The organism is Nocardia sp. NPDC004711, from assembly GCF_053601595.1.
Genome location: NZ_JBSGCB010000015.1, coordinates 115,344 through 170,502 on the forward strand (window position 1 = coordinate 115,344; position 55,159 = coordinate 170,502).

Sequence of the window (55,159 nt, forward strand, 5' to 3'; positions counted from 1 at the left end):
CTCGATGAGCTGCTTGACGGCGCCGGTCTCGGTGGTGTCCTTGCCCTCGACATAGGTGATCGGCCCACGGCCGGTGAGGTTTTCGGCGGTGGAGTTGCTGCCGCTGGTGCTGCTGGAGCAGCCGCTGGCGAATGTCGCCGTCAGCAATGCCGCCGAGGTCACGGCCAGCACGGCACGCGGAACCAGCGTCGATCGTAGGGACGACACCTTCTTCAAAGCCATCGCGGATACTCCAGGGTTGATGAGTGACCAGTGGCACACTCAGCCGGGGGTGCACAAGGCAAGATACATGGTGACGCTATCGTCCGCCGGAGCTACCTTGTTGATCATCCCAGTGGTTCGCGGCCGTCTCGACTCTGGACCGACGGAGCGGGGGAGCAAGCGGAGGGAAGAATCGAGACCTCGGGGCCGCGAACCCGCCCGGAGCGAAGCGGAGGGCAATTGGATACAGACAAGATGCTCACCAGGATCGGGGGACTGCTGCGGCAGGCCGAATCGACCGACAACGAGCACGAGGCCGAGGCCTTCCTGGCCGCCGCGCAGCGGCTCGCGACCAGCTCGTCGGTGGATCTGGCGGTGGCGCGGGCACATATCGCGAATCGGGAGCGGCGGCCCACCCCGGCGCAGCGGGTGATTCCGATCGGCGAGGCCGGAAAGCGCGGGCTGCGAACCTATGTGCAGTTGTTCGTGGCCATCGCCGCGGCCAATGACGTGCGCTGCGATGTGGCCCGATCGTCGACGACGGTGTACGCCTACGGATTCGACACCGATATCGACACCTGCGAGGCGCTCTACACCAGCCTGCTGATCCAGATGGTGCGTGCCTCCGACCAGTACATCAAGTCAGGCGCCTACCGTTCGGCCACCACCGAGAAGGTCGTGATCGAGCGCCGCTACGGCCGCACCTTCCACCGGCCGGTGGAGGTGCCGGTGGCCGCGGTGACCGCGCGCCTGAACTTCCAGATGGCCTTCGCCGCCCGCATCGGCCGCCGCCTGGCCGCGGTCAAGGCGGATGTGGAGACCGAGGCGGTGCGGGCCGACGCCGCCGAATCCGTGCCCACCGGAACGGCGCTCGCCCTGCGCGACAAGGAGCTCGCGCTCACCGACTTCTACACCCGGACCTCCGAGGCGCGCGGTACCTGGCGGGGCCCGCAGGCCTCGGCCGGGTACTCGGCGGCCGCGCGGCGGGCCGGTGACCGGGCGGGTAAGGCCGCGCGGCTGGGTGATTCGCCGGAGCTGGGCGGCGTGCGGGGACAGCTGCCCCGCGGCGCGGGCGAATAGCGAACGCGCGCATGGCCGTCCGCGATGCGCAGCGGTCCCGGGTGTACGACGCCGAGGGGCTGGTGCGCGGAATGTTCGATCGCGCCGACGAATTCGGCGCACGGACCGTCGAAGTGCACGGGTCCCATCTCACGCTGCCGATCGAGCGGCGGTTCGCGTCGGTGGAATCGGTACAGGCGTACGTGGATCGGGTACTCGCGCTGAACTGGGTGCGCGCCCGGTGGGACGGGGCGGCGCGGCCGGTCACGGTGCGAGCGCGCGCCGGGGCGCAGGCGGCGCACTACGAGACTGCTGGATCGGTGCTCGCGGTGCCGCTGCACGCCCATGGAACCGCCTGGGCCCTGCGCGAATTGGTGATCCTGCACGAACTCGCCCACCACCTCGAGCCGGAGCGTACCGGCGTCGCCCCGCACGGGCCCGAATTCTGCGGTCGCTACCTCGAGCTGACGGACGGCGTCATCGGGCCGGAGGCCGCGCTGCTGCTGCGCACCACCATGTATTCGTGCGGCGTGCGAATTGCCTGATCAGGGCAGAAGTTTCCGGACCCGGGCCAGGCGCTGCCGCCACCAGTGGGTCCGTTCCGGGTCGGGGTGCCGGTAGCGCTCGAGCAGGTCCGGGTCGGGTGCCGGCGCGGTGCGCGGGACGGACAGGTAGCCGTCCACCGGGCGCAGCGGCTCGGTCACCACATCGCCGGTGAGCAGTGACAGGGTGTCGAGGCCGCAGGCGAAGTCGAGGTGGGGGAGGGCGCCGGCGAGGGCGATCTGGGCGGCCAGGCCCACACTGGTTTCCAGGGCGGAGGACACCAGGCAGGGGAGTCCGGCGGCCGCGGCGACCTCCAGCGCGCGCCGGACCCCGCCCAGCGGAGTGCATTTCAGCACCGCGACGTCGGCCGCACCCGCCACCGCCACCCGCAGCGGGTCCTCGGCGCGGCGGATGGATTCGTCGGCGGCGATGCGCACGTCCACCCGTTTGCGGACGGCCGCCAGCTCCTCGACGGTCCGGCAGGGCTGCTCGACATACTCCAAACCGCCTGCGGCGCGGTCGATCAGCCGGATCCGGTCGACCGCGGTGTCCACATCCCAGACCGCATTGGCGTCGACGCGCACCGCGCCGTCCGGACCGAGTGCCTCGCGGACCGCCGCCACCCGCGCCAGGTCCTCGGCCAGGGAATCCGGATGGTCGGCGACCTTCACTTTGGCGGTGCGGCAGCCCGATCCGGTCACGATCTCGCGCGCCCGTTCCGGGCCGACCGCGGGCACGATGCAGTTCACCGGAATCCGATCCCGGACCGGTTCCGGCCATCCGGCCGCGGCCTGCTCGACCGCGGTGGCCAGCCAGGCCGCCGCCTCGCGGTCGTCGTACTCGGGGAAGGCGCAGAACTCACCCCAGCCGGCGGGACCGGGAATCAGCATGCCCTCGCGAACGGTGATCCCGCGGAACCGGGTTCGCATGGGAATCGCGTAGACCACCGCCGACTCGAAATCCACCGCATCGCCGCTGTCGCTCATCCACCGCACCCTACTCACCACCTCGGTCCGGTAAGAGGTGGCGGCGCGGCCTCCGCCAGGCGACAATGCCGAATGAAGCCGATCCCGGCTCCATAGACCTGCGCCTTGGGGGAGACCGCAAACATGAACCCGCCCAACGAGCCCCGCCGTCCGGGCCGCGACGATCATCTCCCGTCCGATCCCGGCTTCTCCCCGGCGCCGCCGCGTGCGCCGGGCCAACCGCACGCGCCCGCCCCGCCCGGGGGACCACGGAATCCGACGGGCCCCGGATCGCCGCAGCGACCCGGACGTCCGCAGCCACCCGCGCCGGACTCGCGGTCCGGGGAGCCGATCGATGCGGCGGGACCGACCCTGCCCGGCGGGAGCCGCCAGGGTCCGCCGCCACCGCCCGCGCCACCGCAGCCGCCCGCTGGTGCGCCCCGGCCCGGCGCGATGGACCCGGCCGGACCTACCGTGCCCAAGGGCGGGCGGCAGAGCCCGCCACCACCGGTGCCGCCCCAGGCTCCCGGGAATGCCGGTGCCCCGCCACGGCCGGGCGGACCGGTCGGTTCGCCGCCGGATCCGCGCCCGCACTCGGTGCCGGGCGGCGCACCACGATCGCCCGCCGGTCCCGGCTATCCGGGCCAGGCGCCCGTGAGCTCCCCTGGGCCGCAGCAGCATTCCGCTCGCCCGCCGGGCGGGAACTACTCGCCGCCGGGGGGAGTGGTCCCGCCGCCCATGGCTACCGAGATGCGGCCGGAGCCGTGGGCTTCGGGTCCGCAGTACGTGGTGGGCGGCGGTTCCGGGCAGGAGCCCGGCGAGGCTGATCGGACCATGCCCGCCACACTGCCCCCGGCGGCAGCTGCCGCTACGGCGGTGCCGGAGCGTAAGCCGCTGCGCCGCAAGGACATTCTCATCTCGGCGGTGCTGTATCTGACGGGGGTCGCCATGGCCTTCGGCTGGGCCTACGACCTGTTCGCGAAGCTGTTCGACCTGATCCACAATCGCTGTACCGCGAAGAAGGACTTCTCGGTGCAGTGCGTGGTGATCCGTCCGCCCGCATCGGCGCTGTGGGGCCTGCTGATCGGTGGTGGCGGCATGTTCCTGGCCCTGGTCGGCGCGCTGGTGCTGGCCTCGGTGGCGGCCATGACGGGCCGCCGGGGCTGGATCTGGACCGCGGTCGCGCTGCCCGTGATTCTGGTCGCGGGCGGTGCGGGGCACATCCTGGTGGCCACCGCCGTCAACTGATCTCCACCGCTGCCGCGGAGCACCCGGCATCCTGGAAGGGTGGCCGGGTGGCGGCGGCCGCCGATCACGGCCGCGGATTGCATTGTCACCCTGCTGATCTACATCGCAGCGTGTGGTTCGGCCTGGGTGCTGGCGGGTTCGGTGCCCGAGTACCGCGCGCTCGCGGGCCCGGGCGATGACACCCGTTTTCTCCCCTTGGCTTTCGCCGTGGCCTGGCTGGGCATCGGCCTGACCCTGCTGCTGGTGCCGCTGTGGACCCTGCGCGCTGTCCGGCTGCGGCAGCGCGCCTGGTCCACGGCCCTGGTGGCCTTTCCGCTGCTGGCCGAGTCGTGGGTGCTCGGCCTGCTGGCGGCGGTCGTGGCGGTCTCCTACTAGGGCCGCCCGGACCGGGTCAGAGGCGCTCGTAGATGGTGGCGTTGGCGAGACCGCCTGCCTCACACATGGTTTGCAGGCCGTAGCGGGCGCCGCGCTCGTGCATGGCGTGCACGAGGGTGGTGGCCAGCCGCGCGCCGGAGGCGCCCAGGGGGTGGCCCAGGGCGATGGCGCCGCCGTTCACATTGACCTTCGACAGGTCGGCCCCGGTCTCCTGCGCCCAGGCCAGGACCACCGAGGAGAAGGCCTCGTTCACCTCGAACAGGTCGATGTCGGAGAGTTCGAGTCCGGAGCGCTGCAGGACCTTCCGGGTCGCGGGGATGACCGCGGTGAGCATGAACAGCGGGTCGTCGCCGGCGACGGAGAAGCTGTGCAGCCGGGCCAGCGGGCGCAGGCCGAGCTGGGCGGCGCGCTCACTGGTCATGATGAGGGTGGCGGCGCTGCCGTCGTTGATCTGGCTGGCGTTGGCGGCGGTGATGTTCCAGCCGATCTGCGGGAAGCGGGCCGCCATCTCCTCGCTGTAGAAGGCGGGTCGCAGCCCCGCCAGCGCCTCCAGCGTGCTGCCGACGCGGATGCCCTCGTCGTGCGAGAGCCCGGCGTAGGGGGCGAGCTGGGCCTCGAACGAGCCGTTCTTGGTTGCGGCGGCGGCCTTCTCGTGGCTGGCGAGGGCGAACTCGTCGAGCTGGGTGCGGCTCAGGCCCCACTTGGCGGCGATGAGTTCGGCGCTGATGCCCTGCGGTACCAGGCCCTCCGGGTAGCGTTCGGCGAAGCCGGCACCCGCGATGTCCTCGGCCCCGATCAGGTTGGCGCCCATGGGAACCCGGCTCATGGACTCCACGCCCGCGGCGACCACGATGTCGTAGGCCCCCGCGATGACGCCCTGGGCGGCGAAGTGGATGGCCTGCTGGCTGCTGCCGCACTGCCGGTCCACGGTGGTGGCCGGGACCGATTCGGGATAGCCGGCGGCCAGGGCCGCGCGGCGGGTGAGGTTGGAGCCCTGCTCGCCGACCTGGGTGACCACGCCGCCGATCACATCGTCGATCAGGGCCGGATCGATCTCGGTGCGCCGCACCACCTCCCGCAGGCTGTGGGCGAGCAGATCGGCGGGGTGCACACCGTGCAGGGCGCCGGTGGCCTTGCCCTTGCCGATGGGGGTGCGGACCGCTTCGACGATGACTGCGTCTCTCATGACGTTCCTTCCAGGCGCGCCGCCCCGGATTCGAGTCCGACAACGGCGTCTGACTTGATCGATCTAAAGTCAGAGTAGGAGCTGACCATAGTGAAGGCAAGTCAGCGTTGTATGATGTGTGTCATGTCGGCAGTACTGGAGGGAAAACTCAGCGATCTGGGCTCGTGGAAGCCCGAGGCCTGTTCGATCGCGAAGGCGATGGACATCGTCGGGACACGCTCGGCGATCCTCATCCTGCGCGAGTCGTACTACGGCACGACGCGGTTCGACGGCTTCGCGGCGCGAATCGGCATCACCGACGCGGCGGCTTCCAGCGCGCTGCGCAAACTGGTCGATGCGGGACTGCTGGAGAAGCGGCCCTACCAGGAAGAGGGCAAGCGCACCCGCAACGAATACGTGCTCACCCCGATGGGTCTGGACCTGCTGCCCGCGGTCGTGGCGCTGTGGCAGTGGGGAGACAAGTACCTGCAGGACGGCACCGCGCCACTGGAGCGGCTCGAGGATGCCACGGGCGAACCCGTGCGTGCGGAACTGCGCAGCGCGTCGGGAAACGAAGTCCCCCTGGAGAATCTGCGCATCCGGGTGAACGACGAATGGCGGCGGAAGCAGGCGCGGAGCTCCCGCGCCCGTAAATAAGGGCCCCCGCGCCGGTCGACAAGGGGGCCCGGGGGCTCGGCCCCCGGAACCCCTTGGAGCTGACCGAAGGTCAGTTCAGGCGGCGTCCGTCCTCGGGGTGGAAGAAGTACGTGTGGTCCGAGTCCGCGACCAGCGCGAGCTTGGTGCCCTTCGCGGGCGGGTTGCGCCAATCCGCGCGCGCCACAATGGTTTCCCCGTCACCGAGGGTGCGGCCGTAGATGTAGGCATCGGAGCCCAGCTCCTCGACCACGTCCACCTCCATGGCGATCCCGGCCCCGTCGCCGACCGAGTCGAGATGCTCGGGCCGGATGCCGACCACCACCCGCTCGCCGGTGGCCGCCGCCACCGAACGCGGCAGCGGCAGCGGGCAGCCGCCCAGCGTGACCGAGCCATTGCCGACCGGCAGCGTGAACAGGTTCATGGCGGGCGAGCCCATGAAGCCCGCGACGAACAGGTTGGCAGGGTCACGGTACAGGTCGCGCGGGGAGGCGCACTGCTGCAGCAGCCCGTCCTTGAGCACCGCCACCCGGTCGCCCATGGTCATGGCCTCGACCTGGTCGTGGGTGACGTAGACGGTGGTGGTGCCGAGCCGGCGCTGCAGCTGGGCGATCTGGGTGCGGGTCTGCACGCGCAGCTTGGCGTCCAGGTTGGACAGCGGCTCGTCCATGAGGAAGACCTGCGGCTGGCGCACGATGGCGCGGCCCATGGCCACGCGCTGGCGCTGACCGCCGGACAGGGCCTTGGGCTTGCGGTCCAGGTAGGGCTCCAGGTCGAGCAGCTTGGCGGCCTCGAGCACGCGCTGCTGCCGCTCATCCTTGGCGACCTTGGCCATCTTCAGCGCGAAGCCCATGTTCTCCGCGACGCTCATGTGCGGGTAGAGGGCGTAGTTCTGGAACACCATGGCGATATCGCGTTCCTTGGGCTCGGCGTGCGTGACGTCCTTGTCCCCGATCAGGATTCGGCCGTCGCTCACCTCCTCGAGCCCCGCGAGCATGCGCAGCGAGGTGGATTTGCCGCAGCCGGAAGGGCCGACGAGAACCAGGAATTCGCCGTCGGCGATCTCCAGGTTCAGGGCGTCGACGGCGGGGTTGGCCGCGCCCGGGTAGAGCCGGGTGGCCTGGTCGAAAGTCACCGTTGCCACGGTTTCACACTTCCCTTCACCGGCAGGAACGTGCCGGACGATCCGTAGTAGAGGGTCGGCCCAGAGCGTAGCGGAGGGGCAGAATGGGGCGCAGTGATCACCGACGGAGGAGCACCCCATGAGCCGACCGATTCGTATCGGAGTTCAGTTGCAGCCGCAGCACGCGCCCACCTACGGATTGATCCGGGACGCGGTGCGGCGGTGTGAGGACATCGGCGTCGACATCGTCTTCAACTGGGACCACTTCTATCCGCTGTACGGGGACCCGGAGGGCGCGCACTTCGAGTGCTGGACCATGCTTGGCGCCATCGCCGAGCAGACCGAGCGGGTGGAGCTCGGCGCGCTGGTCACCGGCGGTGGTTACCGGAATCCGGATCTGCTGGCCGATATGGCCCGCACCGTGGACCACATCAGCAACGGTCGCCTCATTCTCGGTATCGGCGCGGGCTGGTTCCAGAAGGACTACGACCAGTACGGCTACGAATTCGGCACGGCCGGAAGCCGGCTGGCGCTGCTGAAGGATTCCATGGCCCGCCTCACCGACCGGCTGGCCAAGCTGAATCCGCAGCCGGTGCGCGACATCCCCATCCTGATCGGTGGCGGCGGCGAGAAGAAGACGCTGCGGCTGGTCGCCCAGTACGGCGATATCTGGCACAGCTTCTCCGACATCGACGTGCTGCAGCGCAAGATCGGCATCCTGGCCGAGCACTGCGCCGAGGTCGGCACCGACCCCACCGCCATCGAGAAGTCCGTGGCCTGGCCGGGCCTGGATCAGGTGGAGGGCTACGCGGACGCGGGCGTGACACTGTTCACCGTGAGCTCGGGCGGGCCGGACTACGACATGAGCCGGATCCAGGAGGCCGTGGCCTGGCGGGACGGCTTCAATCAGCGGTAGGGACGCGCCTGAACTGTGATTTCCGCCGAATCGGGCCGAGGCTAACTCTGGCCTGGCAGACCACCCCCACTAGGGTGGTCTGCCATGGTTTCCTTGCGGCAGCGCTCAGGTCGTCCCCCGCGCCTGCTGGCATTGGCGGGAGTTGTGCTGGTCGGTCTGCTCGGCATCGTGACGCTCGCGGGCAGTGCCGGTGCCGATGATCGTGATCTGTGTTCGCCGCCCGGCCAGGCCGCGGCCAGCGCCGCACCGACCAATCTGGCCTCCGGACAGCAGAACGCGGGCCCGGACCGGTTCACCACCGCCACCACCGAGCCGTTGGCCAAGATCGATATCGGCAAGCTCGGTCTGCTGACGCCCGGCAAGCTCAGTGTCGGCACCCTCTCCGACGCGCCGCCGAGCATCTGCGTCAACTCCAAGGGCGTGTTCACCGGCTTCGACAACGAGCTGCTGAAGGCCATCGGCGCGAAGCTCGGCCTGCAGGTGGAGTTCACCGGCACCGAGTTCGCCGGCCTGCTGGCCCAGGTCGCCAACGGCCGCTTCGACATCGGCTCGTCCAGCATCACCACCACCGACGCGCGGCGGCAGCTGGTCGACTTCACCAATGGCTACGACTTCGGCTACTTCTCGCTGGTGGTGCCGAACGGCAGTGCCATCAAGGGTTTCGCGGATCTGCACCGCGGCAATCGGGTCGGCGTCGTGCAGGGCACCGTGCAGGACGAGTACGTCGTCAACGAACTGCACCTGGACCCGGTGAAGTTCCCCGACTACAACACCGCCTACGCGAATCTGAAGACCGGCCAGATCGACGCCTGGGTCGCGCCGTCGCAGCAGGCCATCGGTGCCATCAAGCCGGGTGACCCGACCTCGATCGTGCAGAACACCTTCAGCGTCAACAACTTCACCGCCTGGGCGGTGCGGAAGGGGAATCAGCCGCTCACCGACGCGCTCAATGCCGGGCTGGACGCGGTGATCGCCGACGGCACCTACGCCAAGCTGTACCAGGACTGGGTGCCGCGGGAGCTGCCGCCGGGCTGGAAGCCGGGCTCCAAAGCCGTTGCGGCGCCGCAGCTGCCGGACTTCGCCAAGATCGCGGCCGAGAACGCGGGCAACCGGCCCGACAACAGCGCGGTGCAACCGAAATCCACGGTGCAGCAGCTGAAGGACACCTTCTTCGACTGGTCGCTGTACCGCAAGGCCTTCCCGGACCTGATCAAGACCGGTCTGCCCAATACCTTGATCCTGGCGCTGGTCTCGGGCCTGCTGGGTTCCGTGCTCGGCATGCTGCTCGCGGTGGCGGGCATCTCCCGCACCCGCTGGTTGCGCTGGCCCGCACGGGTTTACACCGACATCTTCCGCGGCCTGCCCGCCGTGGTGATCATCCTGATCATCGGCCTGGGCGTGGGACCGGTGGTCAAGAACATCACCGGCAACAATCCCTACTGGCTGGGCGCGATCGCGCTGGCGCTGCTGGCCGCCGCCTACATCGGTGAGATCTTCCGCTCCGGCATCCAGTCGGTGGAAGCCGGGCAGCTGGAGGCCGCTCGCGCCATCGGTTTCGGCTACCGGCAGGCCATGACGCTGGTGGTGATCCCGCAGGGCGTGCGCCGGGTGCTGCCCGCGCTGATGAACCAGTTCATCGCCCTGATCAAGGATTCCTCGCTCATCTACTTCCTGGGCCTGCTGGCCACCCAGCGCGAACTGTTCGCGGTGGGCCGGGATCTCAACGCGCAGACCGGGAATCTGTCGCCGCTGGTGGCGGCGGGCCTGATGTACCTGCTGCTGACGGTGCCGCTCACCCACCTGGTCAACTACATCGACAAGCGCATGCGCGAGGGCCGTCCCCAGGGCGGGCACGATCCCGCGGACCCGGTCGAACAGGCCGTCATCACGGAAGGGCGTGGAGCATGAGTGCCTCCCTCACCGGCACCGGCCTGCGATTGACGCTGGGCCGCAACGAGATTCTGCGCGGCGTGGACGTGCACGTGGATGCCGGCAAGACCACCACGGTGATCGGGCCGTCCGGCTCCGGAAAGTCCACGCTGCTGCGGGTGCTCAACCGTCTGCACGAACCCGATTCCGGCGACATCCTGCTCGGCGGTAAGTCGGTGCTGGGCGAGAACCCGGACCGGCTGCGCCAGCGGATCGGCATGGTGTTCCAGCACTTCAATCTGTTCCCGCACATGACGGTCGCTGACAATATCGCGCTCGGCCCGCGCAAACTGCACGGCCTGTCCAAGGAGCAGGCGCGCACGCTGGCGGTCCAGCAGCTGGAGGCGGTCGGCCTGGCCGGCAAGGCGGATGTGCGCCCGGCCAACCTGTCCGGCGGTCAGCAGCAGCGGGTGGCCATCGCGCGGGCGCTGGCCATGAAGCCGGACATCATGTTCTTCGACGAGGCCACCTCGGCCCTGGATCCCGAACTGGTCAAGGGCGTGCTCGCGCTCATGTCCGAGCTCGCCGGGGGCGGGATGTCCATGATCGTGGTGACCCACGAGATGAGCTTCGCCCGTTCGGTTTCCGACCAGGTGGTGTTCATGGATCACGGCCAGGTGGTCGAAACCGGCAAGCCCGAGGCGCTTTTCGAGAACGCCGAAACCCCGCGGCTGCGCCAGTTCCTGTCGCAGGTGCTGTGAACGACGCCCGGGGCAGGGATCACCACGCCTGCGGGCGCGGCTAGCTGCTGCCGCTGAAGGGCATGTTCGCGAAGCGGGCGAAATCACCCTGGGCGCCGCTGTAGACATTGAGGTCCACGGCTCCGCCGATGCCGGGGATATTGCCCGAGCTGGTGGTCTGCCAGAACGTCCACGTCGGCCAGCCGCCCGGCACCTCGGGCTTGTCATTGCCCCGGTAGTCGGCGATCCACAGCGGGTAGTTGGTGAACTGGTTGGTATCGGCCATGGCCGTCTGCCAGAAGCGGGGATAGGTGTAGATGATCGGCATGCGGCCGGTCAGGGCCCGGACTGTGTTGAGATAGCGGTGGGTCCAGTCGATGAGCGCGGCGGGCGGCAGCCCGCCGGAGTCCTCGAGGTCCAGCACCGGCGGTAGGTCGAGCATCCCGTTCTGGCCGAGCACCATGGTCGAGTAGAAGGCGGCCTGGGGTTCCGGCGGCAGGTTCGGGCGCGCGAAATGGTAAGTGCCCCGCGCGACTCCGGCCACCCGCATGGCCAGGCTGTCCTGCACGAAGAACGGGTTCACGTAGCTGAGGCCCTCGGTGGCCTTGAGCATGGAGAACTCGTATCCGGCTCCGCGCACCGCGAACCAGTTGATGCCCCCGCCTCCCGGGTGTTGCCAGGAGGCCACATCCGGGCCGTCGATATCGGCGGCGGCCACCCCCACCGGGGTTGCCATGAGGATGCTTGTAGCTGCGACTGTGAGCGCTTTCATCAGCCTGCGTCCGGTCATGCCCCGAAAGGCTAGGCCGATCGCCCGCTATGGCCGGGAAGACAGGGCGGTGATGTTTGCCAATTGTTAACTCGAATCAGCCCAGCCAGTCCAGCACCGACGCGGCGGTCCAGGACTGCTGCATGCTGCCCAGCGGCTCGCCGGTGAAGGGCTCGTAGTATTCCGCGAAACTGCCGTCGCTGGCCTGCCGCAGCCCCTCGGCGCGCAGCATGAACGAGCGTTCCGCCCAGCCGCGGCGGGCGAAGACCCAGGAGAACAGCCAGCTGATCACCGGCCACACCGGCCCGCGCCAGTACTCGCGTGGGCGAAAGTCCCTGGACACCGGGGAGGTCGAGGGCGGCAGCGCGTAGCGCAGATCCGGATGCCCGCACCAGCGCGGGCCCTCGAACAGGCGCAGCAGCCGCCGTTCGGCATCGCGCGGCAGCCCGCCGCTGAGCAGCGGCGCGAAGACGGCCAGGGTCTCGGTGTCGATCCACTGGTCCGCGCGCACATCGAAGTCGCGCGCCGCGCCGGTGCGGGCGTCGGTGGTGGCGACCACACCCGCCCGGAAGTAGTCGGCCCACTCGTAGAGTTCGCGCACATCCGCGTGCGGCTGCTTGTAGTCCTCGCCGATATTGGCCAGCACATCGCAGGCCAGCGCGAAGATGGCGGTCACGAACACGTCCTCGACCGCGAAGCTCATGGTCGAGGCCAGCTGGTAGTCGTCGTAGCCGGCCCGGCGCATCTGCTCGACCAGCCACAGGTAGCGGTCGTACTCGCGGTCCGAGGGCCGCTGCGTGGGATCGCCCACCACCTGGGTGTCGGCGCGCTCGTAGGGCGGCAGGTCCGGACCGGGAATCACGTTCTCGTAGGCACGATCCCAGCGCGGCGAATTGTCCATGCCGGATTCCCAGCCGTGGTACAGCGTGATCCGGCCGTGCTGCTTGGGGTCACGGGCGTAGGCCAGCCAGCGGTGCCAGCGCATGAGATCGGGCCAGCGCCGGTTCAGGAAGTCCTCGGCGACCGCGCGGGTGCTGCGGCCGTGCCGGCGCGAGTGATCCAGAATCCGTTGCACCGCAATGGCATGCACGGGCGGCTGGGTGATGCCCGAGGTGTCCGGGCCGTCGGGGGCGTCGGCGGCCAGGCGGCGGCATTCCCAGCGCGCGGGTCCGGGGAAGTAGCCGTCCACGCCATTGGCGAAGACGATGTGCGGAATCATCCCGTTGCGCCACTGCGCCGAGAGCAGGGTGTCGAGTTCGAGCGCGGCGCGCTCCACGCTGAGCGGGGCCAGGCCGACCGCCACGAAGGCCGCGTCCCAGCTCCACATGTGCGGATACAGCTTGGGCGCGGCGCTGGTCATGGTGCCCAGGTCATTGCCGCGCAGCAGGTAGGCGGCGCGGGCCGCGAGCTGGGTGGGCGTGAATCCCGGGTGCGTCATCGCCCTATTCTGCGCCCCCACCCGCAGGTATGCGCGATGGACGGGTGGGTCCTGATCGCCAGATTGCACTTCGTTCGCCTTCTCGTGGATCAGCTAGCGGGGGTGTGCCCGACCGGAGCATCGCAGGCCGAGGTAACGCGGTTACGGTCATCACATGGCGAATTCCGCGAAGTCCAGCACCGACCAGCCGACCGCGCTGATCACCGGAGCCAGCCGGGGGCTCGGCGCGGCCATTGCCCGCGAACTGGCGCCCACGCATCGGCTGCTGCTGGGCGCGCGCACGCCCCGGGCCCTGGAACCGATACTGCGTGAACTGCCCGGCAGCGCCGGATGGCCGGTGGATCTCACCGACTACGCCGCGGTGGCGCGCGCGGTAGCGGGCATCGAACGGCTGGATGTACTGGTGCACAATGCCGGAATCGCCGACCTCGGAACGATAGCCGATTCCTCGGTGGCGCAGTGGCGGAATACGTTGGAATCCAACCTGATCGCGGTCGCGGAGTTGACCAGGGTGTTGCTGCCAGCGCTGCGCGCCGCCAACGGCCATGTGGTGCTGATCAATTCGGGAGCCGGTCTGCGGGCCAATCCGGGCTGGGGCGTGTACGCGGCCAGCAAGTTCGGGCTGCGCGCCTTCGGTGACGCACTGCGCCTGGAGGAGCCCGCGCTGCGGGTGACCTCGGTACATCCCGGACGCATCGACACCGACATGCAGCGCGAGATCATCGCGGGGGAGGGCCGTGAGTACCGGCCGGGCGAATTCCTCAGGGCCGAAACGGTTGCCCGCGCCGTGCGGCAGGCCGTCGACACCCCGCGTGACGCGCATCCCACCGAAATCGTGCTGCGCCCCATCCCACACTGAGAGCAGCCTTAAATTCCGTCCTGAATTTCAATCATTTCGCACAGAATTGGTGCTCAGTTCACGGCGCGTAGATATAACGGGTAGGCCCTGCGAGGGAGGCGAGGCCGAGAAATATATATCTTCGGAGTGAACGACAGAGATGGATAGACGACAGCTGCTCGTGATGCTCGCGGCGGGCACTGCGGCGGCGCTGACCGGCTGCTCCGCGGAGTCCGGCCCCTCCCGCAAGGTGACGCCCCGCATCAGCGGACCCGCCGGAACGCCGTCGGCGGCACCGACTCCGAAGGCGCTCGCCGCGCCGCCGGCCGCGCAGAAATCCAGCATTCCCGCCGGGACGATTACCGGATTGCCCGGCACCGGCAATGATTTGGCACTCACCGTCGACGACGGCGCCGATCCGGCCGTGGTCGGCGCGTATATCAAATTCGCCAAGGACACCGGGGCGCGGTTCACCTTCTTCGTGACCGCGAATTACGACTCCTGGACCACGCACCGGGCCGAGCTGCGGCCGCTGGTGGACGCCGGGCAGATCCAGCTGGGCAATCACACCTGGGACCACCCGGATCTCACCAAACTGTCCGCCACCGAGGTGGCCACGCAGCTCACCCAGGCAAAGACATTCCTGCGCAACACCTTCGGCGTGGACGGGACGCCGTATTTCCGTCCTCCCTACGGCCGCCACAATGCTACGGTCGACAAGGTGGCAGCGGATCTCGGATACACCGTCCCCACCATGTGGTACGGCTCGCTGTCCGACTCCGGTGTCATTACCGAGGACTATCTGATCGAGTGTGCGCGAAAGTATTTCAACGCGCAGGCCATTGTCATCGGACATGCCAATCATCCCGCCGTGACGCACTGCTACGACCGTCTGGCCGAGATCATCCGGGAGCGCAACCTGTCCATGGTGACGCTCAACGATGTGCTGGTCTCACCGACGTAGCCGGTTTTCGCTGGGGGAGCGGAAGTTTCAACCGTAGTGAATTGAATGAGGGTCGCAATGGACAGACGACGGCTGCTGACGATGCTGGCGGCGGGTACGGCCGCCACCCTGCTGGGCACGGGCGAATCGCGCGCCGATTTCCCCTTCGACACCGGATCCGGCAGCGGAATCATTCCCCAGCTGCCCGGGATACCGCAGGTGACACCGGATTTCGGACCCAGGACGCCGATCGGGCCGGGCACCATTACCGCGTTGCCGGGCGCCGGAAACCATATGGCGCTCACCATCGATGACGGCGCCAGTTCCGAAACCATTCGCGGCTTCATCGATTTCGCCCGGGACACCGGGGCTCGGCTGACCTTCTTCGTGACCGCCTACTATCCCGGCTGGCTCGACCACCGGGATGTGCTGCGTCCCCTGGTCGACTCGGGTCAGGTCCAGCTCGGCAACCACACCTGGGACCACCCGGACCTGACCAAGCTGTCCGGCGGCGCCATCGCAGACCAGCTCGAGCGGTGCAAGGACTTCCTCTGGAACCAGTACGGCACCGACGGCACGCCCTACTACCGCCCGCCCTACGGCCACCACAACGGCAGCGTCGACGCCGTCGCCGCCGACTGCGGCTACACCGTCCCGACCATGTGGTACGGCACCCTGAACGACACCAATCCGGTGATCAACGACGGCATGCTCCTCGATGCCGCGCGCCAGTGGTTCCGGGCCCAGTCCATCGTCATCGGTCACGCCAACCGGCCGACGGTTACCCACCTCTACGACCAGCTCACCGACATCATCCGGGAACGCAGCCTGCAGCTGGTGACCCTCAACGACGTCCTGATCCCGCCCCGGTAGGACGACGCCGGTCACCTCAGGCGACGATGTTCACCAGGCGGCCGGGCACCACGATGATCTTGCGCGGCGCCTTGCCGCCCAGCAGTTCCGCGATCTTCTCGTCCGCCAGCGCGGCGGCTTGGACCGCGGCCTGGTCGGCGTCGGCGGCGACGCTGACGCGGCTGCGGACCTTGCCGTTGACCTGGATCGGGTACTCGACCGAATCCGCCACCAGCAGTGCGGGATCCGCGACCGGGAAGGGGCCGTGGGCCAGGGCCGTGGTGTGGCCCAGGCGTTCCCACAGTTCCTCGGCCACGTGCGGGGACATCGGGGCCAGCATCAGGACCAGGGGTTCCACCACCGTGCGGGGCGCGCCGTCGCCGTAGTTCTTGGTCAGGAAGTTGGTCAGCTCGATGAGCTTGGCGCCCGCGGTGTTGTCGCGCAGGTTGGCGTAGTCGTCGTCGACACCGGCAATGGTCTTGTGCAGCAGGCGCAGGGCCTCGGCCGACGGCTCGCCGTCGGTGACCTTCACCGCGCCGGTCTCCTCGTCCACCACCAGTCGCCACACCCGCTGCAGGAAGCGGTGCGCGCCCACGACATCCTTGGTGGCCCAGGGCCGCGAGGTGTCCAGCGGGCCCATCGACATCTCGTAGAAGCGGAAGGTGTCGGCGCCGTACAGATCGCACATCTCGTCGGGGGAGATGGCGTTCTTCAGCGACTTGCCGATCTTGCCGTACTCCTGGAAGACCTCCTCCTCCACGCCGGAGGCATTGGTCCAGAAGAACTTTCCGTCCCGCGCCACGATCTCCGCGGCCGGCACATAGGCGCCGCGCGCGTCTTTGTAGGCGTAGTCCTGGATGTAGCCCTGGTTGAACAGGCGGCGGTACGGCTCGGAGCCGGACACGTCACCCAGGTCGAAGAGCACCTTCTGCCAGAAGCGCGCGTACAGCAGGTGCAGCACCGCGTGCTCCACGCCGCCGACGTACAGGTCCACGCCGCCCGGATCCTTCGGGCCGTGCTCGGCCGTGCGCGGGCCCAGCCAGTACTGCTCGTTCTCGGGGGCGCAGAAGGTTTCGGTATTGGTCGGGTCGGCGTAGCGCAGCTGGTACCAGGAGCTGCCCGCCCAGTTGGGCATGACATTGGTGTCGCGGCGGTACTTCTTGACGCCGTCGCCCAGGTCCAGTTCGACGTGCACCCAGTCGGTGGCCTTGGCCAGCGGCGGGGACGGCTCGGAGTCGGCGTCGTCCGCGTCGAAGGTGACCGGCGCGAAGTCGTCCATCTCCGGAAGACGCACCGGCAGCATGGATTCCGGCAGCGCGTGCGGCGCGCCGTCCTCGTCGTAGACGATGGGGAACGGCTCGCCCCAGTAGCGCTGACGCGCGAACAGCCAGTCGCGCAGCTTGTACTGGACGGTGCCCCGGCCGTGGCCGTTGGCCTCCAGTTCGGCGATCACCTTGGCCTTGGCGGACTCGATGTCCATGCCGTCGATGTAGCCGGAGTTCACCATGACGCCGTCACCGGCGTGGGCCCCCGCCGTGACATCGCCGCCCGCGACGACCTCGATGATGGGCAGGCCGAACGTGGTGGCGAAGTCCCAGTCGCGCGGGTCGTGGCCGGGGACGGCCATGATCGCGCCGGTGCCGTAGCCGCTCAGCACATAGTCGGCGATGAAGATCGGCACGCGCGCGCCGTTGACCGGGTTGGTGGCGTAGGTGCCCAGGAAGACGCCGGTCTTCTCCTTGTTCTCCTGCCGCTCCAGATCCGACTTGGCCGCGATCGACTTCCGGTAGGCCGCAACGGCTTCCACGGGGGTCTCGGCGTTGCCGAGGGTCCAGCGCGCGTCGGTGCCGGACGGCCAGGTGGCGGCGGTCAGCTTGTCGACCAGCTCGTGCTCGGGGGCCAGCACCACGTAGGTCGCGCCGAACAGGGTGTCGGGGCGGGTGGTGAAGACCTCGATCAGATCCGCGCCGGCCTCGAACTTGACCTGCGCGCCCCGCGAGCGGCCGATCCAGTTGCGCTGCATGGCCTTCACGTTCTCCGGCCAGTCCAGCTCGTCCAGGTCGTCGACCAGGCGATCGGAGTAGGCGGTGATACGCATCATCCACTGCCACAGGCGCTTACGGAACACCGGGAAGTTGCCGCGCTCGGAGCGGCCGTCCGCGGTGACCTCCTCGTTGGACAGTACGGTGCCCAGGCCCGGGCACCAGTTGACCATCGAATCCGTCTGGTAGACCAGGCGATGGGAGTCGATGGCGGCATTGCGCTCGGACGGGGACAGCTCGTTCCAGGCGCGGCCCGCGACGGCTTCCCGCTTGCCCGCCTCGAATTCGGCGATCAGATCGGCGATCGGCCGGGCCTTGCCCAGGCCCGTGTCGTACCAGGCGTTGTAGATGCGCAGGAAGATCCACTGCGTCCACCGGTAGTACTCGGGATCGGTGGTGGCGAAGGTGCGGCGGCGGTCGTGGCCCAGGCCCAGGCGGTCCAGCTGCCGCTGCATGGTGGCGATATTCGCCATGGTGGTGTCGCGCGGGTGCGCGCCGGTCTGCACCGCGTACTGCTCGGCGGGCAGGCCGAAGGCGTCATAACCCAGGGCGTGCAGCACATTCCGGCCGTGCATGCGGTGGTAGCGGGCGAAGACGTCGGTGGCGATGTAGCCCAGCGGGTGACCGACGTGCAGGCCCGCACCCGACGGGTACGGGAACATGTCCTGGATGAACAGCTTGTCGGCCGGGGTCGCGCCCTGCAGCGGGCCGACCGGGTTGGGCGCGTAGAAGGTACCGCGCTGCTGCCAGTTGCCCTGCCACTTCTGTTCGATGCGGCCGGCGAGGTCGGCGTTGTAGCGGTGTGCGGGAACGTCGCCGCCCCCACCCGCGGTCGCGGTGGGTGTTTCGGATGCACGGGTGTCCTGCACGGTCCTGCCTTCTTTGTCCAGCCAATCCCCGATAAGGTCGCTCACCAGGGTAAAACGTCGCCGTCGCTGTACCCAATCTGCCCTCCGCTTCGCTCCGGGCGGCTTCGCGGCGCTGAAAGTCTCGTTCTTCCCTCCTCCGCTCCTCCGCTTCGCTCCCCCGCTCCAAGCGCGGGGAGGCGGAGCGCAGTCCAGAACGAGACGCGCCGCGAAGCTGCGTAGTGGGGCCCGAGACGCTGGGCCGCAGAGAATTTGTCGCCGTGTACCGTGAGCCGGGTGTTGGTCGTGGCGCTGATCCTCTTTGTCCTCGCGGTTGTGGCCGTGGTCACGGGCGTGCTCGGATTCACCGGGACGCTGCCGGGCAACCGGTATTTCGGGGTGCACTCCGAGGCCGCGGTGAAGACCGAGGAATCCTTCAAGCTGGCCAACCGGGTGGCCGCGCCGACCTCCGTGGTGGCAGGGCTGCTGCTCGCGGCCGCCGGTGCGGTCGCGCTGGTCGCCGGCGGCATCGCGGCCCTGGTCGTGGCCGTGGTGGCCGTGGTCATCGCGGTGTTCACCCTCGGCGCCGGTGCGGCCGCCGCCGAGAAGGCGCTCGCCACCGCGTTCCCGGGGGAGAAGGTCGGCGGCTGCGGCAGCGCCTGCGGCGCCTGCTCGCTGCGGGACGCCTGCGAGCCCGCCTAGGCCTCAGTTCGCCAGCGACCTGCGCATCCAGATGTGCGGGATGCCCGCGTCCATGCCGATCTCGCCGTACGCCTCGTACCCGAGCTTCTCGTAGAACCCCTGCGCGTGGGTCTGCGAATGCAGTTCGACCGCGCCCAGACCGCGTTCGCGCACCCGCTCCTCGATGGCCCGCACCAGCGCCACGCCGAGTCCGGTGCCGCGCGTGTCCGCCAGCACGGCCAGCCGCCCGAGCACCCCGACACCGCCCCGCACGATCAACCGCCCGGCCCCGGCCGGCCTGCCGTCCAGCCGGGCCAGGAAATGATCGGCCGTCTCGTCGAGTTCGTCGATCTCGATGTCCGCGGGCACGCCCTGCTCGTCCACGAAGACCTTCATGCGCACCGCGTAGGCGTCGGCTAGTTCCTGCTCGGTGCTGACGGTGACGACTTCGATCATGGGCCCAGCTTGCCTCAATGATCCGGATCACTTGCCGAGGGATCGCCCGCGCACGCGGGCGGCGGGATGCTGCGCGCGAGCGGGCTCCCTTTCGGATTCACGTACAAAACGGTCAGTTTCACCGGTCGCGGGCCGCTGTTGCGGGCCAGGTGCGCGTGCCCGGGACCGCTCGGCTCCCGGAAGACCTGCCACGGCCGGATGGTGACCGGAGTGCAATCGGCCTTCGGATGATCGAGCGCACCGCCGGTGACCAGCACGAACAGGGTTCCGTCGTGGTAGTGCCACCCGGACTGCCCGCCGGGCGCGAGGACCGTCTGGCGCAGCACGAAATCCCAGCGCGCCAGCCCGAATCGAAGCAGGATCCGGCTGGCCGTCCGGGTCGCCGGGGCCGGATTCGGCCGGTAGCCGTGGTGTGGATCGCGCGTGAGGAAGGCCACCCACACATCATCGTCCGCGGTGGCCGGGCCACCGTGGCCGCCTGCCGGGTCGCGGCCGCGGATCGGGTAGTCCGAGGTCGCGGGCGAAGGCGGTGGCATCCTCGGTGGTGGTGGTCTTCGGCCGGGTGCGTGCCCAGTCCAGGTAGCGGGCCCGGAAATCGGGCCCGGCGGCCTGCGCCAGGCGCGGGAACCGCCGCGCCACCTCCTCGGCCCGCTTGTGCAGCAGGCCGTGCGCGGTGGCGGCGAGATCGTCCGGGTCGAAACCGGGCGGCGGCAGCGCGCCGGCGACCAGCGCGCGCACCACGGCCGCCTGCTGCTCGGCGAGTGTCCCTGCCGTCCGGGCCGATTCGATGGTCATGCCGGGATCGCCTCCGGGCGCAGCGTGATGGGCGGGCGGCCGGAGGCGGTGGCGATGGCGTTCAGTTCGGCGGTGAGTTCGGCTGCGGGCGGGTAGTTTCCGTCGCGTTCCAGCATGAGGGGGACGGCGCGGCCGGCCGTGAACTCGGCGACCAGGGCCAGCACCTCGGCGGGGACGGGATGGACATGGGTGTCGATATAGCGGCCGCCGGACTCGTGGCCGCCCGCGATATGGCAGTAGGCCACCCGCTCGGCGGGCAGGCGCGACAGCTCCGTGAGCGGATCACGTGACGTATTGCGGGCATTGGCATAGACATTCGCGATATCGAGCAGGAGATGGACGCCGGTGCGCTCGACGAGCTCCTGCAGGAATTCCGCCTCGGTGTACTCGGCGTGCGGCCATTCGAACAGCGCCGCGATGTTCTCCACCGCCAGCGGCACATCCAACTGCCGGCTCGCACGAAAGATATTGCGCTCCAGGGTGTCCAGCGCCTCGCGGGTGCGCGGCACCGGCAGCAGGTGCCCGGCTTCCAGGCCGCCTGCGCGCACGAAGGCGATATGCTCGCTCACCAGCGGCGAACCCAGGGCCCGTGCGCAGTCGGCGAGATGTGCGACCCGCCGGTCGTCCACCGCCTCCGCACCGCCCAGCGACAGCGAAATACCGTGCGGCACCGCGGGAATGTCCCGGGCCACCAGCGCGGCCAGCTCCTCGGGCACGTCGACGCCGGGCCGGGACCCGCGACCGCGCCGGAGGAATACGCCGGCCCGGCCGCCGGAATCCCTGGGCGCCAGCGTTTCCGCGATGACCTCGCAGAATCCGATGCCCTCCAGCGCCGCCACCAGACCGCAGATCTCGCGCCGCCAGCCGATGCCCAGCGACCCCTCGGGAAGCGGTGAACCGGTCATCCGCCGCAGCCTCCTCCGCAGCTGCTGCCGCAACTGCTACTGCTGCCGCAACTGCTACTGCTGCCGCAGCTACTGCCGCTGCTGCAACTGCTACTGCCACTGCTGCAGGTGCTTCCGCTGTCGCTGCCGCAGGAGCTGCCGTCACTACCGCCACCTCCGGCGACCACGCTTGCTGCCCCCGCGAGCGCCGGGTCGAGGGTCCACAGCACCAGCCCGCCGTAGAGCGCGACGGCCAGTGCGGCACTGTCGGGTCCGTAGGCGGAATAGGCGGGCGAGTTGGCGGGCCGCAGGTGCCGGTTGCCGGCCTGGGCGGCGGCGAGGGCGTCACGCCCGCGCTGTGTCAGGCGGGGCGGCCGGCCCACCATGACGGTGAGGACCGCCAGCACGATCATGGCGAGCACCAGGAAACTGACCGCATGATGGGTGGCCGCGCCCGCGATCACCCGGACCAGTCCGAGCACGAGCAATACGAAGAGCGGAAACCGCGCTGTCCGCAGGGCTTTTCGCTGCTTCTCGCCGAACAGATAGCCGCGCTCGGTGAGGTCGCCGCGCATCGTCATCGACACCCCGGCGGTTCCCATGAGCATGCCGGGCATGCGTGCCTGCCCGGATCTGTGCAGGTGCGCATGCAGCGCGCGGGAGATCGGATCCAGCTGCTGTTCCTCGGCGGCGGTCAGCGGCCGGACCGGCGCGCCGGTGGAGTCGATGATCTGGTGGCCGCGCAATTGCGCCAGCCCGGCCAGCACCGGACGCCGGTCGTCGACCAGCATGGCGGTTTCGCTGGGGCGCAGCGGTTCGCCCGGTGGCCAGGCCGGGTCGATCGCGCGCATGACCGCCGCGCGCCGTGCGTAGCCGAACGCGATGGCCGACAGGGCGGCGAGGACATAGAACAGGAGGAAGGCCGGGCCGGATATCCCCCACGTATCGGTTGCGGCCGCGGCCGCGTCGGTCCGAAGGACCATGGCGATTCCACCTCGGGAGTCGTCGTGACTGTCGATCACCACCAGTATCGCGGTAGCGCGGGTGCTGTGTTATCCCAAAGAAGCATGGTGTTTAGCCTGTTTCGGTGCGATTTCTCAGCAAGTTCTACATAGACGGGTTCATCCTGTCGATCCTTGCGATGGTCGTCCTCGCCAGTATCTTCCCGGCTCGGGGCGAGGCGGCTGAGGTCGTGAGCTGGCTGACGAAGATCGCCATCGGATTTCTGTTCCTGCTCTACGGCGCGCGCCTGGCGCCGCAGGAGGCGATCGCGGGCCTCAAGCACTGGCGGCTGCACCTGACCGTCCTGGTCTGCACCTTCGTGCTCTTCCCCGTGATCGGTCTCGCCGCCCGGGTGCTGGTGCCGCACGTGCTGACCAGCGATCTCTACACCGGTGTGCTGTTCCTGTGCCTGGTGCCGTCCACGGTGCAGTCCTCGATCGCCTTCACCTCCATCGCCAAAGGCAATGTGGCGGGTGCGATCGTGAGCGCCACGGTGTCGAACCTGCTGGGCGTCTTCCTGACTCCCGCACTCGTGATCCTGCTCATGAACACCACCGGGCAGGCGAGCGTGGACCCGTCCGCGGTGGTGGACATCGTGCTGCAGCTACTGGTGCCGTTCTTCCTGGGCCAGCTGATCCGGCCGAAGGTCGCGGGTTTCCTGGCCCGCTACGCCGAGCCCACCAAGCTGGTGGATCGCGGGTCCATCCTGCTGGTGGTCTACAGCGCCTTCAGCGCGGGCATGGTCGAGGGCATCTGGCATGCCATGTCGCCGTGGCGGATTCTGCTGCTGGCCGTGGTGTGCTGCGCGATTCTGGCCATCGTGCTGGTGGCGACCGGATTCCTGGGCGAGGCGGTGCGATTCGATCGTGCCGACCGGATCGTGGTGGTGTTCTGCGGATCCAAGAAGAGCCTGGCCACCGGGCTGCCCATGGCGACGGTGCTGTTCGCGGGGCATTCGGTGGGCCTGGTCGTGTTGCCGCTCATGATGTTCCACCAGATTCAGCTGATCACGTGTGCCGCCCTCGCGCAGCGGTGGGCTCGTAGCGCGCCGTGAGCGAGAGCAGCCGGCTGTCGTCGCGCCGCAGCGAACGGGTGCCCGCCGAGGGCCGGGCGGCCAGCGCGTGCAGCACGGCCCGGTCCGAACCCGGATCGCCCACCGCGATGCGGGCGCTGCCGTCCGGGTAGCGCTTGGCCACGATCCCGGCGCGCGCCAGCGCGGGCGCGATATCGCGGCCGGGCAGGTACAGGAAGTTGGCGCTGCTGCGCGGCACCCGGATGCCGCCGCGCCGCAGTTCGGTGCGCAGTAGTTCGCGCTCGGTGGTGATGCGCAGAATCCGTTCGCCCAGTTCGGCTTCCGCGGCATAGGAGGCGCGCACCGCGGCGACCGCGAGGGCGGGCACCCCGAACGGGAGTTGCAGCCGATGCACCCGGTGCACCAGTTCCGCCGCACCGAACGCGTAGCCGATGCGCAGCCCGGCCAGTCCGTAGGCCTTGGAGAAGGTGCGCAGCACCAGCACATTGGGGTGCCGGTCGACCAGCTCGACGGCGTCGAGAGAGTCGCTCGCGCCGAGGAATTCGACGTAGGCCTCGTCCAGTATCACCGGCACCCGGGACGGGATCGAGCACAGGAACGCCTTCACTTCGCTGGCCGGGAGCACGGTTCCGGTCGGATTGTGCGGACGGCACACCGCGATCAGCCCGGTGCGCTCGTTCACCGCGCGGGCCATGGCCCACAGGTCCTGGCGGCCGTGGCCGTCCAGCGGCACCGCCACCGGTCGCAGCCCGGTCATGGTCGCCATGATCGGGTAGCCGTCGAAGGTCGGTGTGGCGTAGACGAATTCGGTTCCGGCGCGGGGGAGGGTCTGCATGATCTGCATGGCCACCCCGGTCGCGCCGGAACCGACCACCACCTGGTCGGCCGCGACGCCGAGGTGGTCGGCGATCAGCCGCGGCAGCCGCCGGGGCAGGAATTCCGGATACCGGTTCGCCTTGCCGAGGCAGTCGTCGAGCGCGGCGACCACCGAAGGCAGTGGCGGAAAAGGGTTTTCGCTCAGGCTCAGGTCGTAGCGGATGGTGTCCGCGCCGTGCGGGTCGACGGTGGCGGGGTAGCCCGCCACCTCGGAACCGCGCAATCCCGTCGGCCAGGACACCGGCGCCCCGATCCGCGCCGCGGGCCGCCTGTGCTCGCCCGCACCGGGGCGGGTCATCGGGCCGCGCCCCAGCGGACGGCCGCCGCCCCCGCGAAGTCCCCGGCGTGTGCGAACGCCGCCAGCAGCACCACCGAGCCGTTGCGCAGCCGCCCGGCCCGGTTCTCGGCGTCCAGGGTCACGGGAATGCCTGCGGCGAACAGGTTTCCGCAGCTGTCGAAGGTGTCCGGGTGCCGTTCGGGCGGCAGTTCCATCGCCTCGTTCCAGTTGCGCAGGAACAGCCGGTTGGGCTGGTTGGTGACGAAGGTGTCGATATCGCGGGACTTCACCCCGATGCGCCGGCACACCGCGTGCGCCACCTCGGGCACCAGCCGGTTGCCGCGCGTCATCACCTTGGCCACCTTGGATTCGGTGAAGGTGACGCAGCCCTGGCCCTCGCCCGGCTCCCAGTACTTGCGTTCGCCGTTGGTGCTGAACTCCATGTCGCCCGCGAACTCCGGATAGGTGCGGCACTCGATATCGAGGATCGGCGCGGAGTTGTTCTTCACGAGCAGCCCGACCCCGCAGCCGTCGCCGGGGACGGGGGCCTGCGCGAGCCCGCGGATATCGGGCTGGGTGAACACCGGGCCCGCGCAGTTCTGGGTGCAGGCGATGAGCGCGGTGCGCGCGTCGGTCGTCTGCAGGATCATGCGGGCCATCCACATCATGTGGACGAAGGCCGCGCAGCCGCCGTTGTGGATGTCGAACACCCAGCGCGGCTTCATATTCAGCCGGCGCGCCACCTCCGGCCCGGCGCCCAGCACCGGATTGTCGGGGAGCTGGGTGTGGGTGAGAAGGATGTCGACATTCGAGATCTCCGGTGCCCCATGGCGTTCGATCAGGGGTGCGACGGCTCGCTCCACCATGTCCACGGCGGTCTCGTCGCGGCCGATGTGATGGCGGCCCCTGGGGGCCCGGAACATCACGTTCTTGGCCATCCGGTCCGAGCGGGAGAACTGGGTGAAGTACTCGGTGCCGACCGGGTCACCGGGCAGGTAACCGGCGACATCGACCAGACTGACAGGCGGCGCCATCCGGAGGGCGGGGTCGGTGAAGTCCATGGCGTTCAGCTCACTTCTCTTCCGAGGGATTCAGCATCCAGTCGGGCTTGATGGGCAGCCCGTGCGAGGCGCGGTATTCCGCGATGGCCCTGAGGTTGTCGAGCTCCAATTGGTGCCCGGCGGAGAACATCTCCCAGAAGTCGCCTACCCACACCTTGCGCTTGTCCGGCGCGGTGTCCTGGTAGGGGTTTCTGTCATAGAACGGGTGGTGGCAGTTCGTCCACAGCACCACCGAACCGGGCTTGTCGAACACCACCTGGGCGTCGACCACCCGCATCAGGTAGACCATCCACAGGTGGTCGCTCTGGTCCCAGGCGCAGTGGTAGTCCACGGTCATGGCGTCGGGATTGGCGACGGTGCGGGTGTAGATCTTGGTGCTGTCACCCAGCCGATCGTGCGACACCCACAGCCCGGGCTCCTCGGTCTCGGTGAATCCGCGCAGGCTGTAGGTCCATTCCTCCAGGCAGCGGGTGTCGGCGAGGTACTCGTACAGCTCCCGTGGCGGGGCCGCGATGAACCCCTGGACCGGGCAGAAGTCGCCGAAGATCTGGTCGTGCGGATACACCGATCGCAGCATGTCCAGGATGATCGGGGTGGTGGCCTCGCGATCGGAATTCTCGATGCGCAGCAGGCCGGGCAGGACGGCTTCCGGAATGTCACTGAGGGCGGGCAGGGCGCTGGTGGTCACGGGTTACCTCCTGGGTGGCGTCAGGAACGGTGTGAACGGCGGGATTTCGTCGGGATCGCAGTCGATCGCGACGAACGACGGTCCCGGGCGGTCGGCGCAGTGCCGCAGTGCCGCGGCGAGCTCGGCCCGGTTCTCCGGTGCGTGGGTGCACAGATCCGGGAACATGGCGGCCATCCCCGCGCCCGGATACGCGGGACGAAACCTGTTGAAGCTGTAGCGATCCCCGTAGTACAGCTGCTCGCGCGTGACGCACATGGCGTGCGCGTTGTTGTTGAGGACGATGAAGGTGATCGGCAGCCGGTGCTCGACCGCGGTGTGAATCTCCATGCCGTGCATGAAGAATGCTCCGTCGCCCGCGATGACGTAGGTGCGCCGCTGCCCGCCGGCCGGGTGGCGGCGCCGGGCGAAGGCCGAGCCGATCCCGGCCCCGAAGGCATAGCCCATGCCGCCCATACCGAGCGCCACCGTGAAGCGCCCGTGCCGCGGCAGCCGCAGGTGGTGCACCACGGCCGCACCGGTATTGCCGGCGTCGGCGAAGACGTCCGAACCCGCGGGCAGCGCGTCGTTGATGGTGTCCACCACCTCGCGATAGCGCAGCCCGGGACCGTCGGAGGGTGGTACGGGCAGCGGGGTCAGGGTGGGCTCGCCGGACGGGTGCGGGCGCAGCGGGATGATCCGCGCCCCGGTTTCGCCGTCGCCGGAATCCAATTCGCCGATCAGCTCGGCGAGGGTCTCGGCCAGGTCGTTGCTGTGCGCGTGCCCGGCGGGCAGGAACGGCGGCAGCGCGCCGATGCTGGCCAGCGGCACCGCCGCGAGCGCGTCCTCCATCCCGGCCCGGGCGGTGACCGGCATGCGGGTCCCGATCAGTAGGCACAGCTCCGCGCCGCGCAGGGCGTCGAGCAGTTCGGGGTTGCCCATGCTGCCCGCGACGCCGCAGCAGCCGGGGTCCGCGTGGTGGTAGACGTCCTTGGCGTCGGGTGCGACCCCGACGGCGGCGTCCACGGCGGCGGCGAAGGCGGCCAGCTCGTCGCGGGCGTCGTCGCGGGCCACCTGGTCCCCGGCGATGATCACGATCTTGCCGACCGCCCGGGCGCCGCGCACGGTGTGCAGCACCCGCCACAGGTTCTCGATGTCGCGGCGGTAGGGTCGCGCGGGCGGCACGAAATTCGGGGCGACCAGGTCGGCCTGCTGAATGTCCTTGGGCAGCAACAGCACCGCGGGCCCGCCCCGGCGGGCGGCGGAGACCGCGCGGGCGAGGTGAGCGGGCAGGTCGGCGGGGGCCTCGACACGGGCACAGTAGTGCGAGATCGGCGTGTAGAGCGCGACCGCGTCGAAGGCGCCGGCCTGCCCGCTCGTGTCCTGGAAGGCGCCCTTGCCCTCCAGGACGGTCGGGGGCTGCCCGATCAGCGCCAGCACCGGCACCCGGGAGGCGAACGATTCGGCGAGCCCGGCGACGAGGTTCACGGCGCCGCCGCCGGAGGTCGCGCACACGACACCGAGGCCGGAGGTCGAACGCGCATACCCGTCGGCCATGGTGGCCGCGCCGAACTCGTGCTTGGCCACCACGGCGGTGATCAGATCCCGGTGGTCGAAAGCCGCGTCGTAGAGGTCTTCGATATTTGCTCCGTCGACGCCGAACAGGTGCCGTACGCCCAGCGCCGATACCGCCCTGACCAGCTGGTCAGCGACCCGTGTGCCGCTATGCATGGGCGCGTCCTTTCCGGTGGCAGCCACCGGTGCCCGAGTGCCTTCAACCGGGATACGGATGCGAGTCTTCAGCGGTTCAATCACCGCGTTTCGCCACAGGTCTTGCCGTGTATGTATACGTCTACGTATAGTTGGTGCATGCCGAACAAGACGATTTACGTATCCGATGATGACCTGAAGCTGTTTCAGCGCGCGCAGGAGCTGGTGGGGGGCAATCTGTCGGGCGCGATCGTGACGGCACTGCGGCGCTTCATCGAGCTCGAGGAGGGCCGGCAACAGGGCTACGACGAGGTGGTCCTGAAGGTGGGCAAGGACGGCACCCGGCAGGTCCGGTTCTCCGGTACCCTGCTCACCCACTGGCACCAGATGGCCAACGAGCGCATCGAGGACATCCGGGTGTACCGCACCCGCAAAGGCGCGTATGCGGTGCACAGCCACTTCTCCAACTGGTCGGAGTTTCCGACCGACACCAATTGGCGCCAGTGGCGTCGCTTCCTCGGTCTGGGCGAACAGGATTGGGGCGATTTCGCCCTCGAGGTCTACGACACCATCCAGGACCTGGAGGGCAAGATTCCCGATCGCCTCTACGCCCGCGTCGTGGACGCCACCGAGCACTCGCAGGTCGAGGACCTCGATATCTGATCGAAAAACCCGGTAGCACAACTGAATAACTGACCCGAAGAAACTTTGATCGCAAGCCTCGGCGGTCACGGCCTGGATGACGTATGCATTCATGCCTATCTATTGATGAGAGGGGAGACATGTACAACGACCCTGCACCGGCAGCCATCACGGTCACCGGCCTCTGCAAATCCTTCGGTGAGCACATCGTGCTCGACCGCATCGACTTCACCGTCCCGGAGGGCAGCGTCTTCTCGCTGCTCGGCCCCAATGGCGCGGGCAAGACCACCACGGTCGAGATCCTGTCCACCCTGAAACGCGCCGATGGCGGCGAGATCAGCGTCGGCGGTTTCGATCCCGCCACCCAGCCCGACGGCGTGCGCTCGATCATCGGGGTCACCGGCCAGTTCTCGGCCGTGGACGAACTGCTCACCGGCCGCGAGAACCTCATTCTCATGGGCGACCTGCACCACCTGCCGCGCACCGAAAGCCGCAGGCTGGCAGCGGAACTGCTGGCCACCTTCGATCTGGAGGAGGCCGCCGACAAGATCGCCTCGAGCTACTCCGGCGGCATGACCCGCCGCCTGGACCTGGCCATGACCCTGGTCGGCGATCCGCGCATCATCTTCCTCGACGAGCCCACCGTGGGCCTGGATCCGCGCAGCCGCCGCGGCATGTGGGACATCATCCGCGACCTCACCGCGCGGGGCGTCACCATCTTCCTCACCACCCAGTACCTGGAAGAGGCCGACCAGCTGGCCGACCGCATCGCCGTGCTGCACCAGGGGCAACTGGTCGCCCAGGGCACCGCCGATCAGCTCAAGCGCATGGTGCCGGGCGGCTACATCCGCCTGGACTTCGGCGAGCGCGCCGAATTCGAATCCGCCGCACGGCTTTTCGGTGCTGCCGCGCAGGTCAACGGTGACCTCACGCTGGCCATTCCGAGCGACGGCGCGGTGCGCTCGGTCCGCGAGGTGATCGACCGCCTCGACGCCGCCCGGGTGGAACCCGCGGGCCTGTCCGTGCACACCCCCGACCTCGACGACGTCTTCCTGGCCCTCACCGGCGGCCACGCTCCCGAGAAGGAGGCCTCCAAATGACCACGCTGACCACGTCGTTCGCCGATTCGAAGACCATGCTGCGCCGGAACCTGGTGCACGCCAAGCGGTATCCGGGCATGACCTTCTCCCTGATCATCATGCCGGTGTTCCTGCTGCTGCTGTTCAACTACGTGTTCGGCGGTGCGCTGAAGTCGGCCACCGGCGGCCGCTACATCGACTACCTGACGCCCGGCATGATGCTCATCATCCCGGCGTACATGGTCGCGGGCGTCGCGGTCGGCATGGCCACCGATATGACCAAGGGCATCATCAATCGCTTTCGCACCATGCACTTCTCGCACGCCTCGGTGCTCACCGGGCAGGTGGTCGGCACCCTGATCCAGGGCATGCTGGGCGTCGTCGCCATGACGCTGATGGCCGTGGCCATCGGCTTCCGGCCGCACGCCGGCGTGGTGGAATGGCTGGCGGCCCTCGGACTCATCGGCCTGACCGTCTTCGCGCTGAACTGGCTCGGCGTCGGCTTCGGCCTGATCGCCCAGACCCCGGAGAGCGCGTCCAATATGCCCATGCCGATTCTGTTCCTGCCCTTCCTGGGCAGCGGCCTCGTGCCGACCGACACCATGCCGGCCGGTGTGAAGCAGTTCGCCGAGTATCAGCCCTTCACCCCGATCACCGAGACCCTGCGCGGGCTGCTGATGGGCGGGCCGATCGGGCACAACGGCATCCTGGCCATCGGCTGGTGCGTGGTGATCGGCGTGTTCGGATACTTCTGGTCCACCACGACCTTCCGGCGCAAGACCCGGTAGTCACGGTGCCGGTCGGGTGGTCAGGCGCCGGACGGCGCGCTCCCACGCGGGGCGCGCCGTTCGCGCGTGGTCAGATACCCGCTGCCAGCAGGATTTTCCCGGATCCGTTGCGAATCTCGACCGTCTTCAACTGTTCCGGCGACACCGAGGTGGTGCCGTCCGGAGTCAGCGTCTGACCCGGCTTGACCGTCCACTCGGCGAGCTTGGACTGCACGCCGTCGTTGCGGGTCACCCACAGCGACAGCGTCCACACGTACTCCTCGTCCGAGGGCGGGTACTGGCACCACATGTCCACCCGGGTCTGGCCGTTGATCGACATCACCTTGAAGGTGGCCAGGATCGGGGTATCGGTCTGCGGCTTCAGCGGACCCTGCGCCACCACCTGCTGCACGAAGGACGGGCCCTCGTGGTGGGCCACGGTGGCGGTCACCGGAATCGCGATGGTCACCGCGGCGGCCGCCGCCGCCACTGCTGCGGCGATCGCTTCCCATCGCCCCCGGCGCCGCCGTTTGGCGGTCCGCGCCGCCAGGGCCGGCAGCAACCGCTCGGGCGGCGGCGGCACGGTGGAGGGCGGATCGTCCTGCGCCGCAATCGACAACGCGGTCTCGGCATCCACCATGGCCAGCAGGCCGGGTAGACCGGCCAGTTTCGACACGGCCGCGCGGCAGGACTCGCATCCGGTCAGATGCTCCTCGTACTCGCGGCGGTCGTCCCGGGCGAGAGCGCCGAGCACATATGCGCCGTCCCAGGTGGTGTAGCCATTGCACAGTTCATGGCCCTCGGTCATCTCGTCACCCCCATTTCCTGCAACACCAATCGCAATGCCCGCATGCCGTAGTGCATCCGGGACTTGACCGTGCCCTCCGGGATCTCCAGTTCCTCCGCGATCTGATGCGTGGACAGGCCCCGGTAGTAGGCACGGACGATTACGTCACGGTGATCGATGCTCAGTCGCGCCAGCGCGTCCGCCACCAGCCACCCGTCCAGCGCCCGATCCGTTTTGTCCGGTTCGGGTACCTCCGGCGGGTGATCGGTGCGGAATTCGCGCCGGCTGCGCGCGCTGCGATGCTCGTCCACGGCCAGATTACGGGCGACCGTGAACAGCCAGGCCCGCGCCGAACTGGTGGACTGGTCCAGCACATTGGGCCGCTGCCAAGCGCGCAGCAGGGTCTCCTGCACGATGTCCTCGGCCCGGCCCGGATCCCCGACCAACCCGTAGGTGTACCGCCACAGCGCTGCCGCGTGCTCGTCGTACAGCGCGCGGAGCAGGGCCGCCTGGTCCTCCGGCATCGCTCACCTCCGCATCGATCACGACACAGATGTCCGGGCGGTTCAGTTGCGTTCGAGCTCGATGGGATGAGTGGCCAGCAGGGACAGCGGCAGCGGCTGGCGGCGCAGGACGTGGGCCCAGAGGTCGACGCGGCCCGCCAGCGGGTCGGAGGGCAGGGCGGACAGGACGATCCAGTCGCCGCGATCCAGTTCGCCTTCCAGCTGCCCGAAGGTCCAGCCGGCGTAGCCCGCGAAGACCCGGATGCCCTCCACCAGACCCTCGATGCGGTCCGGATCGGAATCCAGGTCCACCAGGGCCACCCGGCCGTCCACCCGGCGCACGCCGGACAGCCCGGCGATGGACGCCCCCACCTTGATGGTGGCCAGGCACAGCGCCGCATCGCGTTTCACCGGGCCCCCGATGTAGAGCGCACGCGGGCCGGCGGCCAGCTCCGACCAGTTGGGGAGCACGTCGTGCAGGGCGGTGTCACTGGGCTTGTTGAGGACCACGCCCCAGGTGCCGCCGTCATTGTGTTCGAGGATGTAGACCACCGACCGCCGGAACGACGGCTCGGTCAGATCGGTCGCGGACACCAGCAGGGTCCCTGGTCGAACCACCTGGTCCTCATGCCGGAATTCGCGTCGAGAACGGTCACCGTGTTCCTCTGCGCGTGCCACTCAGCCATCATCGCACTGAGACAGACCAATTGCCTTGCATAATTTGCCGCGTACTCATTTGTGCCGCTGTGAGCCGCGAAAACGTGTCCGGCATACCTTGCGGTTCGTAGCTAGGGTGGGCGCTATGGAACGCCCCGAAGTCGTCCTCGAGAACAGCGACGCGGTCTACGACTTCTATCGTGACCACCAGCAGAACCTGCTGAAGGCGCGGGCTGCCTACTGGCTACTGGGTCGTCGCTATCACCCCCGGGTGACCTACGCGGCCGGGGCGCGGGACCGGCTGCGGGAGTTCATCTCCCAGCGGCGACCGCTGCTCATCGCGGTGAACCACCTCTCCCAGCTGGATCCGTACACCGTCGCCGCCGCGGCCTGGCGCAGCGCGCTGCGGCCGGTCATCGGGCACACCCGGGTGCTGGCCAAGGACGAGCTGTTCACCGAGACCAAGCTGCGCGAGCGCATCGACATGATGGGCGGCATCCCGGTCTTCCGGGGCAAGGACCACGGCCTGCGCGCGGTGAACGCGGCCGGGCAGCGCATGATCGACATCTGCGCCGAGCGCATGGCGCGCGGTGACGGGGTGGCGGTGTTCCCGGAGGGCACCTGCAACGACGTGGACCCCACCCAGGTGCAGACGGTCGGCACCGGCATCGGGCACATCGCCTTCCGGGCCAGGAAGCTCGGGGCGGAACCGGTGCTGGTGAGCCTGGGTCTGAGTTACGGCCCGCGGCTGGATCCCAGGGTGGAACCCACCAAGGAGGAGGCCCGCTCGGCCAGCTTCTATTTCGGCATGCCGGTGGCGGAGCTGCCCACCAAACCCGCCGAGATCACGCGGGTGGTGCGCGAAGAACTGCAGAACGCGCTGGACGGTGCGGTCAAGGCATACTGACCGGCGGTCACTGCTGGGGCAGGCCGAGCCTTTCCCGCGACCACTGCGGCACCAAAGCCAGGTACTCGGGCCGGGATTCGACGAAGTGGTGCACCATCGGGCACAGCGGCAGGATCCCGAACCCGTCGTCGCGGGTCTGGTCCAGCGCGCCCTGCACGATCTTGCGCCCGTACCCCAGGCCCTCGAACTGCGGGTAGACCTCGGTGTGCACGAAGGCCCGCTCGTTGGCGGTGTCCTGATAGGCCGCGACCCCGGCGAGGTATCCGTCGACGTACAACTCGAACCGATCCAGTGTGGCGTTCTTGCGGACCTCGACCGACTCACTCGACATGGGTGCGACGTTAGTTGTCCCGTGACGGCTGTTTGTTCCCTTTGGCCGAACGGTGGCGTCCGGCGTGTCGCTTCCCACATCGGAGATCAAAATGTAGGGATGACGAACCCACCCCCGCGCCGGGTGCTGCTGGCCCCGGACAAGTTCAAGGGCTCCCTGAGCGCCACCCAGGTGGCGGACGCGCTGGCCGTGGGGATCACCCGCGCCGCCCCCGGCGCCGCGGTGCGCCGGACACCCGTTGCCGACGGCGGGGACGGGACGGTCGACGCCTTCGTGGCGGCGGGCTGGGAACGGGTGGAGGTCGAGAGTTACGGGCCGACGCTCGCGCCGGTGACCACCTCGTACGCGGTCCGCGGGCGGGTGGCCGTGGTGGAGCTGGCCGCGGTCAGCGGCCTCGCGAAACTCCCTGGCGGACAGCCCGATCCGCTGCACGCCAGCACCTACGGGGTAGGCGACGTGATCGGGGATGCGCTCGATCGGGGAGCGCGCGACATCGTGCTCGGGCTGGGCGGGAGCGCCTCGACCGACGGCGGGGCGGGCCTGCTGCAGGCGCTCGGACTGCGCATCCTCGACGCCGACGGGAACGAATTGCCCTGCGGCGGAGCGGCACTCGCGCGCGCGGTGCGGGTGGATCGCGACGATCTGCACCCCGGGCTGGCCGATGCGACGGTGACGCTGGCCAGCGATGTGGACAATCCGCTGCTCGGCGCGGACGGCGCGGCCGCGATCTACGCGCCGCAGAAGGGCGCGGATCCCGGGCAGGTCGCCACTCTCGAAGCGGCACTGAAGAATTGGGCCGCAGTGCTGGGCCCGGAATGGGCCGACAAACCGGGTGCGGGCGCGGCGGGCGGCACCGGTTTCGGGGCGCTGGCGGCGCTGGGCGCGCACATGCGCTCGGGCATCGAGCTCGTTCTCGACCTGATCGATTTCCGGGCCCGGCTGGCGGACGCGGATCTGGTCGTCACCGGGGAGGGCTCGCTGGACACCCAGAGCCTGTCCGGCAAGGCGCCGATCGGGGTCTGTCGCGCGGCGCTGGCGGCGGGCGTCCCGGTGGTCGCGGTGGCGGGCCGGGTGCTGCTCAGCGCGGAGCAGGTGCGGGAGGCCGGATTCGCCACCGCCTACGCATTGTCCGAGCTGGAGCCCGATCCGGCCCGCAGCATGGCGAACGCCGCCGCCCTGCTGGAACGGATCGGGGAGCGGATCGCGGAGTCCTAGCCGGCCGGGGTGAGCGCGCGGCCGGGAATCCGGTTCCGATTGCGGTCGCCCCACTCCTCCAGCGGCCGCAGCGCGGCGCTGAGTTCCCAGCCCAGCTCGGTGAGCGAATACTCCACGCGCGGCGGCACTTCCGGGTAGATCTCGCGGTGCACGATGCCGCTGGCCTCCAGCTGCCGCAGGTTCTCCGCGAGCACCTTCTCGCTGACACCGGTCAGCAGCCGCCGGATCTGCCCGAACCGTTGCGGCCCCTCGGCCAGCACCCACATCAGGTGCATCTTCCATTTGCCGCCGACCGCCTCGATGGCCACGGACATGCCGCACACCTCGTGATCCGCGTCACCGCCGGTACTCATCGCGCCCTCCTGACCAGATTTCGAACCTCGGGGTAAGCAACCCCACGCGCAGGTGCGGTCTTCCCGAGGCTACCGATCCCGGCCACCATCGATTCCGGCGCGCCAATCCCGAACAGCCGAAATCGAAGGGGATACATCATGTCTGATCTGCGTCGATCGGTCACCGTCATCGGTCTGGGCCCGATGGGGCGGGCCATGGTCGCAGCGTTCTTGCAGGCCGGAGTCGAGGTCACGGTCTGGAACCGCAGTCCGGAGAAGGCCGACGCCATGGTCGAGCTCGGGGCCCGGCGGGCGGCCACGGTCGCCGAGGCGCTCGATGCCAATGTGGTGGCCGTGCTCAGCCTCACCCATTACTCCGCCATGTACGACGTGCTGGGTCCGGCCGCGGATCACCTGCGCGGCAAGGTGATCGCCAATCTCTCCTCGGATTCGCCCGAGCAGGCCCGCCGGGGTGCGGCGTGGCTGCGGCAGCGCGGCGCCGAATTCCTTTCCGGCGGCGTGATGTCGGCGGGCGACAATATCGAACACCCGGCGTCCTACATCTTCTACAGCGGTCCGCGTGTGGTCTTCGACGCGCACGCCGAACTGCTGCGCCCGCTGAGCCCGCAGGAGTACCTGGGCCCGGATGACGGTCTGGCGCAGGTCTTCTACCAGGGCCTGCTCACCATCTTCCATCCCTGGCTGCTGGCCTTCGACCAGGCCACGGCCATGATCGCACGCTCCGGCCACGACATCGCGCAGTTCGTGCCGTTCGCGGTGCGCTCCAACGCCGCCTTTCCGTACTTCATGGAGCAGTTCTCGGTGGAGAACCAGAACGGCGGCTGGGCCGACGTGGCCGGACTGCGCATGATGGACGCGGGCGCGCAGCACATCATCGACGCCAGTGCGGAGGTCGGCGTCGACGCCACCCTCTCGCACACGGCGCAGGCGTTCTGGCGCCGGGCCGTCGCCGCCAGCGCGGCGGCGGGGCGGGCGGTGTCGACCTTCGAACTCATCAGCGCGGTTTCCGAGAACGCCTGAGCCGCACGGGAATCAGGCGGTCTCGGAGCCGATGCGAGGGAAGGGCGTGGTGGAGAAGATGATCTCCACCGGCACCTCGAAGTACTGCGCGAGCCGCAGCGCCAGATGCAGGCTCGGGCTGTATTCGCCGCGTTCCAGATAGCCGACGGTCTGGTAGTGCACGCCGAGCGCCTCGGCCAGCTGCCGGCGCGAGATGCCGCGCTCGGCGCGCAGCATCGCGATCCGGTTGTAGATGACCTCGCTAGTAGGCACGCGCCATGGCCCTCTCGCGCCGGGCCGCCACCGCGGCCCCGGATTCGCGACGGGCCATGCGGCGCAACACGATCGGCGCGATCAGGATGCCCGCCACCGCCCAGGCGCCCAGCACCGCCACGGTTTCCGGGTGCCGCCACGAGTGCGTCAGCTCCACCATGGCCGCGCCGTCGGGCAGCATGGCCGAACGCATGCCCAGGCCCATCCAGTAGATGGGGAACGCCTGGGCAATGGCCTGCAGCCAGCCCGGCAGGCCGGTGAGGGGATAGAAGATTCCGGAGATCGCCACCAGACCCATGATGGGGAACGAGATGAAGCCGATGCTGCGCGGGCTGTCGAACGCCGAGCCCACGATCGCGCCCAGCGGCAGACAGGCCAGCAGGCCGAGCACCAGAATGCCGATCAGCGTGGCCCAGGCGCCCACGCTGTCCAGGCTCACCCCGCCGATGGTGAGCAGCCCGAACCCGAGGATCAGCGCCACCTGGACCACGGTGACGCCGGAGACCGCGACGATCTTGCCGATCAGGTAGCCCAGCATGCCGTTGGGGGTCGCCTTGGCGCGCAGCAGGGTTCCGTCCTCGCGATCCATGGCCAGGCCCTGGGCCACGCCGAACATGCCGGTGAACGCCACCAGCATGCCGAGCACGCTGGGCAGCGCCAGCGCGCCCAGGCCGACGCCGCTGCCCTGGAAGTCGCCGTGGCGCATGAAGAACACCGCGATCATGGTGGCCACGGGCCAGAAGAACTGCGAGAAGATGTCCATCCCATTGGTGAGGGTCTGGATCAGCTCGATGCGGCCGCGCCGGAAACCGGCCCGCACCGCGACCGTCGTCGGATTCATCGGACCTCCTCCAGGCTCCGCAGTTCGGTGTCGCCCTGGCCGGATTCGAAGCGCTGCACCAGGGTCATGTAGGTGTCCTCGAGCGAGGCGCGCCGCACCTCCAGCTCCTCGACCGACTCGCCGAACTGCTGGAACAGCTCGTAGACGAACTTGGTGGACTCGGTGGTGGTGTGCACGAAGCGCTGCCCGTCCCGGGTCCATTTCACCTCGGCCTCACCGGCGATGCGCCGCGAGAGCTGATCGGCCGACCCGTCGGCGATGATGCGCCCGCCGGCCAGGATGAGGATGCGGTCGGCCAGCTTCTCCGCCTCGTCCAGGTCGTGGGTGGTGAGCAGGATGGTGGTGTGGTCGTCGTCGGCGAGCCGGTGCACCAGGTCGTGGAATTCGCGGCGGGCCTGCGGATCGAAACCTGCGGTCGGCTCGTCCAGGAACAGCAGTTCCGGCCGGCCGACAATGCCGATGGCCACGTCCAGGCGGCGGCGCTGGCCGCCGGAGAGGGTCATCACCTTGGCGTCCGCGTGCTCGGTGAGGCCCACCGCGGCGATGAGTTCGTCTGTGTTCCAAGGCCGTTGGATGTCGGCCGTGGCGTAGGGCGCGTAGTACATGCCCAGGTAGTCCAGCAGCTCCCGCACCCGCCACTTGCCGTGATCGCGCCAGGACTGCAGTACCACGCCCAGCCGGGCCCGCCAGGCCTCGTCGCCGTGCGCCGGGTCCGCGCCGAGCACCTCGACCCGGCCCGCCGACCGCATGCGGAAGCCCTCCAGGATCTCGATGGTGGTGGTCTTGCCCGCACCGTTCGGGCCGAGCAACGTCAGCACCTCGCCGCGGTGCGCTTGGAAGCTGACGTCCTGCAGGACATCGCGGGTGCCGTAGCGCATCCGCAGGTTCTCGACGTCGAGTACGACGCCCTCACCGACCGACATGTCACCCCTCCGTAGTAGAAGCCGGATCGGATGTAGCATATCTACTACATTTTGCAGGGGACAAGCTATTTATCGTGCACGAAGAAGGGCCCGGCTCGCAGCGAGCCGGGCCCTCTTTCGCGACGCGACAATTGATTTCGTGAGATGCGGGTAACTCGCCGGGTACGTCCGGACTCGGTTCGGCTCCCAACCGCCGGCACGCGCGCCCAACGGCGAACGGCTCTCGGCCGTGCGGTGAAGTTACGGGGAGGCGGGGAAGCGGCGGATCAAGAATTCGATCGCCGCGGCATAACCCTGGATGCCCATCCCCGCGATCACCGCGGTGGCGACGGGGGAGACGTAGGAGTGATGCCGGAACTCCTCGCGGGCATGCACGTTGCTGATGTGCACCTCCACGATCGGCACCTCCGGAATCACCAGCGCGTCGCGCAGCGCCACCGAGGTGTGGGTGAACCCGCCCGGATTGATGACGATGCCCGCCTCCACCCCGCGCGCGGCGTGGATCCGGTCGATCAGCGCGCCTTCGTGATTGGACTGGAACGCCACGATCTCCCGGTCGAACCGCGCCGCGGTCTTGCGGCACAGCTCGACCACGTCGTCGAGGGTGTCGGCCCCGTACACCTCGGGCTGGCGGGTGCCGAGCATGTTCAGGTTCGGGCCGTTGAGCACCAGGATCGGACCGGAAGCAGCCATGCGCCCACTGTATTAGAGGCCGCTCGGTCCCTCCGTGCGCAGGTCGTCGACTTTGCGCATGGCCGTGCGCAGTTCCGCGAGCCACTCCTCGGCGTGCTTGCCGGCCAGCTTGACCGTCCAGGCCAGCGCGTCGGAGCGGGAGCGGGCCACGCCGGCGTCGACGAGGGTGTCGAGCACCTTGCGCTCGGGCTGGCGCAACCGGGTCATGACCGGAACGGCCAGGTGGGTGAACATGATTCGCTCGCCGTCCACCAGCACGCCCCAGGCGACATTGCGGCCGTAGCGGGCCTGGGCCTCCTGGGCGATCTGCATGCGGGCGGGGCGGGTGGTCTCCCGGAAGCGGGCGATGATGCCCTCGCGGGTGGCCTGCGGGACGGCGGCCGGTGCCGCGTCCTCGGCGGGAGCGGCGTCGCCCGGGGCGGGTTCGGCTGGGGGGAGGGGGAGTTCGCCGAGGACGACGATTTCGTCGCGATCGACTTCGAGGGTTGCTGGACCGGTGAACCAGTCGGCTGGCAATCTTCCAGCGAACCAGGCGGGAGCGTCCGAGGCGTCCGGAAGGTCGGCCTGCTGCCAGCCGCCGGTGCGCCCGAAAACGTGTCCACGATGTCCGTGTCTCATGTTGGTCACACTCACTTACTGCAGGGAGTTGTAATGCTGATTACAACGTTACGGCGTTTCAGCGAGTGTGGGTTCTGCTCTGGGAGAACGATCTTCGGCGGCATCGCCGAGGCCGGCCCGCAACGCTGTCACCAGTAAGAACCGAACGGTCTGCCGAGTCTCGAATACGCCAGGGGATGTAACCGACCAGTGATCATGTAAGTGGTCACTGCTGACCGATTTCGGCACTATGGTGGTGCTCGATGCAAGTGCGCCTGGTGGGATGGTGAAGCCGCGGGCGTTCACCGCGCGGTACCGTGGACCTGTTGCTGATGTGGCCAGAGTGAAGAGTGGGCGATATGGATGTGTGGGGATCCCGCCGCTTCCGGGTACGGGGTGCAATCGCACTCGCGGGTGTGGCAGCCGTTGCGATCGCGATGGGGTCATGTGGTTTTCGGGAGCGGTCGACGGGTGCGGAGGCGGTGGTCGAACAGTTCACCACGCTGATCGACAAGAAGGACTATGACGGGGCGTCGCGGCTGACCTCCTACCCGGCGGGTGCTTCGGCAACGCTGAAGCAAGTCTTCGAGGGACTCGACCCGGGCAAGCCCGACTACCACGTAACCCAGTTCACCGGACTGAACGGTACGACCGGACTCTTCTCCATGACCGGCGCCTGGAACTTCGGCGACAAGCGGGACTGGAAATACGACCTGCAGGGCACCGTGCGCAAACTCAGTGTGGGCTGGCGTATCTCGTGGGATCCGGCCATGGTCATGCCGCAGCTGGACGCCAAGCGCAGCGCCAAGCTGGTGCGCACCTTCGCCACTCCCTCACCGCGGGTGAACGACATCGTCGGCCAGCCGCTCATGACCGAGCAGACCATCAATGTGGTCCAGCTGGACCCGGCCAAGATCACCGACCCGGTCGCCTCCACCAACGCGCTGGCCGCCGCCATCGCCCCGGTCGCGCCGCTCATCGACGGACCGTCGCTGATGCAGCAGCTCGCGGCCTCCCAGGGCAAACCCTTCGTCGCGGTCAATCTGCGCGACGGCGACTTCGCCATCCTCGAGCCGCGCATGGCCCCGATCCCGGGCGTGGTGCTGCTGAAGCAGCCCAAGCTCATTTCCGCGGACCGCCGGGTCTGGTCGCCCATGCTCGACGCGCTCACCAAGGTGTGGCAGGACGATCGCGACGCGCACTCCGGCTGGGGCGTGCAATTGTTCGAGCCCGACGGCAGTTTCGTCACCCAGCTGGCCGGCGAGCAGGGCCCGCCCGGACCCGACATTCCGGCGACCATGGACCAGCGCCTGCAGCGTGCCGCCGAGGACGCCGCGGTGAGCACCGGCTCGCCCACCTCCATCGTGGCCATCCAGCCCTCCAGCGGGGCCCTGGTCGCGGTGGCGCAGAACAGTCAGGCCAGCGAGCACGGCAATATCGCCTTCACCGGGCAGTACCCGGTCGGTGGCATGATCGAGCTGTTCAAGAACGTCGCTGCGGTGACCAAACACAAAGCGCCGCAGGATGTCTCGGTCGGCGACGCGGCGGACGCGGCTAGCCTGCTCGGCATCGGCATCGACTTCAAGGTGCCCGGCCTCGACGAGACCACCGGCCGGCTGCCCACCGGCAAGAACGCCGCCGAGAACGTGGGCCGCGGCAATGCCGCCGACTCGCTGCTGGCCAGTCCGTGGGGCATGGCCATCGCGGCGGCCGCCATCGCCAAGGGCCAGGTGCCCAAGCCGATGATCACCATCGGCCAGCCCGCCACCACCGAGGCCGACCTGGCCGCACTGCCCGGCGAAGCCACCGGCCGGCTGCGCGGCATGCTGCACGACGGAGTCGGCGCACCGGAGATGGCCAGCCTCAACAGGTATCGCGATGTGCAGGCCTACGGGGCTACCACCGGCAACAACGCCTGGCTCATCGCCACCATGGGAGACCTGGCCTTCGCCATCCACATCGACGATCCGGACAGCGGAGATCTCACCGCGCGGGTGGCGGCGCGCCTGCTGCAGTCGCTGGCCTCGCCCGACTAGCGAGAGCGCGGTACCCGCGACGTCAACGGGAGCGCAGCACCTGCACGGCGGCGCGCCAGCCGATCAGGAACAGGGCCAGGAAGGTCGCGGCCACCAGGAAGAAGCTGACGGCGAGGCCCTGACCGGACACGGCACGTAGCAGCATGCCGCCGACCAGGGTGCTCAGCCACACGATCACGCCGGTCGGCCACACCGCACGGCCGTCGAACTGCCGTACCGCGCTCGCCCCTTCCCGGCCCGCCGCCACCGCCAGCGCGATCGCCCAGCCCAGCAGCAACCCCGTGCCGAACGGCCAGACGGTGCGCAGCAGACCCGCGCCGATCGCCTCGTCGTGACTGCGCCGCCCGATCGCGCAGAACACGACCACGAGGGCGACATCGACGACGAGGGGCACGAGTTTCTTCACGCGGCACAGGGTATCGGGCGTCCCGGGAGCGCCTGTGCAGGGACACTCCACTCTGGCCGGTCACGCCCGAGCGGGTCGGTCAGGCCGACGCCGCGTCCGGATCGGCCGGCGGATTGGGCCGGCGCCGGTCGGTGACCAGCGAATTGCCGCGCTCCTCGAATTCCTTCTCGAGCTCGGCGTCGTCGGCCTGCGGCTTGCGGTACAGGAAGAGGAAGACGATCCAGCCGACGATCGCCACCAGGATGAAGCTGATCAGCCGGTAGAGGAACGCCGCCGCCACAGCCTGCGCGGCGGGCAGCCCGGCCGCCGCGGTCAGCGAGTAGATGAGGGTGGCGTCCACATAGACGATGCCGCCCGGCGCCAAAGGGATGGTGCCCACGGCCTTTCCGGCCGCGAAGGCCAGCATGAGCCCGGCCCAGTGCGGATCCGCGCCCACCGCGTAGCAGGCGAAACCCAGGCAGGCCACATCGGCCAACCGGTGCACGAGCGCCCAGACCACCACCCACGCGCCATCCCGTTTGCCCAGATCCACCGACTCCAGCTGGGTCAGGATCTCGGCCACCTTCTCCATGCCGGAGTCGGCGGGCTTGCGCCGAATCCGATTGACCAGGTGCAGGATTCGCTGCGCCAGCGCCTGCACCCCGCCGGGGTGGCGGGAGACGTAGTTGAAGGTCCAGATCAGCAGGGCGACGGTGCCCAGCGTCAGGATCACCTTGCCGGGGCCGACCCGGTCCCCGGACAGCACCGCGCCGAAGAGGCCGAGCAGCGTCAGCCCGGCCGCCGCGATCACGCCCGACATCACCAGCTGCCAGGACGCCACGATCGGGCTGGCGCCCCAGCGCCGGGTCTGCCGGTAGGTGAAGGCCGCCGAGAACACCTGGCCCGCGGGCAGCGTCAGCGACATGCCGGTGGAGCCGTACACCACCGACACCGATTTCCGCTGGCTCACCTCGACGCCACCGGCGTGCAGCAGCTGTTTCTGGATGCGGCCGAAGCCACTCATGGAAAACGCTGCCATGACGATGCAGGCCGCTACCCATCCCCAGTGGATTTCGGTGAGGTTCTTCCAGGATTCGTGCAGGCGCGGATATAGATATATGCCTTCGGAAATCAGCAACGCCGCCAGCGCGGCGCCGAGAACCCATTTGGCCCACCAGAACCTGCCACGGTGCGAGTCATCCGCGGGCGGCGCAGGATCGCCGGCCAGCTCACCATGGGCCGTCACGCCGTCAGCCTAACGAACTCGCCGCCGCCTCGTCTGCAGCAGCCGGGTCGATGCTTTCCCGCGGCCAGGCCAGCCGGGTTTTCCGGCGGCGCCCGCGCAGTTGCACCTCTTCGCCGGTCTGCCAATGCCGCTGCTCGTTCTCATCGGCGAAAAACAGTGCGCTCGACGAGGTCAGGACGCGTTCCGGGCGGTCCTTGGCGAGTTCGGTCAGGCGCGACGCCTCGTTCACCGGATCACCGATCACGGTGTATTCGAAACGATTTGCGCCACCGATATTCCCGGCCACCGCCAGCCCCGCGGAGACGCCGATTCCGATATCCAGCCCGGCCACCTCGCGCAGGGCTTCGCGCAGCTCACGGGCCGCGGCGAGGGCCGCGGTCGGTGCGTCGGGGCGGTCCAGCGGGGCGCCGAAGATGGCCAGCGCGGCATCGCCCATGAATTTGTTGATGAGCCCGTGGTTGCGGTCGATGACATCCACCACCACGCGGAAGAACTCGTTGAGCAGGCTGACCACTTCGGTCGGCGGGCGTTCCGCGGCGGTCGCGGTCGAACCGACCATATCCACGAACAACACCGCCACGAATCGGGTTTCACCACCGAGTTCGGTGCCGTACTCGAGCGCCCGGCGCGCCACGTCCTCACCGACATGCTGACCGAACAATTCCTGCAGTTCCCGGCGTTTGGCGGCCTCACCCATCATTCGGTTGAAGCCAACCTGCAGCAGCCCGATTTCCGAACCGTCGAAAACTTCCACCTGCACATCCCGCGCACCCTCCTGCACGCGGTCGATGGCCTGGCTGAGCTGGCGAATCGGATCGGAAATGGAAGAGCCGGTGAGCATGGAAAGTGCCAGCGCCTGCATGATCACCACACCGCACAACAGCAGAATCGAGACGGCCAGCGACTGCGCGGAAAACTGGACGCGAGAAGAAATCTGGGTGACGCACAGCAGCACGATGGCAATCGTCGGCGCGAAGGTGCCCATGCCCCAGGTCATGGCCATCCGGGTGCCGACGCCCGCGGTCAGGGTGTGGTCGAAGGCCCCCGTGGTCAGCGCCTCGGCCGCGACCGGCCGCAGGATCCGCTCGCCCAGCATGTAGGTGAAGCCGAAAACGATGGTGGCGGCCATACATTCGGTCACGATCACCGCCGCGGCCAGCTCGGGGGTCCGCACGATGATGACCGAGGCCAGCACGCCACCGCCGACCAGCCACAGCACCAGATGCACGATGGCCTGCCGCAGCGGGGCGTGCAGCGCCGCCATCTGCTCCTGCCGCGACGGCGGCCCGCCGCGCATCTGCCACCGCATGACCGGCCGCAGCATGAGTGCCGACGCGGTCACGCTCAGGAGCCCGCCGATCACGAAGACCAGGCCCGGGATCAGCAGCCCGGTCTGCCGGGTCGCGCTGGTCCCGCCCTCCGGAACCGGCAGCCCGTACTGGATGAAGGCCCACACCAGGACAGCGCCGAAGGCGTTGGCCGCCAGCATCGAAGCCAAGTACAGCGGCCAGCGGGTATGCATGGTCTGTTTGACCGCTTCGAGGGGCGCTGACACGATCACCAAGCTACCCCGCCTCCCCGAATCTTCAGCGCACGGCTGAGAGCCGTTGACCGATGGGGACGCGTGCCGGCGGCTGGGAGCCGAACCAACTTCGGCGGTAACCCGACGAGTTACCCCTGGCGCAACGAGATCAGGCGTCACGTTACCGATCGAATGAAAGACCGTCATGTCGGCCGGGGCTCTTGCCCACGCTGGTTTTGCCGCCGCCGTAATGCGGACACGAACCAGTAGGCTCGCTGAGGTGAGCGAGGTGCAGGCAGGGTCCGGCAGATCGAGCGAGTCCGGCGGGGTGCGCCGGCACGACGCGGCGGCGGTGCACCCCATCGTGCGGCAGACCGCCGAGTGGTGCTGGCGGTTGCTGATCATCTTCGCGGCGGTGCTCGCGGTGGCCTATCTGGCGCGGCGGCTCTCGACGGTCACCATTCCGATTTCCATCGCACTGCTGGGCGCGGCGCTGATGGCGCCGCTGGTCAATTGGATGCAGCGGTTCGGGGTGCCGCGGGCGATCGGGGTGTTCGTGGCGCTGGTCGGGGCGCTCGGTCTGCTCGCCGGAATCATGACCTTCGTCGTCGAGCAGTTCGTCTCGGGTGTGCCGCAGCTGACGGACGAGTTCAAGACCTCCGTGCACCAGGTGCAGGACTGGCTGATCAACGGTCCGCTGCACCTGAGCAACGACCAGATCCGCAATGCGGGCGACACTATCGTCAAAACCGTCGAGTCGAACAAGGACGCGCTGACCAGCGGGGCCCTCACCACCGCCACGGTCATCGGTGAATTCTTCACCGGCACGTTCCTGACCCTGTTCATCCTCATCTTCTTCCTCTACGGCGGCGACCAGATCTGGGAGTTCGTGACCCGGATCGTCCCGACCCGGCACCGGGCGAAGGTGCGTCAGGCCGGGCGGCTGGGCTTCGGCACCCTGACCGGCTTCGTGCGGGCCACCGTCATGGTGGCGGCGGTGGACGCCATCGGTATCGGCGCGGGCCTGGCCATTCTCAATGTGCCGCTGGCGCTTCCGCTGGCCTCGCTGGTCTTCATCGGCGCGTTCATCCCGATCGTGGGTTCGTTCATCGCCGGTTCGGTGGCGGTCTTCATCGCGCTCATGACCAAGGGCCTCGTCACCGCGCTCATCGTGCTGGGCATCACGGTGGCGGTCATGCAGCTGGAAGGCCATGTGCTGCAACCGCTGCTGATGGGCCGCGCGGTCCGTATCCATCCGCTGGCCGTGGTGCTCGCCATCGCGGCGGGCGTGGTGCTGGCGGGTCTCGCGGGCGGTCTGCTCGCGGTGCCGTTCGTGGCGGTGCTCAATACCGCCCTGCGCTCGCTGCTGGCCGACTCGCCCGACGAGCTCTACCAGGAGCTGCACACCGGCGATCCGAGCAAACCCATGTTCAGCGCCGAACCCGATACTCCCGACCCGGACCGCTACAAGGTGCCGGTACCCGTGGCCGAGGACGACCACGAGACGCCCCCGAAGCCCGCGGGCGGCAGCGGGGACGCCGGGGACTGACGGTGACCCGGGGGCAGGCGGAGCCCGATCCCGCCTGGGCGGCCACCGCGCCGCTGTGGCGGGCGGTGCAGGCGTTCCGGCTGGTCACCCTGCTGTACGCGGTGGGCCAGCAGATCGCCTCGGTGTCGTACTACAGCAATCAGCGGTTGAGCTGGGCGCTGATCGCCGTGATGGCGGTGTGGTCGGGTATCTCGGCGGTGCTGTTGTCGCAGTGGCGGATCCGGCACGAGCCGCGGGTGCGCACGGCCGTGGTGGTCGGCGACCATCTCGTGGTCATCGCCCTGATCTTCGCGACCCGGCTGGTCGCGCCCTACGACTGGTATCACCACCATCAGACCCTGCCCACCACGCTCTGGGCCGCCAATGCCGTTGTCTCCGCGGCGATTCTGTGGGGACCGTTCGGCGGCATCTGCTCGGGTCTGCTCATCTCCGCCGCCGTCATCACCGCACGGGCGCAATGGGACTTCGATGTGTGGCGTGATGCGACGCTGCCCGTCCTGATCTCGGTGGGCCTCGCGCTGGGCCTGGCCTCCGATACCGCCCGCCGCGCGCACGCGCAGCTGCAGCGCGCCGTCCGGCTCACCGCCGCCGCCCAGGAACGCGAACGCCTGGCCCGCGAGGTGCACGACGGAGTCCTGCAGGTACTCAGCTACATCAAGCGCCGCGGCAATGAAATCGGCGGCCCGACAGCCGAACTGGCGCAGCGCGCGGGCGAGCAGGAGGTGGCGCTGCGGGTGCTCATCTCCGAACAGGGCGATCGCACCGACGCCGGGGGCGCGGAGGACGATCTGCGGCCGCTGCTCACCGCACAGGCCACCCCGTCCGTGTTCGTCTCCACCCCCGGTCATCCGGTGCCGCTGGGCCACTGGGCGGCGCGCGAGGTCGCCGCCGCCGTGGCGGCCGCCCTCGCCAATGTGGTCCAGCACGCCGGTCCGGGCGCGAAAGCGTATGTGCTGCTGGAGGATACCGGCGACGAGCTCATCGTGAGCGTGCGCGACGACGGCCCCGGCATTCCGCCCGGCCGGCTCGCCGAGGCCGAAGGGCAAGGGCGCATGGGTGTTTCGCGGTCCATCGTCGGGCGCATCGCGGCCCTCGGCGGCACCGCGCAGCTGCTGTGCGAGGCGGCGCCCGCCGACGGTGAGGGCGCGGAATGGGAGTTCCGCGTGCCCCTGGAACCGCGACGCTGAGAGTCTCGAACGGCCACAATGAGATCGGAGGCGGACATGACCGAATCGGATGCCGGAATCACGGTGATGGTGGTGGACGACCACCCGATCTGGCGGGACGGGGTCGCCCGCGATCTGGCCGAGGCCGGATTCGACGTGGTCGCCACCGCCGACGGCGTGCGCGCCGCCGGGGCCCGCGCGAGCGCCGTGCAACCGGCGGTCGTGCTCATGGACATGCAGCTCCCCGACGGCAACGGCGCCGCCGCCACCGCCGAGGTGCTGCGGGTCTCCCCGCGCACCCGGGTGCTGGTGCTGTCGGCCTCCGCCGAACGCGACGACGTGCTCGACGCCATCAAGGCCGGCGCCACCGGCTACCTGGTCAAGAGCGCCTCGGCCACCGAACTGCTGGACGCCGTCCGCGCCACCGCGGCGGGACAGGCCGTCTTCACCCCGGGCCTGGCCGGTCTCGTGCTGGGCGAGTTCCGCCGGATCGCCGGCACCCCCGCCGAACGCGACGAACCGCACCGCCCCGCCCTCACCGATCGCGAGACCGAGGTGCTGCGCATGGTGGCGAAGGGCTTGTCCGCCAGGCAGATCGCCACCCGGCTCGGGCTCAGTCACCGCACCGTGGAGAACCACGTGCAGTCCACGCTGCGCAAACTGCAGCTCGGCAATCGCGTCGAGCTGACCCGCTACGCCATCGAGCAGGGCCTCGAGTAGGGGGACGGTTCAGGGATTGCCCTGATGCGGTGGCGGCCCCGTGCTGGCTAGCCTCGAAGCATGGGAGGTCCTGAAGCGGTTTCCGCGATCGTGACCGGCAACGCCGTGATCGGCGACCGGGATCTGCGGGTATCCGATGTCGAACGCGAACATGTCGGCCGGCTGCTGCAGCGTGCGGTCGGGCTGGGCATGCTGTCGCTGGGGGAATTCACCGAGCGCATGGACACCGCGCTCGCGGCCAAGACCCGCGGCGAACTCAATGCGGTGCTGATCGATCTGCCGGGCGTCCGGCTGGTCGGGCAGCCCGCCCCCGCCGGGCAGCATTTCGTGCAGCCGCCGCCCCGGTACGCGACCGCGCACCGGATGCCACCGGCCGTGCCCTCCAATGTGATTCGCGCGCGGCTGTCGGGCGTGGAGCGCAAGGGCGCCTGGCACGTCCCGCCGGCGCTGGCGATCAACAGCATGCTGGGCAGCGTGCGCCTGGACTTCACCCAGGCCGTCATGTCCACCCAGGTGGTGGAGATCCACGTGAACGACACCTGCAGTTCGATCGAACTGATCGTGCCGGCCGAGGCCACCGTGGACCTCAATGCCATCGACCTGATCGGCTCCAGCGCCAACACCAAGGTGCGCACCGGCCCGCCCATCGGGCCGCTGCACCTGGTCGTGCACGGCACGCTGCGGTTCAGCTCGGTCACCGCCAAGCACCCGTTCGGCACCAACTGGAAGCGATTCCTCAACGGTGCGTGACCGCCGGGCCCGAGGCCGCAGTGCCGCGGAATCGAGCGCGGCGGCGGGCGGATCCGGGCGGTAGGGTCACGCACATGGTGGAAGGTGTCGCGATTCCGGAGGCAGTGCATCGATCCGGCGGCGGCGAGCCGCTGCTCCTGCTGCACGGTGTCCTGCTCACCTGGCAGTCCTGGGGCGCGGTGCTCGACGAGCTGGCCACCGGCCACACCGTGCTCGCCCCCACCCTCCCCGGCCACTGGGGCGGACCCGAGGCCGCCCGGCCCGCCACCGTGGCCGCCCTGGCCGACCACTGTGAGCGCCTGCTCGACGAATCCGGTTGGGACACCGCGCATATCGCGGGCAATTCGCTGGGTGGCTGGATCGCGCTGGAACTCGCCGCCCGCGGCCGCGCCCGATCCTGCACCGCCATCGCCCCCGCGGGCCTGTGGCGCACGCCCGCCGCCGCCGATTCGCTGCTGCGCAAGTTCCGGGCCTTCGGCCCGCTCATCGGCCTGGGGCCCGACCGCCGGCCGAGCATGCCCTCGCTGCTGCGCAGCCTGCTGCTCCCGCTGCTCGCCGATCGTCCCGCCCTGGTGCCGAATCCGCTGGCCAAGGCGATGACCGCGGCCATCACCGAATGCGCCATCGTCGATGACCTGGCCGAAGATCCGGATCTCCCAACGGGTTTCACCCGGCTGGGCGAACTGGACGTACCCACCAGCATCCTGCTGCCCGACCGCGATCGCGTGCTGCCGCCCCACGTCTACGCCCCGCTTACCCCCGGCCGGATCATCGATGTGCGCGCCCTGCCCGATCTCGGCCACGTCCCCATGCTCGAGGCCCCGGATCTGATCACAGCCGAGATCCGCGCCACCATCGCCCGCGCCGCGACGCCCGCCCACCCCGCCTGACCGGCTCGGCGGGTCTCCACCGCCGAATCGGGGAGCAATCGCCCGCCGCCCGGGTGCCGCGATCCCCCCATACCCCAGCTGCGATTTCACCCGGTGCTTTCGCCGGCCTTCGCCGACATGGACTCTGGCGCTCGTCTCGCGTGGCCGCTGAAAAAGGAAGGCCCGGCCGAGGATTCGGCCGGGCCTTCCTGATGTCCGGGTATCAGTCGTGGTTCTGGCGGCGGAGCAGTTCGTTGACGCTCACCGTGCGTCCGTCGCCGCCCCGATGCTTGGCGTCCTCGTCCGGATTCTCGGCGGGCGGGCGACGCCGTGAGGAGCGCAGATCCGACATCCACTGCTCGATGCTGCTGCGGCCGGGGCCGTCCTGCGGCGCATCCTGGGCGGCGTGGTGCGTCGGATGCTGTTCCTCGGCAGCGGTTTCCGCGAGCTGTTCGGTGGGCTCGCTCTGCTCCGGCTCCGGCGGGTGCGGCTGGTACAGCTGCGCTCGGGTCGCCGGATGCGGCGGGATCTTCGGCGTCGGCGGCGGCAGCACCCGCTCCGAACCGACCACCGGTGCGGGCGGCTGCGAATCCGCGGGCGCGGCAGCCGCTCCCGGCTGCGAGATCGACGGCATCGGGTTCACGGGGGCGACCGGCGGGGCCACGGCCTCGGGCGTCCGCTGCGGCAGCCCGCTACCGGCATTCGCGGATCCCCGTGCGGGAGAGGCGAAGTCGCCGATGGGGTGCGGGGCCATCGGGCCGCGCGCCGCGCCCGGACCGGTGGGGTTGGCGCCCAGACCGGTGCGGCCGGAACCGAGATCGGTGGTCGGCGCGTCCTCTGCGGCCGCGCTGACGCGCCGCGGGGCGAGCGGCGGGGTGACCTCCGCCGGTGCGGCGGTGCCGATTTCACTGACCGGCGTGGGCGACGCGGGGGCGGGTTCACCGATGCCGACAGGCTTGGCGAAGGCCGGGGCCGAGGTCGTCGACGGGGTGACCCCGTGGCCGGGACGCATGGCGGCGGACGGGAATCCCGGCGCGCGCTTGGTCTCCGGGGCAGCCGCGGAGCTGTCGGCGGGCCGCGCGGGCTCGGGGGTCTGCGGGGACTCGGTGCGCTGGGCGGGCTCCGCGGGCTGGACGGGCTCGGCGGGCTGGGCCCGCTCGACCTTGTCGATGCGCTGGGTCGGGGCCTCGCTGTCCACATCGACGGTGCGGGCCGGGCGCGGCTTGCGCGACCGCGCCGGGGCGGCGGTGCCGTCGGACAGGATCGGGATCTGCATGGTGACCGGGTCGGTGATCGGGGTGGTCTTCACCAGGTCGACCACCTCGCCGCCGCCGGGCCGCTCATCGTCGAGGATGGGCTCGCCCAGGCCGATCTTCTGCTGGATCTTCTTCATCCACTTGGGCGCCCACCAGCAGTCGTCGCCGAGCAGTTTCATGGTGGCCGGCACCAGCAGCATGCGCAGCACGGTCGCGTCGATGAACAGCGCCGACACCATGCCGTAGGCGATGTACTGCATCATCACCAGGTCGGAGAACGCGAACGCGCCGGTGACCACCAGCAGGATGAGCGCGGCGGCGGTGATGATGCGGCCGGTCTGCGCGGTGCCCGCGCGCACCGCCTCCGTGGTGCTCGCCCCCTGGGTCCGGGACTCGACCATGCGGGAGAGCAGGAACACCTCGTAATCGATGGATAGGCCGTAGACCACGGAGATGATCAGCACCAGCACCGGCGACATGATCGGCTGCGGGGTGAAGTTCAGCAGGCCCGCGCCGTGGCCGTCGATGAAGATCCAGGTCAGGATGCCGAGCGTGGAACCCAGGCCGAGCGCGCTCATGAGCGCGGCCTTGATGGGCAGCACCAGCGAGCCGAAGGTGAGGAACATCAGGATGGTGGTCACCAGCACCACCAGCGCGATCATCAGCGGCATGCGATCGACCAGCTGATCGATGCTGTCCTGCATCATTACCGGGGTTCCGCTGACCATCACCTCGGCGCCGTCCGGGACGTCGATCGCCCGCAGGTCGTCGATGGTCTCGGTGATGTCGCTGCCCTTTTCGAGCGGCCGCGAGGTCGTCCACACATTGGAGCCGTTGGGCGGCGTCTGCGGGAGCGAGAACGTGGTCTTGGGCTGCAGTCCGCGGGCCTGGTTGGCCTCGTTGAGGATGGTGCCGATGTCCTTCGGGTTATCGGTGAGGATGACCAGCTGGACCGGGTCGGCCTTGCGTAGCGGGAAGGTCTCGTCGAAGTGCTGCTGCGCCAGGCGGGTCGGATTGTCCGGCGGCAGATAGGTTTCGCTGATACCGCCGAACTGCAGGTTCTTCACCGGGATGATCAGCAGCAGCAGGCCGATGGTCAGCGGGATGGCGACCTTGAGCGGGTGCTTCATCACCCAGGCGGTGAGTTTGCCCCAGAAACCGTTCTCGATCTGCTCGGCGGTCTTGGTCTTGCGGAACCGCTTGAGCCCCAGCGCATCCACGCGCGGACCCAGAATGGACAGCAGCGCGGGCAGGATGGTGACCGCGGACACCGCGGCCAGTGCGACCGTCGCGATGGTGCCGTAGGCCACCGACTTGAGGAAGCCCTGTGGGAACAGCAGCATGCCGGCGCTGGCCGCGATGATCATCGTGGCGGAGAACAACACGGTGCGGCCCGAGGTCACGACCGTGCGCCGCACCGCCGCCTTGGTGTCGTAACCGTCGGCCACCTCCTCGCGGAAGCGGCTCACGATGAACAGGCCGTAGTCGATCGCCAGGCCCAGGCCGATCATCGAGACTACCGGGGAGACAAACGAATTCACCTCGGTGAACTTGGTGATCGCCATGACGATGCCGTTCGCGCCGAGCACCGTGAGACCACCGATGATGAGCGGCAGGGCCGCCGCCACGATGCCGCCGAAGATGAAGAACAGCAGGATGGCCACCACCGGAATGGCGATGATCTCCATGCGCTTCTGGTCCTGCGCCATGGTGTCGTTCAGCGTGCCCGCGACCGGCTGCAGACCGGCGACCTCGACCTTGACGTCCGGAATGTAGAAGGCGTCCTTCACCTTCCGGTAGTTCCGCACCATGTCGGTGTCGTTGTCGCCCTTGATGGCGACGGAGGCGAAGGCGTGCTTGCGGTCCTGGCTGGCGGCCTGGGCCAGCTGCTGGCCGGTGCTGGTCTTCCACGGCGAGCCGTTGACCTGACTGATCTCCGGGTGCTTCACCGGCAGGTTGTTCAGGTTGTCGATGATCTTCTGATTCCACGCGGGATCATCGATGGTGCTGCCGTCCGGCGCGGTGTACAGCACCACCACGTCGCTGTTGTGATCGCGTCCGTACACCTGGTCCTTCAGGACCGCGGCCTGAGAGGACTGGGAGTTCGGGTCGAACCATCCGCTGGAGCTGAGATGGTCCTCCAGCCCGAATCCGAAGGCTCCGAGCGAGAGCATTGCAGCCACGACAACACCGAGCACGGTGTAGCGCAGCTTGTAGACCAGGTCGCCCCAGCGGGTGAACACTAAGCGACTCCTTGAGCGGGGCGGGAGGTGAGCAGGGCCGACAGCGGCCGGAACGGCTGCAGCCACGCACCCTCGTCGGGCAGCGAGTCGAGGCTGACCCGGGGCAGCGGTTCACGGAACACGCCCGGGATGTCCTCGAGGTCGATGAACTCGAGAATATCCGACGTGACCGCCCAACTCGCGTGCTCGCGGAAACCCAGCACCTGAACAGGCACGCCGGAGCCGGCGATCTCCTCGAGCGGGGCGCGGAACGCCTGCCCGTCGGCGGAGGCCACCATGATCCCGGCCAGACCCGCGCCGCGACGGCGTAGCTCGATGTGGGAGAGCATGTCGCTGTCCACATCGGAGTCTTCGTCGATCTTGGGTTTGGCGAAGACGGCGTAGCCGACATTGCGCAGCGCCTCGACCCAGGGGCGCACGACATCGGCGGTGCCGGGGGCGATATTGGTGAAGACCGTGGCCTCGGGTTCGACCCGGGTGGTGCTGCCCACCGACAGTTCCGCGGTGCGGGCCAGCAGCCAGCGGCCCAGCGCGTCGAAGCGCGGGCGATAGGCGGCGGTCGGGCGTCCGCCGAGGATGGCGCCCAGGCCCATGTCGAGGTTCGGCGCATCCCAGACCAATAGGACGCGGCGCACATCGGTGGCGGTGCCGCCCAGGGCGACCCCGGCGTTGCCGTGGAGCCCTGTGGTGCCCGATAGTTCGGTCGAATCGGTGCCGTGCATTATTCCGGCAACTTCCGACACACCGTGGGCCATCTCACTGACGCTCATGATTCGATCTTCCCCCAGATGAACTCGGTGATGGCGCTACCCGCGCGGAGTCCTTTGTTTTCGAACTTGGTAATCGGGCGTTCGAAACCAATCGGTGCTTTGTTCCGGTAGGCCTCGGGATCCCCTCCGGTCGGCTCGTTCATGCCGATGAGCTGGGGTTCCGCATTTCCGTACAGGCCGATCCACTCGGCGTAGTCCGCATGGTCGGTCGCCACATGCAACACGCCGCCCGGAATCAGCCGACTTGCGATGAGTGCGAAGGCTTCCGGCTGCAACAGCCGCCGCTTGTGGTGGCGCGCCTTCGGCCACGGGTCCGGGAAGAACACGCGCACCCCGGTCAGCGATTCCGGAGCAATCATATTTTCCAGGACATCCACGGCATCGCCGCGCAGCAGCCGGAGGTTGTCGATGCCCTCGCGCTCGACGCGCTGCACCAGCTGGGCCAGACCCGGCTTGTAGACCTCGATGCCGATCAGGTTGAACTGCGGCTCGGCCTGCGCCATGGCCGCGGTGGCGGTGCCGGTGCCACAGCCGATCTCGATGATCAGCGGCGCCGAGCGCCCGAACCAGGCGTCGGCGTCCAGCTTTTCGTCGGAGACGTCCTTGCCGATCACCGGCCACACCCGATCCCAGGCGTCCTGACGCGCGGGCGATACCGCGCCGCGGCGGGCGCGGAAGCTGGTGACCCGGGGGTAGAGGCGGTTGCCCGCGGGCCGATCCGGCCGGCCGATGGCGGCTTCCGAGTGATCGGCGTCACCGTTGGGCTGGGCGGGCCGCGGCCCGGGAACTGGCTCGGCAGTGTGGTTCGCGGCGTCGTTCACGGCGTCCATTGTCCAGTACCGGATAGTTCGCGCAGCAATCGACCACGGTTGCGGCGACCGCGATCACTCAGGCTGCCAGGCCCGAGACCTCGCCGGACGCCGGTGTGGCGGCCGGGCGCAGCGGCAGTCCGAGGGTGACTCGCATTGCGGTAGTTGCCATTTCCACCATGCCGCGCCAATGTGCCGGGGACAGCGCTACCGACCAGACGGTCTTGGTTGTGGGTTCGGTAAGAAT

At 69.1% G+C, this 55,159-nt stretch carries 58 protein-coding genes (2 of these 58 only partly in view); 25 read left to right on the plus strand and 33 right to left on the minus strand.

From position 1 onward, the window contains the following. Positions 1-222, minus strand: the start of a protein-coding gene (locus ACWEKS_RS17310; RefSeq protein ID WP_452341008.1) for an ABC transporter substrate-binding protein. Its footprint begins 1,083 nt before the window's first position; the window shows 222 of its 1,305 coding nt (coding positions 1-222); it begins with the start codon at positions 220-222; its stop codon lies off the left edge, out of view. 219 nt (positions 223-441) lie between these two features. On the opposite strand from ACWEKS_RS17310, the gene ACWEKS_RS17315 reads away from it, so the two are divergent. Together ACWEKS_RS17315 and ACWEKS_RS17320 are read left to right on the plus strand one after the other, a co-directional pair. Then, positions 442-1,281, plus strand: coding sequence for a DUF2786 domain-containing protein (locus tag ACWEKS_RS17315; RefSeq protein ID WP_452341009.1), 840 nt, complete (start codon positions 442-444; stop codon positions 1,279-1,281). 11 nt (positions 1,282-1,292) lie between these two features. After that, entirely contained in the window at positions 1,293-1,805 is a 513-nt protein-coding gene (locus ACWEKS_RS17320) for a TIGR04338 family metallohydrolase (RefSeq protein WP_452341010.1), read from the plus strand. Here ACWEKS_RS17320 and ACWEKS_RS17325 read toward each other — a convergent pair whose 3' ends face one another. Then, the gene (locus ACWEKS_RS17325) at positions 1,806-2,789 is read right to left on the minus strand and encodes an o-succinylbenzoate synthase (protein ID WP_452341011.1); all 984 of its coding nucleotides are present in this window, start codon (positions 2,787-2,789) and stop codon (positions 1,806-1,808) included. It abuts the gene before it with no gap. 717 nt (positions 2,790-3,506) lie between these two features. On the opposite strand from ACWEKS_RS17325, the gene ACWEKS_RS17330 reads away from it, so the two are divergent. Together ACWEKS_RS17330 and ACWEKS_RS17335 are read left to right on the plus strand one after the other, a co-directional pair. Continuing rightward, positions 3,507-4,016: a hypothetical protein gene (locus ACWEKS_RS17330; RefSeq protein WP_452341012.1), complete on the plus strand. Its 510-nt coding sequence runs from the start codon at positions 3,507-3,509 to the stop codon at positions 4,014-4,016. Between the two features lie 39 nt (positions 4,017-4,055). Beyond that, positions 4,056-4,391 carry a hypothetical protein gene (locus ACWEKS_RS17335; protein WP_452341013.1) on the plus strand — a complete coding sequence of 112 codons (336 nt, stop codon included), beginning with the start codon at positions 4,056-4,058 and terminating at the stop codon, positions 4,389-4,391. A gap of 16 nt (positions 4,392-4,407) precedes the next feature. On the opposite strand, the gene ACWEKS_RS17340 is transcribed toward ACWEKS_RS17335, so the two are convergent. Further along, the gene (locus ACWEKS_RS17340) at positions 4,408-5,577 is read right to left on the minus strand and encodes a thiolase family protein (RefSeq protein ID WP_452341014.1); all 1,170 of its coding nucleotides are present in this window, start codon (positions 5,575-5,577) and stop codon (positions 4,408-4,410) included. A gap of 123 nt (positions 5,578-5,700) precedes the next feature. Between ACWEKS_RS17340 and ACWEKS_RS17345 the strand changes: the two genes are divergently transcribed. Beyond that, positions 5,701-6,213 carry a winged helix-turn-helix transcriptional regulator gene (locus ACWEKS_RS17345; protein WP_364609433.1) on the plus strand — a complete coding sequence of 171 codons (513 nt, stop codon included), beginning with the start codon at positions 5,701-5,703 and terminating at the stop codon, positions 6,211-6,213. Between the two features lie 70 nt (positions 6,214-6,283). Here ACWEKS_RS17345 and ACWEKS_RS17350 read toward each other — a convergent pair whose 3' ends face one another. Next, entirely contained in the window at positions 6,284-7,354 is a 1,071-nt protein-coding gene (locus ACWEKS_RS17350; RefSeq protein ID WP_452341015.1) for an ABC transporter ATP-binding protein, read from the minus strand. A 118-nt stretch (positions 7,355-7,472) separates the two neighbouring features. On the opposite strand from ACWEKS_RS17350, the gene ACWEKS_RS17355 reads away from it, so the two are divergent. The 3 genes from ACWEKS_RS17355 to ACWEKS_RS17365 all read left to right on the plus strand — a co-directional run bounded on the left by ACWEKS_RS17355 (position 7,473) and on the right by ACWEKS_RS17365 (position 10,879). After that, positions 7,473-8,249 carry an LLM class F420-dependent oxidoreductase gene (locus ACWEKS_RS17355; RefSeq protein ID WP_452341016.1) on the plus strand — a complete coding sequence of 259 codons (777 nt, stop codon included), beginning with the start codon at positions 7,473-7,475 and terminating at the stop codon, positions 8,247-8,249. An 84-nt stretch (positions 8,250-8,333) separates the two neighbouring features. Further along, the gene (locus tag ACWEKS_RS17360; protein ID WP_452341017.1) at positions 8,334-10,157 is read left to right on the plus strand and encodes an ABC transporter substrate-binding protein/permease; all 1,824 of its coding nucleotides are present in this window, start codon (positions 8,334-8,336) and stop codon (positions 10,155-10,157) included. Beyond that, positions 10,154-10,879 (plus strand): amino acid ABC transporter ATP-binding protein, encoded by a 726-nt coding sequence (locus tag ACWEKS_RS17365; protein ID WP_379402948.1) that lies wholly within the window; start codon positions 10,154-10,156, stop codon positions 10,877-10,879. The genes ACWEKS_RS17360 and ACWEKS_RS17365 overlap by 4 nt, the downstream gene beginning before the upstream one ends. A 40-nt stretch (positions 10,880-10,919) precedes the next feature. Here ACWEKS_RS17365 and ACWEKS_RS17370 read toward each other — a convergent pair whose 3' ends face one another. Together ACWEKS_RS17370 and ggh are read right to left on the minus strand one after the other, a co-directional pair. Then, positions 10,920-11,594: a glycoside hydrolase family 25 protein gene (locus ACWEKS_RS17370; RefSeq protein WP_452341018.1), complete on the minus strand. Its 675-nt coding sequence runs from the start codon at positions 11,592-11,594 to the stop codon at positions 10,920-10,922. 130 nt (positions 11,595-11,724) lie between these two features. Beyond that, positions 11,725-13,065 (minus strand): glucosylglycerate hydrolase, encoded by a 1,341-nt coding sequence (gene ggh / locus ACWEKS_RS17375; RefSeq protein WP_452341019.1) that lies wholly within the window; start codon positions 13,063-13,065, stop codon positions 11,725-11,727. Positions 13,066-13,219: 154 nt separating this feature from the next. On the opposite strand from ggh, the gene ACWEKS_RS17380 reads away from it, so the two are divergent. The 3 genes from ACWEKS_RS17380 (at position 13,220) to ACWEKS_RS17390 (ending at position 15,719) form a co-directional block, all read left to right on the plus strand. After that, entirely contained in the window at positions 13,220-13,924 is a 705-nt protein-coding gene (locus tag ACWEKS_RS17380) for an SDR family oxidoreductase (protein WP_452341020.1), read from the plus strand. Between the two features lie 139 nt (positions 13,925-14,063). Continuing rightward, positions 14,064-14,867, plus strand: a complete 804-nt coding sequence (locus ACWEKS_RS17385; RefSeq protein ID WP_452341021.1) for a polysaccharide deacetylase family protein — start codon at positions 14,064-14,066, stop codon at positions 14,865-14,867. Between the two features lie 57 nt (positions 14,868-14,924). Beyond that, complete coding sequence (locus ACWEKS_RS17390; RefSeq protein ID WP_452341022.1) at positions 14,925-15,719, plus strand: polysaccharide deacetylase family protein; 795 nt, start codon at positions 14,925-14,927, stop codon at positions 15,717-15,719. Between the two features lie 16 nt (positions 15,720-15,735). Here ACWEKS_RS17390 and leuS read toward each other — a convergent pair whose 3' ends face one another. Next, complete coding sequence (gene leuS, locus ACWEKS_RS17395; RefSeq protein ID WP_452341073.1) at positions 15,736-18,609, minus strand: leucine--tRNA ligase; 2,874 nt, start codon at positions 18,607-18,609, stop codon at positions 15,736-15,738. Positions 18,610-18,882: 273 nt separating this feature from the next. Between leuS and ACWEKS_RS17400 the strand changes: the two genes are divergently transcribed. Then, positions 18,883-19,287, plus strand: coding sequence for an SdpI family protein (locus ACWEKS_RS17400; protein ID WP_452341023.1), 405 nt, complete (start codon positions 18,883-18,885; stop codon positions 19,285-19,287). 3 nt (positions 19,288-19,290) lie between these two features. Here ACWEKS_RS17400 and ACWEKS_RS17405 read toward each other — a convergent pair whose 3' ends face one another. The 5 genes from ACWEKS_RS17405 to ACWEKS_RS17425 are packed head-to-tail and all read right to left on the minus strand — an operon-like array spanning position 19,291 to position 22,384. Continuing rightward, positions 19,291-19,722, minus strand: coding sequence for a GNAT family N-acetyltransferase (locus ACWEKS_RS17405; RefSeq protein WP_452341024.1), 432 nt, complete (start codon positions 19,720-19,722; stop codon positions 19,291-19,293). A gap of 14 nt (positions 19,723-19,736) precedes the next feature. Then, a complete protein-coding gene (locus tag ACWEKS_RS17410; protein WP_452341025.1) occupies positions 19,737-20,159 on the minus strand; it encodes a hypothetical protein in 423 nt (140 codons plus the stop codon). Positions 20,160-20,166: 7 nt separating this feature from the next. Beyond that, positions 20,167-20,517 (minus strand): hypothetical protein, encoded by a 351-nt coding sequence (locus ACWEKS_RS17415; protein WP_452341026.1) that lies wholly within the window; start codon positions 20,515-20,517, stop codon positions 20,167-20,169. Beyond that, the gene (locus ACWEKS_RS17420) at positions 20,514-21,422 is read right to left on the minus strand and encodes a DUF692 domain-containing protein (RefSeq protein ID WP_452341027.1); all 909 of its coding nucleotides are present in this window, start codon (positions 21,420-21,422) and stop codon (positions 20,514-20,516) included. The genes ACWEKS_RS17415 and ACWEKS_RS17420 overlap by 4 nt, the downstream gene beginning before the upstream one ends. Then, entirely contained in the window at positions 21,419-22,384 is a 966-nt protein-coding gene (locus ACWEKS_RS17425) for a TIGR04222 domain-containing membrane protein (RefSeq protein WP_452341028.1), read from the minus strand. The genes ACWEKS_RS17420 and ACWEKS_RS17425 overlap by 4 nt, the downstream gene beginning before the upstream one ends. Positions 22,385-22,488: 104 nt before the next feature. On the opposite strand from ACWEKS_RS17425, the gene ACWEKS_RS17430 reads away from it, so the two are divergent. Continuing rightward, entirely contained in the window at positions 22,489-23,457 is a 969-nt protein-coding gene (locus tag ACWEKS_RS17430; protein ID WP_452341029.1) for a bile acid:sodium symporter family protein, read from the plus strand. On the opposite strand, the gene ACWEKS_RS17435 is transcribed toward ACWEKS_RS17430, so the two are convergent. The 4 genes from ACWEKS_RS17435 to ACWEKS_RS17450 are packed head-to-tail and all read right to left on the minus strand — an operon-like array spanning position 23,411 to position 28,045. Further along, a complete protein-coding gene (locus tag ACWEKS_RS17435) occupies positions 23,411-24,610 on the minus strand; it encodes an aminotransferase class I/II-fold pyridoxal phosphate-dependent enzyme (protein ID WP_452341030.1) in 1,200 nt (399 codons plus the stop codon). The two genes, ACWEKS_RS17430 and ACWEKS_RS17435, sit on opposite strands and share 47 nt — an antisense overlap. Then, entirely contained in the window at positions 24,607-25,650 is a 1,044-nt protein-coding gene (locus ACWEKS_RS17440; RefSeq protein WP_452341031.1) for a 3-oxoacyl-ACP synthase III family protein, read from the minus strand. The genes ACWEKS_RS17435 and ACWEKS_RS17440 overlap by 4 nt, the downstream gene beginning before the upstream one ends. A gap of 10 nt (positions 25,651-25,660) precedes the next feature. Then, a complete protein-coding gene (locus ACWEKS_RS17445) occupies positions 25,661-26,338 on the minus strand; it encodes an SRPBCC family protein (RefSeq protein WP_354841125.1) in 678 nt (225 codons plus the stop codon). 3 nt (positions 26,339-26,341) lie between these two features. Then, entirely contained in the window at positions 26,342-28,045 is a 1,704-nt protein-coding gene (locus tag ACWEKS_RS17450) for a thiamine pyrophosphate-binding protein (RefSeq protein ID WP_452341032.1), read from the minus strand. Between the two features lie 138 nt (positions 28,046-28,183). Here ACWEKS_RS17450 and ACWEKS_RS17455 point away from each other — a divergent pair, with 138 nt between their 5' ends. The 3 genes from ACWEKS_RS17455 to ACWEKS_RS17465 all read left to right on the plus strand — a co-directional run bounded on the left by ACWEKS_RS17455 (position 28,184) and on the right by ACWEKS_RS17465 (position 30,533). Further along, positions 28,184-28,687, plus strand: a complete 504-nt coding sequence (locus ACWEKS_RS17455) for an EXLDI protein (RefSeq protein WP_452341033.1) — start codon at positions 28,184-28,186, stop codon at positions 28,685-28,687. 119 nt (positions 28,688-28,806) lie between these two features. After that, positions 28,807-29,766, plus strand: a complete 960-nt coding sequence (locus tag ACWEKS_RS17460; RefSeq protein ID WP_452341034.1) for an ATP-binding cassette domain-containing protein — start codon at positions 28,807-28,809, stop codon at positions 29,764-29,766. After that, the gene (locus ACWEKS_RS17465; protein ID WP_379384244.1) at positions 29,763-30,533 is read left to right on the plus strand and encodes an ABC transporter permease; all 771 of its coding nucleotides are present in this window, start codon (positions 29,763-29,765) and stop codon (positions 30,531-30,533) included. The genes ACWEKS_RS17460 and ACWEKS_RS17465 overlap by 4 nt, the downstream gene beginning before the upstream one ends. Positions 30,534-30,603: 70 nt before the next feature. Here ACWEKS_RS17465 and ACWEKS_RS17470 read toward each other — a convergent pair whose 3' ends face one another. The 3 genes from ACWEKS_RS17470 to ACWEKS_RS17480 are packed head-to-tail and all read right to left on the minus strand — an operon-like array spanning position 30,604 to position 32,480. Continuing rightward, positions 30,604-31,320, minus strand: a complete 717-nt coding sequence (locus ACWEKS_RS17470) for an anti-sigma factor family protein (RefSeq protein WP_452341035.1) — start codon at positions 31,318-31,320, stop codon at positions 30,604-30,606. Continuing rightward, entirely contained in the window at positions 31,317-31,823 is a 507-nt protein-coding gene (locus ACWEKS_RS17475) for a sigma-70 family RNA polymerase sigma factor (RefSeq protein ID WP_354841142.1), read from the minus strand. The genes ACWEKS_RS17470 and ACWEKS_RS17475 overlap by 4 nt, the downstream gene beginning before the upstream one ends. Before the next feature lie 42 nt (positions 31,824-31,865). Then, positions 31,866-32,480 carry a YqgE/AlgH family protein gene (locus ACWEKS_RS17480; protein WP_354841144.1) on the minus strand — a complete coding sequence of 205 codons (615 nt, stop codon included), beginning with the start codon at positions 32,478-32,480 and terminating at the stop codon, positions 31,866-31,868. A 124-nt stretch (positions 32,481-32,604) separates the two neighbouring features. Here ACWEKS_RS17480 and ACWEKS_RS17485 point away from each other — a divergent pair, with 124 nt between their 5' ends. After that, positions 32,605-33,366 carry a lysophospholipid acyltransferase family protein gene (locus tag ACWEKS_RS17485; protein WP_354841147.1) on the plus strand — a complete coding sequence of 254 codons (762 nt, stop codon included), beginning with the start codon at positions 32,605-32,607 and terminating at the stop codon, positions 33,364-33,366. A gap of 7 nt (positions 33,367-33,373) precedes the next feature. Here the strand turns inward: ACWEKS_RS17485 and ACWEKS_RS17490 are convergent, their stop codons facing one another. Further along, positions 33,374-33,697: a GNAT family N-acetyltransferase gene (locus ACWEKS_RS17490; protein WP_364609512.1), complete on the minus strand. Its 324-nt coding sequence runs from the start codon at positions 33,695-33,697 to the stop codon at positions 33,374-33,376. A 99-nt stretch (positions 33,698-33,796) separates the two neighbouring features. Here ACWEKS_RS17490 and ACWEKS_RS17495 point away from each other — a divergent pair, with 99 nt between their 5' ends. Next, positions 33,797-34,912 carry a glycerate kinase gene (locus ACWEKS_RS17495; protein ID WP_452341036.1) on the plus strand — a complete coding sequence of 372 codons (1,116 nt, stop codon included), beginning with the start codon at positions 33,797-33,799 and terminating at the stop codon, positions 34,910-34,912. On the opposite strand, the gene ACWEKS_RS17500 is transcribed toward ACWEKS_RS17495, so the two are convergent. Further along, positions 34,909-35,265 (minus strand): winged helix-turn-helix transcriptional regulator, encoded by a 357-nt coding sequence (locus tag ACWEKS_RS17500; RefSeq protein ID WP_354841155.1) that lies wholly within the window; start codon positions 35,263-35,265, stop codon positions 34,909-34,911. The two genes, ACWEKS_RS17495 and ACWEKS_RS17500, sit on opposite strands and share 4 nt — an antisense overlap. 138 nt (positions 35,266-35,403) lie before the next feature. Here ACWEKS_RS17500 and ACWEKS_RS17505 point away from each other — a divergent pair, with 138 nt between their 5' ends. Beyond that, positions 35,404-36,285, plus strand: a complete 882-nt coding sequence (locus ACWEKS_RS17505; protein WP_452341037.1) for an NAD(P)-dependent oxidoreductase — start codon at positions 35,404-35,406, stop codon at positions 36,283-36,285. A gap of 12 nt (positions 36,286-36,297) precedes the next feature. Here ACWEKS_RS17505 and ACWEKS_RS17510 read toward each other — a convergent pair whose 3' ends face one another. The 5 genes from ACWEKS_RS17510 to ACWEKS_RS17530 form a co-directional block, all read right to left on the minus strand. Next, the gene (locus tag ACWEKS_RS17510; protein WP_452341038.1) at positions 36,298-36,537 is read right to left on the minus strand and encodes a helix-turn-helix transcriptional regulator; all 240 of its coding nucleotides are present in this window, start codon (positions 36,535-36,537) and stop codon (positions 36,298-36,300) included. Continuing rightward, on the minus strand, positions 36,527-37,378 hold the full coding sequence (locus ACWEKS_RS17515) for an ABC transporter permease (RefSeq protein ID WP_379384229.1): 852 nt from the start codon (positions 37,376-37,378) through the stop codon (positions 36,527-36,529). The genes ACWEKS_RS17510 and ACWEKS_RS17515 overlap by 11 nt, the downstream gene beginning before the upstream one ends. Continuing rightward, the gene (locus ACWEKS_RS17520; protein ID WP_452341039.1) at positions 37,375-38,301 is read right to left on the minus strand and encodes an ABC transporter ATP-binding protein; all 927 of its coding nucleotides are present in this window, start codon (positions 38,299-38,301) and stop codon (positions 37,375-37,377) included. Before ACWEKS_RS17520 ends, ACWEKS_RS17515 begins: the two co-directional genes overlap by 4 nt. Positions 38,302-38,541: 240 nt before the next feature. Next, the gene (gene aroQ / locus ACWEKS_RS17525) at positions 38,542-38,994 is read right to left on the minus strand and encodes a type II 3-dehydroquinate dehydratase (RefSeq protein WP_452341040.1); all 453 of its coding nucleotides are present in this window, start codon (positions 38,992-38,994) and stop codon (positions 38,542-38,544) included. Between the two features lie 12 nt (positions 38,995-39,006). Beyond that, positions 39,007-39,612 (minus strand): hypothetical protein, encoded by a 606-nt coding sequence (locus ACWEKS_RS17530; RefSeq protein ID WP_452341041.1) that lies wholly within the window; start codon positions 39,610-39,612, stop codon positions 39,007-39,009. Between the two features lie 461 nt (positions 39,613-40,073). Here ACWEKS_RS17530 and ACWEKS_RS17535 point away from each other — a divergent pair, with 461 nt between their 5' ends. Then, entirely contained in the window at positions 40,074-41,627 is a 1,554-nt protein-coding gene (locus ACWEKS_RS17535) for an NTF2-like N-terminal transpeptidase domain-containing protein (protein ID WP_452341042.1), read from the plus strand. A 22-nt stretch (positions 41,628-41,649) separates the two neighbouring features. Here ACWEKS_RS17535 and ACWEKS_RS17540 read toward each other — a convergent pair whose 3' ends face one another. The 3 genes from ACWEKS_RS17540 to ACWEKS_RS17550 form a co-directional block, all read right to left on the minus strand. Then, on the minus strand, positions 41,650-42,033 hold the full coding sequence (locus tag ACWEKS_RS17540) for a DUF3054 domain-containing protein (protein WP_452341043.1): 384 nt from the start codon (positions 42,031-42,033) through the stop codon (positions 41,650-41,652). Positions 42,034-42,112: 79 nt separating this feature from the next. Then, entirely contained in the window at positions 42,113-43,258 is a 1,146-nt protein-coding gene (locus ACWEKS_RS17545) for a lysylphosphatidylglycerol synthase transmembrane domain-containing protein (RefSeq protein WP_452341044.1), read from the minus strand. A 4-nt stretch (positions 43,259-43,262) separates the two neighbouring features. Continuing rightward, complete coding sequence (locus ACWEKS_RS17550; RefSeq protein ID WP_452341074.1) at positions 43,263-44,780, minus strand: adenylate/guanylate cyclase domain-containing protein; 1,518 nt, start codon at positions 44,778-44,780, stop codon at positions 43,263-43,265. 352 nt (positions 44,781-45,132) lie between these two features. Here ACWEKS_RS17550 and ACWEKS_RS17555 point away from each other — a divergent pair, with 352 nt between their 5' ends. From ACWEKS_RS17555 to ACWEKS_RS17575, 5 genes are all read left to right on the plus strand, one after another. Further along, entirely contained in the window at positions 45,133-46,329 is a 1,197-nt protein-coding gene (locus ACWEKS_RS17555) for an AI-2E family transporter (protein WP_452341075.1), read from the plus strand. 2 nt (positions 46,330-46,331) lie between these two features. Beyond that, entirely contained in the window at positions 46,332-47,516 is a 1,185-nt protein-coding gene (macS, locus tag ACWEKS_RS17560) for a MacS family sensor histidine kinase (protein ID WP_452341045.1), read from the plus strand. 36 nt (positions 47,517-47,552) lie between these two features. Beyond that, on the plus strand, positions 47,553-48,215 hold the full coding sequence (locus tag ACWEKS_RS17565; protein ID WP_452341046.1) for a response regulator: 663 nt from the start codon (positions 47,553-47,555) through the stop codon (positions 48,213-48,215). Between the two features lie 108 nt (positions 48,216-48,323). Continuing rightward, the gene (locus ACWEKS_RS17570) at positions 48,324-48,965 is read left to right on the plus strand and encodes a DUF1707 SHOCT-like domain-containing protein (protein WP_452341076.1); all 642 of its coding nucleotides are present in this window, start codon (positions 48,324-48,326) and stop codon (positions 48,963-48,965) included. Positions 48,966-49,039: 74 nt separating this feature from the next. Then, on the plus strand, positions 49,040-49,855 hold the full coding sequence (locus tag ACWEKS_RS17575) for an alpha/beta fold hydrolase (RefSeq protein ID WP_452341047.1): 816 nt from the start codon (positions 49,040-49,042) through the stop codon (positions 49,853-49,855). 202 nt (positions 49,856-50,057) lie between these two features. On the opposite strand, the gene ACWEKS_RS17580 is transcribed toward ACWEKS_RS17575, so the two are convergent. The 4 genes in view from ACWEKS_RS17580 to ACWEKS_RS17595 are tightly spaced (at most 58 nt apart) and all read right to left on the minus strand, a layout consistent with a single transcriptional unit that may run on beyond the window. Beyond that, positions 50,058-53,333: an MMPL family transporter gene (locus ACWEKS_RS17580; RefSeq protein ID WP_452341048.1), complete on the minus strand. Its 3,276-nt coding sequence runs from the start codon at positions 53,331-53,333 to the stop codon at positions 50,058-50,060. Beyond that, complete coding sequence (locus ACWEKS_RS17585) at positions 53,333-54,103, minus strand: NYN domain-containing protein (RefSeq protein WP_364609557.1); 771 nt, start codon at positions 54,101-54,103, stop codon at positions 53,333-53,335. Before ACWEKS_RS17585 ends, ACWEKS_RS17580 begins: the two co-directional genes overlap by 1 nt. Continuing rightward, a complete protein-coding gene (gene trmB / locus ACWEKS_RS17590; protein ID WP_452341049.1) occupies positions 54,100-54,933 on the minus strand; it encodes a tRNA (guanosine(46)-N7)-methyltransferase TrmB in 834 nt (277 codons plus the stop codon). Before trmB ends, ACWEKS_RS17585 begins: the two co-directional genes overlap by 4 nt. A 58-nt stretch (positions 54,934-54,991) precedes the next feature. Further along, positions 54,992-55,159, minus strand: partial view of a lipase family protein gene (locus tag ACWEKS_RS17595; RefSeq protein WP_452341050.1) — the end only. It continues 1,206 nt past the right edge of the window; only the last 168 of its 1,374 coding nucleotides appear in the window; its start codon lies beyond the right edge, outside the window — the gene reads right to left on this strand; the stop codon is at positions 54,992-54,994.

Coding starts and splice junctions, on each gene's coding strand:
- ACWEKS_RS17320 (WP_452341010.1), top strand. CDS start 1,293: ATGGCCGTCCGCGATGCGCAGCGGTCCCGGGTGTACGACGCCGAGGGG.
- ACWEKS_RS17325 (WP_452341011.1), bottom strand. CDS start 2,789: ATGAGCGACAGCGGCGATGCGGTGGATTTCGAGTCGGCGGTGGTCTAC.
- ACWEKS_RS17330 (WP_452341012.1), top strand. CDS start 3,507: ATGGCTACCGAGATGCGGCCGGAGCCGTGGGCTTCGGGTCCGCAGTAC.
- ACWEKS_RS17340 (WP_452341014.1), bottom strand. CDS start 5,577: ATGAGAGACGCAGTCATCGTCGAAGCGGTCCGCACCCCCATCGGCAAG.
- ACWEKS_RS17345 (WP_364609433.1), top strand. CDS start 5,701: ATGTCGGCAGTACTGGAGGGAAAACTCAGCGATCTGGGCTCGTGGAAG.
- ACWEKS_RS17355 (WP_452341016.1), top strand. CDS start 7,473: ATGAGCCGACCGATTCGTATCGGAGTTCAGTTGCAGCCGCAGCACGCG.
- ACWEKS_RS17360 (WP_452341017.1), top strand. CDS start 8,334: ATGGTTTCCTTGCGGCAGCGCTCAGGTCGTCCCCCGCGCCTGCTGGCA.
- ACWEKS_RS17365 (WP_379402948.1), top strand. CDS start 10,154: ATGAGTGCCTCCCTCACCGGCACCGGCCTGCGATTGACGCTGGGCCGC.
- ACWEKS_RS17370 (WP_452341018.1), bottom strand. CDS start 11,594: ATGGCAACCCCGGTGGGGGTGGCCGCCGCCGATATCGACGGCCCGGAT.
- ggh (WP_452341019.1), bottom strand. CDS start 13,065: ATGACGCACCCGGGATTCACGCCCACCCAGCTCGCGGCCCGCGCCGCC.
- ACWEKS_RS17380 (WP_452341020.1), top strand. CDS start 13,220: ATGGCGAATTCCGCGAAGTCCAGCACCGACCAGCCGACCGCGCTGATC.
- ACWEKS_RS17385 (WP_452341021.1), top strand. CDS start 14,064: ATGGATAGACGACAGCTGCTCGTGATGCTCGCGGCGGGCACTGCGGCG.
- ACWEKS_RS17390 (WP_452341022.1), top strand. CDS start 14,925: ATGGACAGACGACGGCTGCTGACGATGCTGGCGGCGGGTACGGCCGCC.
- ACWEKS_RS17405 (WP_452341024.1), bottom strand. CDS start 19,722: ATGATCGAAGTCGTCACCGTCAGCACCGAGCAGGAACTAGCCGACGCC.
- ACWEKS_RS17415 (WP_452341026.1), bottom strand. CDS start 20,517: ATGACCATCGAATCGGCCCGGACGGCAGGGACACTCGCCGAGCAGCAG.
- ACWEKS_RS17420 (WP_452341027.1), bottom strand. CDS start 21,422: ATGACCGGTTCACCGCTTCCCGAGGGGTCGCTGGGCATCGGCTGGCGG.
- ACWEKS_RS17425 (WP_452341028.1), bottom strand. CDS start 22,384: ATGGTCCTTCGGACCGACGCGGCCGCGGCCGCAACCGATACGTGGGGG.
- ACWEKS_RS17435 (WP_452341030.1), bottom strand. CDS start 24,610: ATGACCCGCCCCGGTGCGGGCGAGCACAGGCGGCCCGCGGCGCGGATC.
- ACWEKS_RS17440 (WP_452341031.1), bottom strand. CDS start 25,650: ATGGACTTCACCGACCCCGCCCTCCGGATGGCGCCGCCTGTCAGTCTG.
- ACWEKS_RS17450 (WP_452341032.1), bottom strand. CDS start 28,045: ATGCATAGCGGCACACGGGTCGCTGACCAGCTGGTCAGGGCGGTATCG.
- ACWEKS_RS17455 (WP_452341033.1), top strand. CDS start 28,184: ATGCCGAACAAGACGATTTACGTATCCGATGATGACCTGAAGCTGTTT.
- ACWEKS_RS17460 (WP_452341034.1), top strand. CDS start 28,807: ATGTACAACGACCCTGCACCGGCAGCCATCACGGTCACCGGCCTCTGC.
- ACWEKS_RS17465 (WP_379384244.1), top strand. CDS start 29,763: ATGACCACGCTGACCACGTCGTTCGCCGATTCGAAGACCATGCTGCGC.
- ACWEKS_RS17470 (WP_452341035.1), bottom strand. CDS start 31,320: ATGACCGAGGGCCATGAACTGTGCAATGGCTACACCACCTGGGACGGC.
- ACWEKS_RS17475 (WP_354841142.1), bottom strand. CDS start 31,823: ATGCCGGAGGACCAGGCGGCCCTGCTCCGCGCGCTGTACGACGAGCAC.
- ACWEKS_RS17485 (WP_354841147.1), top strand. CDS start 32,605: ATGGAACGCCCCGAAGTCGTCCTCGAGAACAGCGACGCGGTCTACGAC.
- ACWEKS_RS17490 (WP_364609512.1), bottom strand. CDS start 33,697: ATGTCGAGTGAGTCGGTCGAGGTCCGCAAGAACGCCACACTGGATCGG.
- ACWEKS_RS17495 (WP_452341036.1), top strand. CDS start 33,797: ATGACGAACCCACCCCCGCGCCGGGTGCTGCTGGCCCCGGACAAGTTC.
- ACWEKS_RS17500 (WP_354841155.1), bottom strand. CDS start 35,265: ATGAGTACCGGCGGTGACGCGGATCACGAGGTGTGCGGCATGTCCGTG.
- ACWEKS_RS17505 (WP_452341037.1), top strand. CDS start 35,404: ATGTCTGATCTGCGTCGATCGGTCACCGTCATCGGTCTGGGCCCGATG.
- ACWEKS_RS17515 (WP_379384229.1), bottom strand. CDS start 37,378: ATGAATCCGACGACGGTCGCGGTGCGGGCCGGTTTCCGGCGCGGCCGC.
- ACWEKS_RS17520 (WP_452341039.1), bottom strand. CDS start 38,301: ATGTCGGTCGGTGAGGGCGTCGTACTCGACGTCGAGAACCTGCGGATG.
- aroQ (WP_452341040.1), bottom strand. CDS start 38,994: ATGGCTGCTTCCGGTCCGATCCTGGTGCTCAACGGCCCGAACCTGAAC.
- ACWEKS_RS17530 (WP_452341041.1), bottom strand. CDS start 39,612: ATGAGACACGGACATCGTGGACACGTTTTCGGGCGCACCGGCGGCTGG.
- ACWEKS_RS17550 (WP_452341074.1), bottom strand. CDS start 44,780: ATGCATACCCGCTGGCCGCTGTACTTGGCTTCGATGCTGGCGGCCAAC.
- ACWEKS_RS17565 (WP_452341046.1), top strand. CDS start 47,553: ATGACCGAATCGGATGCCGGAATCACGGTGATGGTGGTGGACGACCAC.
- ACWEKS_RS17575 (WP_452341047.1), top strand. CDS start 49,040: ATGGTGGAAGGTGTCGCGATTCCGGAGGCAGTGCATCGATCCGGCGGC.
- ACWEKS_RS17585 (WP_364609557.1), bottom strand. CDS start 54,103: ATGAGCGTCAGTGAGATGGCCCACGGTGTGTCGGAAGTTGCCGGAATA.
- trmB (WP_452341049.1), bottom strand. CDS start 54,933: ATGGACGCCGTGAACGACGCCGCGAACCACACTGCCGAGCCAGTTCCC.